Source organism: Janthinobacterium sp. NKUCC08_JDC (assembly GCF_019345575.1).
GTDB classification, from domain to species: domain Bacteria; phylum Pseudomonadota; class Gammaproteobacteria; order Burkholderiales; family Burkholderiaceae_D; genus Janthinobacterium; species Janthinobacterium aestuarii.
Genome location: NZ_JAHKQW010000007.1, coordinates 114,252 through 170,983 on the forward strand (window position 1 = coordinate 114,252; position 56,732 = coordinate 170,983).

General features: G+C 64.9%; 54 protein-coding genes (2 of these 54 cut by a window edge). 21 read left to right on the top strand and 33 right to left on the bottom strand.

Going from position 1 to position 56,732, the window contains the following annotated elements:
• The 5 genes from KO538_RS17945 to KO538_RS17965 all read right to left on the bottom strand — a co-directional run.
• Positions 1–261, bottom strand: the 5' end (the start) of a protein-coding gene (locus KO538_RS17945) for a two-component regulator propeller domain-containing protein (protein WP_219329203.1). It extends 3,921 nt beyond the left edge of the window; 261 of the gene's 4,182 nt are visible here — the first part of the coding sequence; its start codon is at positions 259–261; its stop codon lies beyond the left edge, outside the window.
• 101 nt (positions 262–362) lie between these two features.
• Entirely contained in the window at positions 363–1,532 is a 1,170-nt protein-coding gene (locus tag KO538_RS17950) for a patatin-like phospholipase family protein (RefSeq protein ID WP_034751717.1), read from the bottom strand.
• Between the two features lie 206 nt (positions 1,533–1,738).
• Complete coding sequence (ggt, locus tag KO538_RS17955; RefSeq protein WP_219329204.1) at positions 1,739–3,514, bottom strand: gamma-glutamyltransferase; 1,776 nt, start codon at positions 3,512–3,514, stop codon at positions 1,739–1,741.
• Between the two features lie 72 nt (positions 3,515–3,586).
• Entirely contained in the window at positions 3,587–4,345 is a 759-nt protein-coding gene (locus tag KO538_RS17960; RefSeq protein WP_099378940.1) for a 3-hydroxyacyl-CoA dehydrogenase, read from the bottom strand.
• 149 nt (positions 4,346–4,494) lie between these two features.
• Positions 4,495–4,917 carry a hypothetical protein gene (locus KO538_RS17965; protein WP_219329205.1) on the bottom strand — a complete coding sequence of 141 codons (423 nt, stop codon included), beginning with the start codon at positions 4,915–4,917 and terminating at the stop codon, positions 4,495–4,497.
• Positions 4,918–5,163: 246 nt separating this feature from the next.
• Here KO538_RS17965 and KO538_RS17970 point away from each other — a divergent pair, with 246 nt between their 5' ends.
• On the top strand, positions 5,164–7,233 hold the full coding sequence (locus KO538_RS17970) for a TonB-dependent receptor domain-containing protein (protein WP_219329206.1): 2,070 nt from the start codon (positions 5,164–5,166) through the stop codon (positions 7,231–7,233).
• On the opposite strand, the gene KO538_RS17975 is transcribed toward KO538_RS17970, so the two are convergent.
• From KO538_RS17975 to KO538_RS18020, 10 genes are all read right to left on the bottom strand, one after another.
• Positions 7,230–7,730 carry a glycine zipper family protein gene (locus tag KO538_RS17975; protein ID WP_219329207.1) on the bottom strand — a complete coding sequence of 167 codons (501 nt, stop codon included), beginning with the start codon at positions 7,728–7,730 and terminating at the stop codon, positions 7,230–7,232. The two genes, KO538_RS17970 and KO538_RS17975, sit on opposite strands and share 4 nt — an antisense overlap.
• 14 nt (positions 7,731–7,744) lie before the next feature.
• Complete coding sequence (locus KO538_RS17980; protein WP_083292778.1) at positions 7,745–8,167, bottom strand: hypothetical protein; 423 nt, start codon at positions 8,165–8,167, stop codon at positions 7,745–7,747.
• Positions 8,168–8,344: 177 nt separating this feature from the next.
• Positions 8,345–10,468 carry a sodium-translocating pyrophosphatase gene (locus KO538_RS17985; protein ID WP_219329208.1) on the bottom strand — a complete coding sequence of 708 codons (2,124 nt, stop codon included), beginning with the start codon at positions 10,466–10,468 and terminating at the stop codon, positions 8,345–8,347.
• A 179-nt stretch (positions 10,469–10,647) separates the two neighbouring features.
• A complete protein-coding gene (gene adk, locus KO538_RS17990; protein ID WP_034751729.1) occupies positions 10,648–11,304 on the bottom strand; it encodes an adenylate kinase in 657 nt (218 codons plus the stop codon).
• A gap of 244 nt (positions 11,305–11,548) precedes the next feature.
• Complete coding sequence (kdsB, locus tag KO538_RS17995; protein WP_219329209.1) at positions 11,549–12,304, bottom strand: 3-deoxy-manno-octulosonate cytidylyltransferase; 756 nt, start codon at positions 12,302–12,304, stop codon at positions 11,549–11,551.
• A gap of 2 nt (positions 12,305–12,306) precedes the next feature.
• Entirely contained in the window at positions 12,307–12,483 is a 177-nt protein-coding gene (locus KO538_RS18000) for a Trm112 family protein (RefSeq protein ID WP_010395789.1), read from the bottom strand.
• The gene (gene lpxK, locus KO538_RS18005; RefSeq protein ID WP_219329210.1) at positions 12,464–13,519 is read right to left on the bottom strand and encodes a tetraacyldisaccharide 4'-kinase; all 1,056 of its coding nucleotides are present in this window, start codon (positions 13,517–13,519) and stop codon (positions 12,464–12,466) included. Before lpxK ends, KO538_RS18000 begins: the two co-directional genes overlap by 20 nt.
• A gap of 77 nt (positions 13,520–13,596) precedes the next feature.
• Positions 13,597–14,037, bottom strand: a complete 441-nt coding sequence (locus KO538_RS18010; RefSeq protein WP_034751736.1) for a biopolymer transporter ExbD — start codon at positions 14,035–14,037, stop codon at positions 13,597–13,599.
• Positions 14,034–14,639, bottom strand: a complete 606-nt coding sequence (locus KO538_RS18015) for a MotA/TolQ/ExbB proton channel family protein (protein WP_034751738.1) — start codon at positions 14,637–14,639, stop codon at positions 14,034–14,036. The genes KO538_RS18010 and KO538_RS18015 overlap by 4 nt, the downstream gene beginning before the upstream one ends.
• A gap of 308 nt (positions 14,640–14,947) precedes the next feature.
• The gene (locus KO538_RS18020) at positions 14,948–15,622 is read right to left on the bottom strand and encodes a hypothetical protein (RefSeq protein ID WP_219329211.1); all 675 of its coding nucleotides are present in this window, start codon (positions 15,620–15,622) and stop codon (positions 14,948–14,950) included.
• 334 nt (positions 15,623–15,956) lie between these two features.
• On the opposite strand from KO538_RS18020, the gene xseA reads away from it, so the two are divergent.
• Positions 15,957–17,318 (top strand): exodeoxyribonuclease VII large subunit, encoded by a 1,362-nt coding sequence (gene xseA, locus KO538_RS18025; RefSeq protein ID WP_072454455.1) that lies wholly within the window; start codon positions 15,957–15,959, stop codon positions 17,316–17,318.
• Between the two features lie 94 nt (positions 17,319–17,412).
• On the opposite strand, the gene KO538_RS18030 is transcribed toward xseA, so the two are convergent.
• The 6 genes from KO538_RS18030 to KO538_RS18055 form a co-directional block, all read right to left on the bottom strand.
• Positions 17,413–19,863: a TonB-dependent receptor gene (locus tag KO538_RS18030; protein WP_072454454.1), complete on the bottom strand. Its 2,451-nt coding sequence runs from the start codon at positions 19,861–19,863 to the stop codon at positions 17,413–17,415.
• Between the two features lie 107 nt (positions 19,864–19,970).
• Entirely contained in the window at positions 19,971–21,011 is a 1,041-nt protein-coding gene (locus KO538_RS18035) for an ABC transporter ATP-binding protein (RefSeq protein WP_046682640.1), read from the bottom strand.
• Position 21,012: 1 nt separating this feature from the next.
• Positions 21,013–22,380, bottom strand: coding sequence for a GH1 family beta-glucosidase (locus tag KO538_RS18040; RefSeq protein ID WP_219329212.1), 1,368 nt, complete (start codon positions 22,378–22,380; stop codon positions 21,013–21,015).
• A gap of 27 nt (positions 22,381–22,407) precedes the next feature.
• On the bottom strand, positions 22,408–23,226 hold the full coding sequence (locus KO538_RS18045) for a carbohydrate ABC transporter permease (protein ID WP_070282696.1): 819 nt from the start codon (positions 23,224–23,226) through the stop codon (positions 22,408–22,410).
• Positions 23,223–24,212, bottom strand: coding sequence for a carbohydrate ABC transporter permease (locus KO538_RS18050; protein ID WP_034751747.1), 990 nt, complete (start codon positions 24,210–24,212; stop codon positions 23,223–23,225). The genes KO538_RS18045 and KO538_RS18050 overlap by 4 nt, the downstream gene beginning before the upstream one ends.
• Positions 24,213–24,219: 7 nt before the next feature.
• Positions 24,220–25,509, bottom strand: a complete 1,290-nt coding sequence (locus KO538_RS18055; protein ID WP_219329213.1) for an extracellular solute-binding protein — start codon at positions 25,507–25,509, stop codon at positions 24,220–24,222.
• 443 nt (positions 25,510–25,952) lie between these two features.
• Between KO538_RS18055 and KO538_RS18060 the strand changes: the two genes are divergently transcribed.
• The 4 genes from KO538_RS18060 (at position 25,953) to KO538_RS18075 (ending at position 31,876) form a co-directional block, all read left to right on the top strand.
• Positions 25,953–26,972, top strand: a complete 1,020-nt coding sequence (locus KO538_RS18060; RefSeq protein ID WP_034751748.1) for a LacI family DNA-binding transcriptional regulator — start codon at positions 25,953–25,955, stop codon at positions 26,970–26,972.
• A 212-nt stretch (positions 26,973–27,184) separates the two neighbouring features.
• The gene (locus KO538_RS18065) at positions 27,185–27,763 is read left to right on the top strand and encodes a superoxide dismutase (RefSeq protein WP_034751750.1); all 579 of its coding nucleotides are present in this window, start codon (positions 27,185–27,187) and stop codon (positions 27,761–27,763) included.
• Between the two features lie 129 nt (positions 27,764–27,892).
• A complete protein-coding gene (locus KO538_RS18070; RefSeq protein ID WP_219329214.1) occupies positions 27,893–30,865 on the top strand; it encodes a sensor histidine kinase in 2,973 nt (990 codons plus the stop codon).
• Between the two features lie 135 nt (positions 30,866–31,000).
• Positions 31,001–31,876 carry a Kdo hydroxylase family protein gene (locus tag KO538_RS18075; RefSeq protein ID WP_219329215.1) on the top strand — a complete coding sequence of 292 codons (876 nt, stop codon included), beginning with the start codon at positions 31,001–31,003 and terminating at the stop codon, positions 31,874–31,876.
• A 6-nt stretch (positions 31,877–31,882) separates the two neighbouring features.
• Here KO538_RS18075 and KO538_RS18080 read toward each other — a convergent pair whose 3' ends face one another.
• Complete coding sequence (locus KO538_RS18080; RefSeq protein WP_219329216.1) at positions 31,883–33,463, bottom strand: CYTH and CHAD domain-containing protein; 1,581 nt, start codon at positions 33,461–33,463, stop codon at positions 31,883–31,885.
• A gap of 121 nt (positions 33,464–33,584) precedes the next feature.
• On the opposite strand from KO538_RS18080, the gene mgrA reads away from it, so the two are divergent.
• Together mgrA and KO538_RS18090 are read left to right on the top strand one after the other, a co-directional pair.
• Positions 33,585–34,625 carry an L-glyceraldehyde 3-phosphate reductase gene (mgrA, locus tag KO538_RS18085; protein WP_219329217.1) on the top strand — a complete coding sequence of 347 codons (1,041 nt, stop codon included), beginning with the start codon at positions 33,585–33,587 and terminating at the stop codon, positions 34,623–34,625.
• A gap of 77 nt (positions 34,626–34,702) precedes the next feature.
• The gene (locus tag KO538_RS18090) at positions 34,703–35,188 is read left to right on the top strand and encodes a hypothetical protein (protein ID WP_219329218.1); all 486 of its coding nucleotides are present in this window, start codon (positions 34,703–34,705) and stop codon (positions 35,186–35,188) included.
• Here KO538_RS18090 and KO538_RS18095 read toward each other — a convergent pair.
• The 3 genes from KO538_RS18095 to KO538_RS18105 form a co-directional block, all read right to left on the bottom strand.
• Positions 35,173–35,649: a DUF2244 domain-containing protein gene (locus KO538_RS18095; RefSeq protein WP_070303940.1), complete on the bottom strand. Its 477-nt coding sequence runs from the start codon at positions 35,647–35,649 to the stop codon at positions 35,173–35,175. The two genes, KO538_RS18090 and KO538_RS18095, sit on opposite strands and share 16 nt — an antisense overlap.
• 87 nt (positions 35,650–35,736) lie before the next feature.
• Complete coding sequence (locus KO538_RS18100; RefSeq protein ID WP_034751758.1) at positions 35,737–36,054, bottom strand: hypothetical protein; 318 nt, start codon at positions 36,052–36,054, stop codon at positions 35,737–35,739.
• A gap of 115 nt (positions 36,055–36,169) precedes the next feature.
• Entirely contained in the window at positions 36,170–36,499 is a 330-nt protein-coding gene (locus KO538_RS18105; RefSeq protein WP_070303941.1) for a hypothetical protein, read from the bottom strand.
• Between the two features lie 283 nt (positions 36,500–36,782).
• On the opposite strand from KO538_RS18105, the gene KO538_RS18110 reads away from it, so the two are divergent.
• From KO538_RS18110 to KO538_RS18140, 7 genes are all read left to right on the top strand, one after another.
• Entirely contained in the window at positions 36,783–37,100 is a 318-nt protein-coding gene (locus KO538_RS18110; RefSeq protein WP_219329219.1) for a DUF4148 domain-containing protein, read from the top strand.
• A gap of 122 nt (positions 37,101–37,222) precedes the next feature.
• Complete coding sequence (locus KO538_RS18115) at positions 37,223–38,635, top strand: efflux transporter outer membrane subunit (protein ID WP_219329220.1); 1,413 nt, start codon at positions 37,223–37,225, stop codon at positions 38,633–38,635.
• Between the two features lie 73 nt (positions 38,636–38,708).
• Entirely contained in the window at positions 38,709–39,215 is a 507-nt protein-coding gene (locus tag KO538_RS18120; RefSeq protein WP_034751839.1) for a MarR family winged helix-turn-helix transcriptional regulator, read from the top strand.
• A 10-nt stretch (positions 39,216–39,225) separates the two neighbouring features.
• On the top strand, positions 39,226–41,370 hold the full coding sequence (locus KO538_RS18125) for an FUSC family protein (protein WP_257620433.1): 2,145 nt from the start codon (positions 39,226–39,228) through the stop codon (positions 41,368–41,370).
• Positions 41,360–41,560 (top strand): DUF1656 domain-containing protein, encoded by a 201-nt coding sequence (locus KO538_RS18130; RefSeq protein WP_034751763.1) that lies wholly within the window; start codon positions 41,360–41,362, stop codon positions 41,558–41,560. Before KO538_RS18125 ends, KO538_RS18130 begins: the two co-directional genes overlap by 11 nt.
• A 38-nt stretch (positions 41,561–41,598) precedes the next feature.
• On the top strand, positions 41,599–42,495 hold the full coding sequence (locus KO538_RS18135) for an efflux RND transporter periplasmic adaptor subunit (RefSeq protein ID WP_070303945.1): 897 nt from the start codon (positions 41,599–41,601) through the stop codon (positions 42,493–42,495).
• Entirely contained in the window at positions 42,492–43,409 is a 918-nt protein-coding gene (locus KO538_RS18140) for a LysR substrate-binding domain-containing protein (protein ID WP_219329221.1), read from the top strand. The genes KO538_RS18135 and KO538_RS18140 overlap by 4 nt, the downstream gene beginning before the upstream one ends.
• 10 nt (positions 43,410–43,419) lie before the next feature.
• Here the strand turns inward: KO538_RS18140 and KO538_RS18145 are convergent, their stop codons facing one another.
• The 5 genes from KO538_RS18145 to KO538_RS18165 all read right to left on the bottom strand — a co-directional run bounded on the left by KO538_RS18145 (position 43,420) and on the right by KO538_RS18165 (position 47,482).
• Positions 43,420–43,950, bottom strand: coding sequence for an ester cyclase (locus KO538_RS18145; RefSeq protein WP_219329222.1), 531 nt, complete (start codon positions 43,948–43,950; stop codon positions 43,420–43,422).
• 114 nt (positions 43,951–44,064) lie between these two features.
• Positions 44,065–44,811, bottom strand: a complete 747-nt coding sequence (locus KO538_RS18150; RefSeq protein ID WP_219329223.1) for an SDR family oxidoreductase — start codon at positions 44,809–44,811, stop codon at positions 44,065–44,067.
• Positions 44,812–44,892: 81 nt separating this feature from the next.
• The gene (locus tag KO538_RS18155) at positions 44,893–45,117 is read right to left on the bottom strand and encodes a hypothetical protein (protein WP_219329224.1); all 225 of its coding nucleotides are present in this window, start codon (positions 45,115–45,117) and stop codon (positions 44,893–44,895) included.
• Between the two features lie 11 nt (positions 45,118–45,128).
• Positions 45,129–45,800: a thiol:disulfide interchange protein DsbA/DsbL gene (locus KO538_RS18160; RefSeq protein WP_034751770.1), complete on the bottom strand. Its 672-nt coding sequence runs from the start codon at positions 45,798–45,800 to the stop codon at positions 45,129–45,131.
• A 146-nt stretch (positions 45,801–45,946) separates the two neighbouring features.
• Positions 45,947–47,482, bottom strand: a complete 1,536-nt coding sequence (locus KO538_RS18165) for a TonB-dependent receptor (protein ID WP_219329225.1) — start codon at positions 47,480–47,482, stop codon at positions 45,947–45,949.
• Positions 47,483–47,712: 230 nt separating this feature from the next.
• Between KO538_RS18165 and KO538_RS18170 the strand changes: the two genes are divergently transcribed.
• Positions 47,713–49,965 (top strand): M1 family metallopeptidase, encoded by a 2,253-nt coding sequence (locus KO538_RS18170; RefSeq protein WP_219329226.1) that lies wholly within the window; start codon positions 47,713–47,715, stop codon positions 49,963–49,965.
• A complete protein-coding gene (locus tag KO538_RS18175) occupies positions 49,962–50,846 on the top strand; it encodes a hypothetical protein (protein WP_219329227.1) in 885 nt (294 codons plus the stop codon). The genes KO538_RS18170 and KO538_RS18175 overlap by 4 nt, the downstream gene beginning before the upstream one ends.
• On the opposite strand, the gene KO538_RS18180 is transcribed toward KO538_RS18175, so the two are convergent.
• Entirely contained in the window at positions 50,847–51,737 is an 891-nt protein-coding gene (locus tag KO538_RS18180; RefSeq protein ID WP_034751772.1) for a LysR family transcriptional regulator, read from the bottom strand. It abuts the gene before it with no gap.
• Positions 51,738–51,849: 112 nt separating this feature from the next.
• On the opposite strand from KO538_RS18180, the gene KO538_RS18185 reads away from it, so the two are divergent.
• On the top strand, positions 51,850–52,668 hold the full coding sequence (locus KO538_RS18185; protein ID WP_219329228.1) for a class III extradiol ring-cleavage dioxygenase: 819 nt from the start codon (positions 51,850–51,852) through the stop codon (positions 52,666–52,668).
• Positions 52,669–52,789: 121 nt separating this feature from the next.
• Here KO538_RS18185 and ylqF read toward each other — a convergent pair whose 3' ends face one another.
• Positions 52,790–53,737 (bottom strand): ribosome biogenesis GTPase YlqF, encoded by a 948-nt coding sequence (gene ylqF / locus KO538_RS18190; protein WP_071650173.1) that lies wholly within the window; start codon positions 53,735–53,737, stop codon positions 52,790–52,792.
• A 258-nt stretch (positions 53,738–53,995) separates the two neighbouring features.
• Between ylqF and KO538_RS18195 the strand changes: the two genes are divergently transcribed.
• Together KO538_RS18195 and KO538_RS18200 are read left to right on the top strand one after the other, a co-directional pair.
• Complete coding sequence (locus tag KO538_RS18195) at positions 53,996–54,724, top strand: hypothetical protein (RefSeq protein WP_219329229.1); 729 nt, start codon at positions 53,996–53,998, stop codon at positions 54,722–54,724.
• Between the two features lie 163 nt (positions 54,725–54,887).
• Entirely contained in the window at positions 54,888–55,214 is a 327-nt protein-coding gene (locus KO538_RS18200) for a hypothetical protein (RefSeq protein ID WP_034751776.1), read from the top strand.
• 12 nt (positions 55,215–55,226) lie between these two features.
• Here KO538_RS18200 and KO538_RS18205 read toward each other — a convergent pair whose 3' ends face one another.
• Positions 55,227–56,153 carry a histone deacetylase family protein gene (locus KO538_RS18205; RefSeq protein WP_034751778.1) on the bottom strand — a complete coding sequence of 309 codons (927 nt, stop codon included), beginning with the start codon at positions 56,151–56,153 and terminating at the stop codon, positions 55,227–55,229.
• Positions 56,154–56,364: 211 nt separating this feature from the next.
• Between KO538_RS18205 and KO538_RS18210 the strand changes: the two genes are divergently transcribed.
• A protein-coding gene (locus tag KO538_RS18210; protein WP_219329230.1) for a MoxR family ATPase crosses the window boundary here: on the top strand, positions 56,365–56,732 show its 5' end (the start). It continues 541 nt past the right edge of the window; 368 of the gene's 909 nt are visible here — the first part of the coding sequence; its start codon is at positions 56,365–56,367; its stop codon lies off the right edge, out of view.

The following is a 56,732-nucleotide window of genomic DNA, read 5'->3' on the forward strand; positions in this document are numbered from 1 at the left end:
CCACAGCTGGCCCTGGCTATCGACGTGCAGCTCGCCGACCCAGTTATCGGCCAGGCTGGTCTTGTCGCCCTCGATATTCTTGTAGATGACCATGCGGTAGCCGTCGTAGCGGCTCAAGCCGGACTGGCTGCCGAACCACATATAGCCTTGCCGGTCCTGGGCGATGGCCAGCACCGATTCCTGCGCCAGGCCCTGGTCGACGCTGAGCTGGTCGAAACGCAGGGTGGGCGCAGGCGCCGCCACGGCCCATCCGCCCGCCATCAAAATTAACAGTAAGGCAACATCGCAAACACGTCGAAATACCCGCACAATCGTCCTGTCAAAAAAACGCGAAAAACCCGCACGCCGCTCCAAGGGCCGTCTCAAGAACCAAAAAACGCCAGTACATCGTCCTTGCGGGCTTGCGTATCGCGCTGTCCAAGACGGATCAGCTCGTTAGTATACGTCGATTCGAACAATAAATACGATGCCAGCGCCGCGCCCCGCGCTTCGGCCGCGCCGATGCCCGACAACATGGTGCGGATGGGACGCGGCAAACTGCCGATATGCCGGCTGGCAATGGCGTCGAGCCGTTCGGACGGCGCGATGACGAGCAATTCCACCGGCCGCAAGGCCGTCTTGCCCAGCAATTCGGGCGGCAGCATCGACAGGGTCAGGTTGATGCGGTTCAAACGTTCGATGTCGACGGCCAGGCCGTCGAGGAAGATCGACGAGAGCGCGTGGCCGGCGATCTGCGCCAGGCTCGGGTAGCGCGCCGCTTCGGACGCAGCGGGCGCCGGTTCCGTCATGCGCCCGGCCCCCACCACCAGCACCTTGTTCGCGCCCAGGTGAATCGCCGGCGAGATCGGCGCCAACTGGCGCATGGAACCGTCACCGCAGTATTCGCGCTGGCCGCCCACGTACAGGGGCACGGCAGGGAAGATGAAGGGGATGGCGGCCGATGCCAGCAAATGCTCCACGCCGATCTGGTCCGGCAGGGCCAGGCGCTGCGTGCGTACCCACGGCGCGATATCCTCGGCCGTCTGGTAAAACGTCATGTGGCGGCTGCCCGAATACGACGACGCCGTCACGGCCAGCGCATGCAGCAGGCCGTCGGCCAAGGCCGCGTCCAGGCGCGGCAGGTCGAGCATGCGGTGCAGCAGGCTGACCAGCGGGGTATTGTCGAGCAGGGAACTGGGCGGCGACGCATGCCACTGGCGCAGCAGCCAGCCGAACGACAGCAGAGACAGCCAGCGCGCGCCCGAGCGGATCACGCCCAGCGAATCGGCGCGGTACACTTGCTCAACTTCGATGTGCTGCCACACGTCGAGCAGCTTTTGCACGCCTTCGCCGAAGTTATCGGCACGGCAGGCCAGCGCCGTGGCGTTGATGGCGCCGGCCGAGGTGCCGCAGATGATGTCGAACGGATTGCGCGCCGGCGCCCAGCCCGCTTCCCACAGTATTGCGGAAATCGCCTGCAGCACGCCCACCTGGTAGGCGGCACGGGCGCCTCCTCCCGTGAGTATCAAGCCTGTTTTATTTTGCATTCCCATGCCGGCAGATTAGCAGGGTCTGGATGCTTTGTGGAAAAGTTTGGAAGGTAGACGCCAGTTCCTGCAGGTATATTGTTGGCAGCACGGCGCCGGACAAAATCGTAGCGAGCGGAAGGGAGAGGCGGCTAAGAAGCGCAACCGTACTCTAGTACGGTGAGCATCGCAGGCCGCCTATACCGACGCGCAGTAGGTTTGGTCCGGTGCCCCTAATCGCCCCTGACCATGCCTTCACGCCGTGGATCTGCCCCCCCAAACCAGAAATCCTTGCCATGCGCATTCAGGCGCATGATGCCCTGCAAGCCCGAGTTCTGCTCGATCACACGCACCTCGTGGCCCATCGCCTGCAGCGCCTCGACTTGGGCTGCCGGCGCGCGGCCCTTTTCCAGTTCCGTCGGGCCGTTGCGGCTGCCGAAGTTCGGCAGGCTGATCGCCTGTTGCACGTTCAAGCCCCAGTCCATGGTGCCGACCAGGACCTTGGCCACATAATTGATGATGGACGAGCCGCCGGGCGAACCCGTGGCCAGCACCAGCTTGTGCGTGCCCTTCTCGAACACGAGGGTGGGCGACATGGCGCTGCGCGGCCGCTTGCCCGCTTCGACCCGGTTGGCGATCGGGCCGTCCGCATCGCGCGAATCGAACGAGAAATCCGTCAGCTGGTTATTGAGCAAAAAGCCGTCGACCATCTGGCGCGAACCGAACGCGTCTTCCACGCTGGTGGTCATCGACAGGCCGCCGCCAAAAGCGTCGACGGCCACCAGGTGCGAGGTCGACGGGCGCTGCAAGGCGTTGTCCATGCCCCACGCCACCTGCATGCCGGGCGGCGTGCCAGGTTTGGCCTTGCCCATGGATTTTTCACCGATCAGCGCGGCGCGCTGGGCAAGGTAGGTTTTATCGAGCATCGAGGCGACGCCATTGCCCGGCAGCGGCACGAAGTCCGTGTCGGCCACGTAGCGGTTGCGGTCCGCGTAGGCCAGGCGCCCCGCTTCCGAGAACAGGTGGATCGCTTGCGTATCGAGCACGCCGTCGACGGGCGCATACGGACGGATGTCTTTGACCTCCAGGATGCCCAGCATCTGCGCGATGGCGATGCCGCCCGACGATGGCGGCGGCATGCCGCACACGGTCCAGGCCTTGTAATCGCTGCAGACGGGCTCGCGCACCTTGGCCTTGTAGCCGGCGATGTCGGTCGCCGTCAGCTTGCCCGGGTTGGTCGGGTGAGACGCCACCTTGGCGGCGATGTCGCGCGCGATGCGGCCGTTGTAAAAAGCGTCGGCGCCGCCGCGGGCGATCTCGCGCAAGGTGCGCGCCAGTTCGGGATTCTTCAGCACGTGGCCGACGGACCAGGCCTTGCCCTCTTTGTCATAGAAATACGCGGCGGCGACAGGGTCGCGCTTCAAGGCCTGGTCCCAGTTCAGCAAGCCGTTGAGGCGCTGGCTGACGGGAAAGCCGCCGTGCGCCAGCTTGATGGCGGGGCCGAACAGGGTCGCCCACGGCAGCTTGCCATGTTCCTTGTGCGCCAGTTCCAGCATGCGCAGCACGCCCGGCGCGCCCACGGAACGCCCGCCCACCACGCCCGTGGCGCGCGAGACGGGACTGCCGTCCGGATTCTGGAACAGGTGTTCATCGGCGGTGGCCGGCGCCGTTTCGCGCCCGTCGAACGCCTGCACGCCCTTGGCTGTGGAATACAGCAAAAAGGCGCCGCCGCCGATGCCCGACGATTGCGGCTCGACCAGGGTCAGCACCAGCTGCGTGGCGATGGCCGCGTCGATGGCGCTGCCGCCCTTTTTCAGCATCTGATAGCCCGCATCGGCAGCCAGCGGATTGGCGGCGGCGACCATGAATTTCTGCGCCGCCCAACCCGATTTTTCCGCATACGCGGTGGCGACTTCCGGCGCCTTTTGCGGCACCTCGGCAAATACGGGACTGGCAGCGAGTGCTCCCAGCAAGGTCAGGCTCAGCGCCAGCGGCTTCAATGTGATCATGCTTACTCCGGTAAAGATACCCGGGTATGCTACCTCAAATGCCGGCCACGGCGCTGCACCCTCGTCTAGGGCTTACTTCGGTTGCATGCGGATCGCGCCGTCCAGGCGGATCGTTTCGCCATTGAGCATGACGTTTTCCACGATGGCTTTCACCAGCTGCGCGTATTCGCCGGGCTTGCCCAGGCGCGATGGGAACGGCACCATCTTGCCCAGCGCATCCTGCACTTCGGCCGGCATGCCCAGCAGCATCGGCGTTTCGAAAATGCCGGGCGCCACCGTCATCACGCGGATGCCGTTGCGCGACAGGTCGCGCGCCATCGGCAGGGTCAGTCCCACCACGGCCGCCTTCGACGAGGCGTAAGCCGCCTGGCCGATCTGGCCATCGTAGGCCGCCACGGACGCCGTGTTGATGATGATGCCGCGCTCGCCTTCAACGGTGGCATCCTGCTTGGCCATGGCGTCGGCCGCCAGGCGGCACATATTGAAGGTGCCCACCAGGTTGATGTTGACGACTTTCTGGAACAGGGCCAGCGGATGCGGACCATCCTTGCCCACGGTTTTCACGGCCGGCGCCACACCGGCGCAGTTGACGAGGCCACGTAAAGTGCCCAGCTTGGTAGCGGCCGCCACCACGGCCAGGCCGTCTTCTTCCGACGTCACGTCGCACTGCACGAACACACCGTTCAATTCCGCGGCCAGCGCCTGGCCCGCCTCCGTCTGCACGTCGGCCAGCACGACCTTGCCGCCGGCCGCCGTCAGCATGCGCGCCGTGGCCGCGCCCAGTCCCGATGCGCCGCCCGTGATGATGAATACATTGTCTTGAATCTGCATGAAATCTCCTGAGTGATAAGCGCCGTGTTCCCGGCGCCTGATGGTTACATGGTGCCATAGTTACGTTTACGTAAACGTAATGTCGGCGACAATTGTAGCCATTTTTGAGCGCACCGCGCGAAAACTTGCAGGACCAGCCTATGGCAGGACTAAAAACACTGGATGAACGCCCCATTGCGGTGGCAGATGCGCCCGTTGGCGTCGAGCGTGGCATTGCCCGCGCCGTTGTAGCGCGCGCCGGCCGCATCGCGGCAACCGCCCGTGTCGCAGGCGCCGATCGGCTGCGGCGCACGGGGCATGGGCACGGCCGGGCTGGGCGGCAGGGGCGCCATGGGCACGACGGGAGGCGCGGGCTGCGCCGGCATGCGGCCGATCACTTGCGGCACGGAACGGCGCGGCTGCACGGGCGGCGCCGGGCGGCAAGGTTCGACGGCCAGCTTGCCGCTGTCGCGCGGATCGAGCTGACACACGGGCAAATCATCGGAAACGGCCTGCTCCTGGGCGCCTGCATGGCCGCCAACGAGCAGCAGGGCGCAGGCCAGCGCCGGTATGGTTTTGATCATCGTCTTCATGCCACCTCCCCATGCATCGATCATACCGCTTTCATTATTGGCACACGCGGCGCCAGATGCCATGCATATGCTGCAACGGTGTTTTATTTCCTTTCATCACTTTCCTTCTTGCCAGGATAGCATTACAATAAGAACGATTCTTATTCTCATTGGCAGAATGGGAGCGCAGTTTATTGCATTTTCAATCATTCATACCCGAGCCACCCGGAAGGCAGCCAGGAAAAAACAACATCCGGAAAGTTCACCATGACCAAGCGCAGTCCCGCCTTCACATCCTTCGCAGTCCCCGCCGCCACTCCCGCCCGTCCCCGCCATTGCGCCACCCTGCTCCTGCCCTGCCTGCTGTCCTTGGCCGTCAGCAGCGCCTGGGCCGAAGGCAATGTGGCCGCCGACCCGACCATGAACACCGTGGTCGTTACCGCGTCGGGCACGGCCATCGACATCAAGGATGCGCCGGCCAGCATCAGCGTCATCACGCGCGAGGAAATCGAGCGCCAGCCCGTGTACGACCTCAACACCCTGCTGCGCCGCATCCCCGGCGTCACGGGCGGCACCAGCCCCGTGGGCGAAGAATCGAAGATCAAGCTGCGCGGCTTGCCCGACAAATACACCCTGATCCTCGTCGACGGCAAGCGCGTGGGCAGCTCGGCCGACACGGCTTACCGCCCCGACCTGGGCCGCCAGGACTTGAACTGGATCTCGCCCGACATGATCGAGCGCATCGAAGTGGTGCGCGGACCCATGTCGTCGCTGTACGGCTCGGACGCCATGGGCGGCGTGATCAACATCATCACGCGCAAGGTACCGGGCAAGTGGAACGGTTCGGCCACGGCCAACTACACGCAGCCGCAGGACAGCGGCCGCGGCACGGCGCACCAGCTGGGCGTGAACCTGGCAGGTCCCCTGTCGGACACGGTCGGCATGCGCCTGGGCGTGGGCCAGACGCGCCAGAATCCCGATGAAAAAGCCATCGGAAAATCGGGCGGCATCGGCGGCGAACGCAACCAGACTGTCACGGGCCAGCTGAGCTGGGCGCTGGACAAGAAACAGAACCTGACGCTGGACGCCAGCTACGGCAAGCAGCAATCGACGGATTCGACCACGCTCGACGCCGACGGCTACCCGCTGTTCGGCGCCTGGGGCGCGAGCAAGCTGATACGCAAGAGCGCCAGCATCGGCTATGAAGGCCGCTGGGACTTCGGCAAGGCCATGGTCAACCTGTACCACAACGATTTCGACAACGAAGTCGTCGGCACGGTGGCCAAATCCAAGGACAGCACCCTCGACGCCAGCCTGGAAAAACGGGTCGGCTGGGGCGGCATCGAGCAGATGCTGGTGATGGGCGGCCAGTGGAAGCACCAGGAACTGACGAACACGGACACCATCGGCACCATCCCCACCGACTACTTGGGCAACCCCGTCAGCGGCGCCACCCTGTCCGGCACCACGTCGGCCCTGTTTGCGGAAGACCAGCTGTTCCTGCGCGACAACCTGACGGCCACGGCTGGCCTGCGCCTCGACCACCACAGCAAGTTCGGCAACCATTACAGCCCGCGCCTGTACCTGGTGTACCACCCTGCCCCCGCCTGGACCATCAAGGGCGGCGTGTCGCAAGGCTTCCGCGCCCCGAGCCTGAAGGAAAACTCGCCGGCGGCGGCCACGCAGTCGGGCGGACGCGGTTGCGGCAGCCTCAAACCCCTGGGCTACATCACGGGCGGCTGCTACATGGCCGGCAATGCGGACTTGAAGCCCGAAACGAGCACGGCCGGCGAAATCGGCGTGGCGTGGGAACAGAATGGCTGGGACGTGGGCGTGACGTACTTCCACACGGATTTCAAGAACAAGATCGACTACGCGCCGCTGGGCTTTTACCAGAAGCAGTGGTGGACCAAGATGACGAATATCCAGAAAGCGCGCACCAGCGGCGTGGAAGCGACGGCCACCATCCCGCTGACGAAAAACCTGAACTGGCGTAACAATGTGACCTACATGGCGGAAGCGAAAAACCTGACGACGGGCGCCAACCTGCTGTCGACGCCAAAACTGTCGTGGTACTCGGCGCTGGGCTGGCAAGTCAACGACCAGCTGTTCGGCGAAGTATCGGCCCAGTACACGGGCAAGGAACTCGACGCGGGCCAGGCGGCCAACAAGGCCTACACCATCGTCGACACGGTCGTGTCGTACAAGGTCACGCCACAATGGACCGTGCGCGGCGGCGTGGAAAACCTGTTCAAGAAAGGCCCGCTGGCCGATGGACTGGTCGACTATTACGTGCCGGGACGGCGCATGTTCGTCGGCCTGACGTCGCGCTTCTAATAGCGGGGCGGCGGCGTATTTGGCGGCGGCGTGGCGGCATTGGCCGGCACGCTGCTCAGCATCTGCCCGGCCACGGGCACCTTGTGGCCGCTCGCGTACATGCATTGCTGGTAGGCGTAGTCATAGCGGCGCTGCATGCCATACGCCGAACTGTCGGCCGCGCCCGTGCCGGCCAGCGCGCCAAAGACCAGCCCAGTGCCGGCACCCACGCCGGCGCCATGGCCGCCATCGATGGCGGCGCCGGCCACCGCACCGAGCAAGGTGCCCAGGGCCGCACTGCGCACGCCGCTGTCGGCCGCAGCCTGCTGCGCCGAACTGCCGCCCAGCTGCGCCTGCGCATACCCGCGGCACTGGGCGTCATCGCCCTGAAATTGCGCGAAACTCTTGCCCGTGCCGGGCAACACCATGGCCGATGGCCCTTGCGGCATCACCGTGCATGCCGCCAGCACAAGGGGCGCCAGCACGCCCCCGCACACTGCGCTTGTTTTCCCGTTCATGTCGCACCTCGCTTTCAGCGCACACTGCCCGGCGCCACGGCGCGCCACGGCAATGTACAACTTGTCACGTAGGGATAATAGCCTTGCGGCTGACGGCAGTAGTACCACATCGGCGCCGTCGGCACCCCGCCCTGCTCGACATACACGGGCGGCGCGACGGGCAGCGGCTGTACCACGACCGTCCGTCCGTACGGATGGCGGTACCACGGGTCGCCGTACCACCCCGGCCCGTAGCCCCAGCTAGAACCCAGCCACACGCCGACATGCGAGCGGCCACGGAAATGGCCGTGTCCGTGATGACCATGATGGCCATGGAAGCCGTGTCCACCGTGCCGTCCATGCCTGCCAGGATCGGCCCAGGCGCTGCCGGCCAGCGCCAGCCCCACCGCCACGGCCAGCCCCCGCATCAGCCAGCGCCGTTTGTCTGCCTTGTCCATGATGCCTCCTGCCTTCTGCTGCCTGAAGTGATTCCCTCATTATTGGCAGACGGCCGCCGCAGGCAAGGCGCTGTAACATTTGCTCACTTTTGATACGTACACGATATGGAAATCAGGAAATTTTGACATGCCCGACGTAAAAACAGCCCCTGGAAACGGGGCTGTTTGACGTGGGGTTTATTGCGCCGGCAAGCTTTGCACCGGTGTGGCCGGCGCCAGGATGGGCGGCACGGGCGCGTGGATCGGTGCCGGCGCCTTGACCGCCAGCCAGCCCGTGGCCGGCAGCAGCGGCACCAGCAGCAGGGCGACGATATTGATGATCTTGATCAGGGGGTTCACTGCCGGACCGGCGGTGTCCTTGTACGGGTCGCCCACCGTGTCGCCCGTGACGGCCGCCTTGTGCGCATCGGAACCCTTGCCGCCGAAGTGGCCATCCTCAATATATTTCTTCGCATTGTCCCAGGCGCCGCCGCCCGTGGTCATCGAAATGGCCACGAACAGGCCCGTGACGATCGTCCCCATCAAGAGGCCGCCCAGCGCCGCAGGCCCCAGCAGCATGCCCACGACGATGGGCACCACCACGGGCAGCAAGGAGGGCACGATCATTTCGCGGATGGCCGACGCCGTCAGCATGTCGACGGCCTTGTCGTATTCGGGCCGCGCCGTGCCTTCCATGATGCCCTTGATGTCGCGGAACTGCCGCCGCACCTCGACCACCACGGCGCCGGCCGCACGGCCCACGGCTTCCATCGCCATGGCGCCGAACAAATACGGTATCAGCCCGCCGATGAACAGGCCGACGATGACCATGGGGTTCGACAGATCGAAGGTGATGTGCTGGCCCACGGATTCGAGCGCATGCGTGTAGTCGGCAAACAGCACCAGCGCGGCCAGGCCTGCCGAGCCGATGGCATAGCCCTTGGTGACGGCCTTGGTCGTGTTGCCGACGGCGTCGAGCGGATCGGTAATGGCGCGCACGGAGTCGGGCAAGCCCGACATTTCCGCGATGCCGCCCGCGTTGTCCGTGATGGGGCCATACGCGTCGAGCGCGACGATGATGCCCGCCATCGACAGCATGGCCGTGGCCGCAATGGCGATGCCGTACAGGCCCGCCAATTGATACGAGACGAGGATGGCGATGCAGACGGCCAGCACCGGATACGCGGTGGACTTCATCGATACGCCCAGGCCGGCGATGATGTTGGTGCCGTGGCCCGTCGTCGACGCTTCGGCGATGTGGCGCACGGGCTTGAAATCCGTGCCCGTGTAATACTCGGTGATGTACACCATCAGCCCCGTGAGCACGATGCCGACGACGGTGGCGCCCAGCATCTTGTAGCGCATGGCGTCGTCGGGCCACAGCAGCCACGTTACCACGGCGAAGCCGACCAGCGACAGGCCGGCGGCCCACCACAGGCCCGTGTACAGGGCCGACATGATTTTCGCGCCCGGCTTGGTCTTCACCATCGAGCAGCCGACGATGGAGGCGAGAATGGAGACGGCGCCCAGCAGCAGCGGGTAGATGATGGCCACGCTGCTCGCTTCAGCCATCAGCAAGGCGCCCAGCAGCATGGTGGCGATCAGGGTCACGACATAGGTTTCAAACAGGTCGGCCGCCATGCCGGCGCAGTCGCCCACGTTGTCGCCCACGTTGTCGGCGATGACGGCCGGGTTGCGCGGGTCGTCTTCGGGAATGCCCGCCTCGACCTTGCCCACCAGGTCCGCGCCCACGTCGGCGCCCTTGGTGAAGATGCCGCCGCCGAGCCGCGCGAAGATGGAAATGAGCGAAGCGCCGAAGGCCAGGCCGATCAACGGCTTGATCAAATCATGCTGGGTCAGGCCGGGCGCGCCCGTCGTCACCAGCAGCCAGTAGAACAGGGTTACGCCCAGCAGGCCCAGGCCGACGACCAGCATGCCCGTGATCGCCCCGCCCTTGAAAGCCACGTTCAGCGCCTGGTTGATGCCCAGGGTCGCCGCCTGCGCCGTGCGCACATTGGCCCGTACCGAGACATTCATGCCGATGAAGCCGCAGGCCCCCGACAGCACGGCACCGATCAGGAAGCCCAGCGCCGTGTGCAGGCCGAGCAGCAGATAGATGGCGATCAGGAGCACCACGCCGACGATGGCGATGGTGCGGTACTGGCGCGCCAGGTAGGCGGCCGCGCCCTGCTGGATGGCCAGCGCGATTTCCTGCATGCGCGCGTTGCCGGGATCCTGCCTCAGAATCCAGCTACGCGACACCAAACCGTAAATGACTGCGACCACGCCGCAGGCTACCGCAAACCACAAACTGGCTGCCATATCGTCCCCTTCTGTTTTTATCCGACGTCATTGCCAACAGCTGCAGACCGCACCGGGTAGGCACGCGCAGCCAGGAAAACACGACCTGCAAAAAAACTGAACCACGAAAACGATACGGCGCCCGCCTGTAGCGCGGGCACAAAAAAAGCGGACACTGAGGTCCGCTTTTCAAACACTGCTTATTCCGCCAGGGCGGCAAATGCGCTGTCGCGGATTTGCTCGACCGGACCGACGCCGGCGATGCGGCGGTATTTCGGCGCGCCTGGCAGGCCGGACTTGGCCCAGTCATTGTAGTAGTTGAGCAAAACCTTGGTCTGGTTGTGGTACACGTCCAGGCGCTTCTTGACGGTTTCCGCCTTGTCGTCGTCGCGCTGGATCAGCGGCTCGCCCGTGATGTCGTCGACGCCGTCGACTTTTGGCGGATTGAATTTGACGTGGTACACGCGGCCCGAACCCGGGTGGCTGCGGCGGCCGTCCATGCGCTCGATGATCGACGCGTCAGGCACGTCGATTTCCAGCACATAGTCCACATTGATGCCGGCATCTTTCATGGCGTCCGCTTGCGCGATGGTGCGCGGGAAGCCGTCGAACAGGTAGCCATTGGCGCAATCGGCTTCTTGCAGGCGGTTCTTGACCAGGCCGATCATGATGTCGTCCGACACGAGGCCGCCCGCATCCATGACTTTTTTCGCTGCCAGGCCCAGTTCCGTGCCTTCCTTGATCGCCGCGCGCAGCATGTCGCCCGTGGAGATTTGTGGAATATTGTATTTTTCTTTGATGAAGTTAGCTTGGGTGCCCTTGCCGGCACCGGGTGCTCCTAAAAGTATCAGACGCATTGAAAAGTTCCTAAAAAACAGATTTTGGATGGTGGTATGTGTAATTATTTTTAGATGGTGTTGCCAAGGCTATCTTTCCGTACGAAACTTACCACAAAAAATCCCCGGAACGCCAGTTTGCTATCGAATTGCTATGCCCTGATTGATCAAAGCCAGCAATTCGCGAGGCAGACGTTTCAAAATGTGGTTTTTACTGCAGGCGCACAAAACTTTATTTGCACGCCTGCCGTTTTACGGGTAGCGCTTACAGGGCACCGTAGTGGGATTGCACCCTGGCAAGATCTTCCGGCGTGTCGACACCGGCGGCTGGGGCCGAGTCCGTAACATGCACGGCGATGGCAACGCCATGCCACAGCACGCGCAACTGCTCCAGCGCCTCGATCGCTTCCAGCGGCGACGCGGACAGTTGCGGATATGCTTGCAGGAATGCATTGCTGTATGCATACAGACCGATATGGCGCAGCGGCACATAGCCGGCCGGCAAGCTGTCTTTCGACTGCGCGAAGCCGTCGCGGTGCCACGGAATCGTCGCGCGCGAGAAATACAAGGCGCGGCCATTTTTATCCAGCACGACCTTGACCACGTTCGGGTTGAACGCATCGGCCACATCGTGCAGCGGATGGGCGCACGTGGCCATGGGGACGGCGGCGCTGATCTGCGCCGCGCATGCGGCCAGCAGGGCCGGATCGATCAGCGGTTCGTCGCCCTGCAAATTGACGACGACGGCATCGAGCGGCAGCTCGAGCGTGCGCGCCACTTCGGCGATGCGGTCCGTGCCCGACGGATGGTCGCTGCGCGTCATGCACACTTCCACGCCATGCGCGGCGCAGGCGGCGCGAATGGATTCATGGTCGGTGGCGACGATGACGCGCGCGGCGCCCGACAAGGCTGCCTGCTCGGCCACGCGCACCACCATGGGTTTGCCGCCCAGGTCAGCCAGCGGCTTGCCCGGCAGGCGCGTCGAGGCCAGGCGGGCCGGGATGATGACGATGAACGCCATCGTTATTCCACTGCGTCTTGCAGGGTGCGCGCTTCGTCCGCCCACATGATGGGGATGCCATCGCGGATCGGATAGGCCAGGCGGTCGGCGCGGCAAATCAGTTCCTGCGCCTTCTTATCGTGTTCAAGCGGACCCTTGCAAACAGGGCAGACCAGGATATCAAGCAGTCGAGCGTCCACGACATTTCTCCACAATTTGTTGGGCCAGCGCGCTATCGATGCGCGCACTGACGGGGACGACCCACAGTCTCGGGTCATCTTTGAGATATTCAATTTGCGCACATTTTACTGCATCCTTCTCGGTGATCAAGATCACATCCGTGTCGAGCGCCGCAAATGGCTGGTCGAGGAAGTCGTGATGATCGGGCAAGGGCAGTTCCGTGAAGTCCAATCCGGCGCCGCGCAGCATGGCAAAGAAGCGCTGCGGGTTGCCGATGCCGGCCGCCGCCACGATGCGCCGGCCGCTGGCCGCCAGGGTTGCAAGCGCCACGCTTTCACTGCGGTTCACCATGCGCTCGGCCACGCCGCCGGCCAGCAGCATCTGCACCACCAGCCCGCCCTGCGGCGCGACCCTGGCCACCAGATCCGGCGCCAGCTCGGGCGCATTGATCACCGTCACGTCGCGCCGGCGGCGCGGCGATTCACGCAAAGGCCCCGCCGGCAGCAGCCAGCCATTGCCCGCGCCGCGGCCGTCGAACAGCACGATTTCCACGTCGCGCCGCAAGGCGTAATGCTGCAAGCCGTCGTCCGTCACCAGCACGTCGACGTCCGGGTGCGCGGCCAGCAGCGCCCTGCCCGCTTGCGCGCGGTCGCGCCCCACCATCACGGGGCAGCCGCCGCGCTGGAAGATCAGCAGCGGCTCGTCGCCCACCTGCTGCGGCGTGGAAGCAGCGGTGACGGCGCGCGGCGAACGGTCGGCGCTGCCATGGCCGCGCGAAATGACGCCCGGACGCATGCCCGCGTCGCGCAAGGCTTGCACCAGCCAGATCGTCAGCGGCGTCTTGCCCGTGCCACCGATAAAAATGTTGCCGACGACGACGACGGGCACGGGCAGTCGCGCGGATGTCAAGAGGTTTGCCTGGTACAGGCCTCGCCTGACACTGCTCAAAGCGCCGAACAGCAGGGAGACGGGCCACAGCGCGCACGCCAGCGGGCCGCGCGTCAGCCAGGCGCGGGTCAATGTGGTTTCAAGCTTGGCGGGGGAGGATGTGGGCATGGGGGGGGGAGGAGTAAAGGGCTGGGGTCTGACCCGGCGGGTCAGACCCCAATTTTGTTGCCGGTAACGGTCGAAGCTTACTTGCCCCCAGCTTGCGCCGCGAACGTCAGCTTTTCATAGCCGGCCAGGCGGGCCGCTTCCATCACGTGGATGACCATCTGGTGCATGGCGAACTGGTCGGCGTTGACCACGACCACGGGCGTCTGCGCGGGCGCCTTGCCGCCGTTGGCCGCTTTCGCCGCGTTCTGCAGGGCGTCGGCCAGGCCGGCCACGTCGCGGAACGACACGGGTTCGCGGTTGACCGTGTAGTTGCCCTTGGCATCGATGGTGACATCGATCTGCTGCGGCTTCTCCTTCGCCTGCTCGGCGTCGGCCGTCGGCAAGGTGATCTGCAGCTCCGTAAACTTGCTGTAGGTGGTGCTGACCATGAGGAAGATCAGGATCACCAGCAGCACGTCGATGAACGGGATCAGGTTGATTTCGGGGTCTTCACGCCCCTTGCCTTTGCGGAAGTTCATTTGCGGCCACTGTGGACGATGTCGACGAACTTGACCGCTTGCTGCTCCATGTCAATGACGAAGCTGTCGACGAGGGCGCGGAAGTGGCGGTAGAAGACGAGGGTCGGCATGGCGATGGCCAGGCCGAAACCCGTGTTATACAGGGCCACCGAGATACCGTGCGCCAATTGTGCGGGATTCGAGCCGCTGGCGTTTTGCGAACCGAAGATTTCGATCATGCCCACCACCGTGCCGAACAGGCCCATCAGCGGCGCCAGGGTGGCGATCGTGCCCAGAGTCGTCAGGAAACGTTCCAGCGTGTGGGCCACGCCGCTGCCCGCCTCTTCGATCGATTCCTTCATCACCTCGCGCGGCGCGTCGACATTGCGCAAGGCGGCGGCCAGCACCACGCCCAGCGGCGAATTGCTTTCCAGCTTGGCCACCGTGTCCGGCGTGATCTTGCCGCTGCGATACACCTGCACCACTTCATCGAACAGCTTGCGGGGCAGTATCTTGGCGCGGCGCAAATACAGCAGGCGCTCGATGATCAGGGCCAGGGCGACGATGGAAGCGATCAACAACAGCCAGATGGGCCAGCCAGCGGCTTGAAATATAGCGAGCAAAAGAAACTCCTGGTAAAGGGAAGGCGATGGAGCGCCCGAACAGCCTGTATTGTACCGAGCGCCGAAGACCGATTGTACGTGCGCGCAGGAATGGCGCAATGTAGCGCGTTGCCGCGCCGGCGGCAAGTGGCGCCTGCATGGTACTTGTCCCCAGCGCGCTGGCGGGAGCCCAGTTTTGCACACTTTGTGTGGATAAGATTGTGAGCAAGCATGAAGTCCAACATGCAAGTCATTGATTTACATGGGAATTATCGTGCTGCGCAAAATACAGGCATAGCAGCTTATCGACAGTAGTCAATGTCAATAAGTTAATACTTGAAGAGTTCTGCACATTTACTGTGGACAAGATTGTGCGCAAAGCCGAGGAATGTAATCAAGCCATTGATTTTAAAGGAAATTAAATCAATGCGTAAAAAAGTGGCAGCAAGCGCGCAATCGGCGCCAGACAGGCCCTCAAAGTTCTGCACACAATCTGTGGACAAGATTGTGCGCAAGCGTACGGATAGGCGCCAAGTACATTGATTTATATCGTTTTTATTGCCATGCATAAAAATGTGGCATTGGCTGAAAAGCGTGTTTTTCACGGCCCGATTCCACTTCAAAACGGCAGTTTTCCACCGCCAGCGCAGTTCCACACATAAAGTGTGGATAAGATTGTGAGCAAGCCGATTGACTCCATGCAAGAGCATTGATTTTAAAGGGATTTTTTTCTCTGCTGAAAAATAAGGCAGCAATTCAACATGCTCACACGGTGGAAAACCCGGATAAACCACGAAACGGTTTATGCAGTTTTGCACACATTCTGTGGATAAGATTGTGAGCAAGGCGTACGGTGCGATGCTACACCCTTGATTTGTAAGACTATTTTTATGCTGCGCAAAATTAAGGCAAGCCATGCCATGGGCCTTCCCGTGGATAAATCCGGTGCCGCGCCAGAGTTCTGCACATTTTTTGTGGATAAGATTGTGCGCAAGGCCATGCATGGCATACTAAGCGCTTGATTCATAGGCACTTTATTTCCGTGCGCAAAAATGTAGCAAGGCACTTTTATCGCTCGGACAAGGCCAGCCCAGCCATGTTTATCCAAGGCAAAAAGTTCCGCACACTTTCTGTGGATAACTTTGTGCGTAAGTGGCAGGGGCTACACTGATGTGCTTGATATTAAAGGATTTTTTCCCTGTGCACGCAAATCAGGCATACAGGAATTCGTCATGAAATCAATTACTTAGAAATAGAACTTGTTGTTTTGCGCGATATATGACATAAGCATGACCTCGCCGATAATATGTGGACAGTTCCCTTCCCGCTCCCAGCTTTATGATGACCGACAACCCGACTGACAGCGGTTTTGCCGCCCCGCCCGTGCTGACCGTCAGCGCCCTGAACCAGGCCGTCGCGCGCCTGCTCGAGCGCTCGTTCCCCCTGACCTGGATCGCCGGCGAGATTTCCAACTTCACGCGCGCCGCTTCCGGCCACTGGTACTTCACCTTGAAGGACGATGGCGCCCAGGTCCGTGCCGTGATGTTCCGCGGCCGCGCCCAGTACGCGGGCTTCACGCCGCGCGAAGGCGACAAGGTCGAAGTGCGCGCCCTCGTCACCCTGTATGGCGCGCGCGGCGATTACCAGATCAATGTGGAAGCCATCCGCCGCGCCGGCGTGGGCGCCCTGTACGAAGCGTTCCAGCGCCTGAAGGAAAAGCTGGCAGCGCAAGGCCTGTTCGACCAGGAACGCAAGCGCGCCATCCCCATGTTCGCGCGCAGCATCGGCATCGTCACCAGCCCGCAGGCGGCCGCCCTGCGCGACGTGCTGATCGCGCTCAAGCGCCGCGCGCCGCACGTCAACATCATCCTGTACCCGACGCCCGTGCAGGGACAGCAGGCGCCGGAAAAGATCGCGCACGCCATCCGCACGGCATCGACAAGGGCCGAGTGCGACGTGCTGCTCGTGTGCCGTGGCGGCGGCAGCATCGAGGATTTATGGTCGTTCAACGATGAAGCCGTGGCCCATGCGATTGCCGATTGCTCCATGCCCGTCATCAGCGGCGTGGGACACGAGACGGATTTCACCATCGCCGACTTCGCGGCCGACCTGCGCGCGGCCACGCCGACGGCGGCGGCCGAACTGGCGGCCACGCCGCGCGCCGACTGGATGGCATCCCTGCGCGCCGACGCGACGGACCTGCGCCGCGCCATGCGCCGCAGCCTCGATGACGCGGCGCAAACCCTGGACCGCCACAGCCGCCGCCTGCTCAACCCGAAGGCGCAGCTGCAGCAGCAGCGATTGCAGCTGCTGGCCCTGTCGACGGCCATGACGCATGCGGCGCGCGCGCCCGTGAACCAGTCGCAGTACGCGCTCGAACGCCTGCGCTCGCGCTGGGCCAACCTGCGGCCCGACGTCACGGCATCGCGCACGCGGCTGGTGGAAGCCCAGCGGCGCAGCGGCGCGGCCATGGCGCAGCAGCTGGGCCAGCGGCGCCACCGCCTCGACGGCCTGGCGGCGCAGCTGGAACTGCTGAATCCCCAGCGCACCCTGGAGCGCGGCTACGCGATACTGCGCGATGAAAAAGGGAATATCGTGCGCTCGCCGGCGCAGCTGCAGGCGCGCCAGAACGTCAACGTGCGCCTGGCCGAAGGCAGCGCGCAGGTCGGCATTGCCAGCGTGCAAGCCAGCCTGGAATAAGCGTTGGAATAAAAAAGGCCGGGGAAGAACCCCGGCCCAACACCTTCCCTACTGAGTGGACTGCTACCGCAACTGCCCTTTCACACTACCTGACTTAGAACTTCATCGACACGCGCGCGCCAAACGTGCGCGGCGCGTTGTAGAAGGCGCCGTAGATCTGCTGCGTCGGCTGGCATGGCATGCCCACGTCCGTGCAGATTTCATTGACGTCCAGCTTGACCGCCTTGTCCGTGGCGTTCTGCACGAACGCTTCGACCGTGTAGGCCTTGTTGGCCGGCTGGAAGCGCAGGCTCAGGTCCAGGGTCGTGTAGGCTTCCTGGCGCTTGACGCCGGCATGGCCCGGCACGTCGCCGTTGAACGCCCCCGCCCCCACATACGACATGGTTTCATAGTGCACCGAAGCGCGCGGCGTGATCTGGCCGCCGGCGACATTGAAATCATGCTCGTACTGCACGGTGGTGGAAAACTTCGGCGCATGCTTCATGGTGCTGCCGCCCACGTTCACCAGTGGCGCCGTCGAGCCGCAGGACTGGCCATTCGCGCGCGCCGCATCGACGTCGCAGGACATGAAGTCGTCATACACGGCTTTCAGCCAGGTGGCGTTGCCCGTCAGGCGGTCGACCTTCGTTGGCCGCCACACCCACTCCGCTTCCAGGCCCTTGACGGTGGCGCCGGCCGCGTTGAAGTTGGCCAGCACGCTGTTGACCACCTGCGACTCGAGCTTGTCCTTGTACTTCATCAGGAAGGCGTCGAGGTTCAGGGTCAGTTCGCGGTTCAGCAAGTCCGACTTGAAGCCGATTTCATAGCTGGTCAGCTTTTCCGGCTTGGTGGTAGCGCCGCCGTCGCCGATGGCCGGCGAATGGAAGCCCGTCGTCACGGAACCGAACAGCAGAATGTCCGGGCGCAGCTTGTACTCGATGCGGCCCAGCCAGGTGGCCTGGCCGTATTTCAGGTCGGCCGTATTGTCGCCTGGCGTATTGCCGCAGGTGGCGGCCGTGATGGCGCCGCCCGGGCCGATATTGTGCGTGTTGGCCAGGCCCGTGCCCGGCGTGACGAGCTGGCGCAGCTGGTCGGCGGTGAGGACCGTGGTGCCCAACGGGGTGTTGGCCGGCCAGTTCGGGCATGCCCAGTTCTTGCCGCCGATGTCGAATTTATGGTCTTTCGTGTAGCGCGCGCCGGCCGTCAGCTTGATCTGGTCCGTCACTTGCTGGCTGACCTGGCCGAACACGGCTTTCGATTTGAGCTGGCGGTCGCCCTGGATGAAGGACATCGACGAGGCGTACTGGCCCACGGTCGGCTGCACGAAGATCACGGCGCCATTGGCGATATCCTGCTGCACGGCAGCCTGCGAAATCTGGCTGCGGTCGATATCGAAGCGCACCTTGTTCTTTTCATTGAACAGGAACAGGCCGGCCACCCACTGGAACGGCGCGTCGTCGTCCGAGCGCGCCTGCAGCTCGTGCGAATAGCTGTCGAACTGCGCCCAGTCCGTGCGGTTTTCCGACTTGAAGCCAGGGAACAGGCCCGCATCCGAGTCGTTGCTGTTCTGGCGCTTGTAGCGGCTCCAGCTGCCTAGGTACGTGAAGTCCAGCGCGTCCGTCGGCTTGTAATTGAGCTTGCCCTTGTAGGTCAGAATCGACTGGTCCAGGGTGCCCGGCGTGTCGATCAGGGCCGAACGCAGCTTCTCGCCCCGTTTCGGTTCGGCCGCCAGGTAGACGTTGCCGGCGCCCTGGTCGAGGAAGTAGTCGGCGATGAAGGTGCCGCGCAGCTGCGGCGTGAACTTCCACAGCAGCGAGGCGCGCACGCCCATCTGATCGCCGGCGCCATACTTGGCCGTGCCCGGCATGACGTTCGAGCCGCGGCGGAAGTCCACCGTGCCGTCATGGCTATCCTTGATGGCGGCGATGCGCAGCGCCACGTCGTCGGAAAACGGAATATTGATCATGCCCTGCGTCTGCAGGTGGCGGTAGTCGCCCACCGTGATGCCGGCCGAACCCATGAACTTGGCCGTGCTAGGCGCGGCCGACACGAGGTTGACGGCGCCGGCAGTCGAATTACGGCCGTTCAGCGTGCCCTGCGGTCCGCGCGCCACCTCGACGTGCGACAGGTCGTACATCAGCGCCGTGGCGCCCTGGGGACGCGGCGAATACACGCCATCGACATAAAAGGCGACGGCCGGGTCGCCCAGCTCCGTGTGGTTGGCCGAACCGACGCCGCGCATGTAGACGTGCACGCCGCCCGAGTCGCCATGCTGCTCGACGACGAGGCTGGGCACCATGGTGGCCAGCGAGGCCAGATCCTTGACCTGGTTGTTTTGCAGGGTGTCCTGGTTGAAGGCGGTGACGGCCAGCGGCGTCTCCTGCACGAAGGTATTGCGGCGCGTGGCCGTGACGACGATGCGGTCCATCTGTTCGGCGGCCGGCTTTGCCGCGTCGGTGGCTGCAGCCTCCTGGGCCATGGCGGCGCCGCTGCCCAGCAAGATGAACTGGGCGAAGGTCGCATGCGCCAGGCTGAGGGCGATGGTATTGCGTTTGAGCTGTTGCATTGTTGTTGTCTCCTGTACCGCTGGTTGATTGATGATCACATAGCTCTTTGGCTATTGCTGCACATTTTTTGGGTGTCAATCTGAAGTCATGTCGCCTCCGTGCGGGGTCAATGGGTAGCCACGGCGCGCCCGGCCGTGTCGAATAGAAAGGCATGGCCCTCTTCCGGCGCAAAGCCGATGGCGCTGCCCTGCGCCAGACTGTGGCGCGCCTCGCCATGCAGCTTGATGGCCACCGCGTGCGAACTGCCGTCGAGCGTCGCGTGGATGATCTGCGCATCGCCCAGCTGCTCGATCAGGGTCACCGTGGCGCCGTAGCCTTCGTGGCGCGGCACCAGGCGCAGGTGTTCGGGGCGTATGCCAACCAGCATGCCCGCCTCGCCGCCAAGCTGGCTGGCCAGCGCGGGGACGGCGGCGCACGGCAAGAAATTCATGCGCAGCGCGCCGATGAAGCCGGCCACGAACTGGCTGGCCGGCTGGCGGTACAGGTCCAGCGGCGCACCCACCTGCTCCAGGTGGCCGCCGTGGAAGACGGCGACCCGGTCACCGAGGGTCATGGCTTCGACCTGGTCGTGCGTCACGTAGATCATGGTGGTACCCAGTTCCTGGTGCAGCTTGGCCAGTTCGATGCGCGTCTGCACGCGCAGCGAGGCGTCAAGGTTGGACAGCGGCTCGTCAAACAGGAACACCTTGGGCTGGCGCACGATGGAGCGGCCGATGGCCACGCGCTGGCGTTCGCCGCCCGACAAGGCCTTGGGCTTGCGGTCGAGCAGGTGCGTGATCTGCAAGATCTCGGCCACCTTGCCCACGGCCGCGCGCACTTCCGCTTCCGGCTTGCCCGCCAGTTTCAAGGCAAAGCCCATGTTGTCGCGCGCCGTCATGTGCGGGTACAGCGCGTAGCTCTGGAAGACCATGGCGATGCCCCGCTCGGCCGGCGCCACGTCGTTGGCCAGCAGGTCGCCGATGCGCAGCTGGCCCGCGCTGATGTCTTCCAGTCCCGCGATCATGCGCAGCAGCGTCGACTTGCCGCAGCCGGATGGCCCGACGAAGACCATGAATTCGCCGTCGTGGATATCGAGGTCCAGGCCCTTGACGATTTCCGGGCCGTCGCCATAGGTCTTGCGGATGCCGCGCAGGGAGATGGCGGCCATGTCAGTGCTCCTCGGCCAGGACGGCGGCGTGGGATGCGCGCTGCGCGGCGATGAAATCGCGGTACCACAGGGCGCTGTCCTTGAAGCTGCGCTGCTGCGTGGCGTAATCGACGTACACCATGCCGAAGCGCTTGGCGTAGCCCGAGTTCCACTCGAAGTTGTCCATCAGGCTCCAGTAGAAATAGCCGCGTACGTCGATGCCCTGCGCGATCACGGCGCGCAAGGCGTCCAGGTGCAGCTGCACGTACTCGATGCGCGGCGCGTCGTGGATCTTGCCGTCGACGGGCTTGTCGGCCACGGCCATGCCGTTTTCCGTGATGTAGACGGGCGGCAGCCGGTATTCGCGGTGCAGGCCGACGAGCAGTTCCGTCAAGCCCTGCGGATAGGTTTCCCAGCCCATGTCGTTGACACCGAGCTTGCACTCGGGCTTGCGCGGCGGCGTCTCGGCGCTCATGAAAGCGCGCGTGTAGTAGTTCACGCCAAGGAAGTCGATGGGTTGCTTGATATCTATGAAATCGTTTTCAAAGATGGATAAAGCAGAAGCGTCGACGTGTTTCAGGGCCAGCGCCGGGTAGCGGCCCTTGAAGATGGCGTCCATATACCACTGCACCGAGCGCGCATATTCGAGTTCGGCCAGCTCGCGGTCCTGGGCGCTGTCGGTGGCCGGGGTGGCCGTCCATTGATTGAGCACGATGCCCAGTTTCGCGGGCGGATTGACGGCGCGCATCGCCTGCATGGCCAGGCCGTGCGACAGCAGCAGATGGTGCGACACTTGCACGGCGGCGGCCGGGTCGGCCATGCCGGGCGCGAACTGGCCCGTGCCGTGGCCCAGCACGGCCGTGCACCACGGTTCGTTATGGGTAGCGATGCTGGCGACCTTGTGGCCGAAGCGGCGCGCCACTTCGGCCGCGTAGGCGGCAAAGTGGTAGCAGGTGGCGCGATTGAGCCAGCCGCCCTCGTCCTGCAAGGCTTGCGGCAAGTCCCAGTGGTACAGGGTCAGATGGGCATCGAGCCCCTTGGCGGCCAGGGCGTCGAGCAGGCACCCATAGAAATCGAAGCCGGCCTCGTTCCAGGCGCCGGAACCCGTGGGCTGCACGCGCGACCAGGACATGGAAAAGCGGTAGGCGTTCACGCCCAGGCTGGCGATCAGCTCCACGTCCTCCGCGTAGCGGTGATAGTGGTCGCAGGCCACGTCGCCATTGCTGCCGTCGATGATCTTGCCATCCGTATGGCTGAAGGTATCCCAGATGGAAGGGCCGCGGCCGTCGATGGCGGCGGCGCCCTCGATCTGGTAGGCGCTGGTGGCCACGCCCCAGGTGAAGGTGGCGGGAAAGTTGGTGTCAATATCGTCGTTATGCATGGTGGTCATGTCAGTGTGAGTGGATGAAAAAAAGTGCTAGCCTTTGACGGCGCCCTGGGTCAGTCCTTCAATTAAACGCTTCGAGGCGACAAAAAACATGAGCAGCAGCGGCAGCACGGCGATGGCGGCGCCCGTCATCAGCGCGCCCCACTCCGTGTTGTTCGGCGCCTGCATGCTGCGCAGGGCCAGCGGGATCGTGTAGTTCTCGACCGAGCGCATGACGACCAGCGGCGTGATGAAGTTGTTCCACGAGTTGATGAAGGTGATCAGGCCCAGGGTGCCCATGGCGGGACCGATCAGCGGCAGCACGACTCTCCAGTAGATGGCGAATTCGCCGCAGCCGTCGATGCGCGCCGCCTCGATCAGATCCTTCGGGATCGCCGTGCCGATGTACTGGCGCATGAGGAAAATCCCCAGCGCGCCGGCCGCGCCAGGCACGTACAGGGCGCGCGGCTGGTCCAGCCATCCGAGGAAATCCATCAGCATGAAGGTCGGAATCATGTTCATGAAAGACGGGATGATCATCGACGCCATCACGAGGGTGAACAGGGGCCGCTTGAAGCGGAACTCGTACATGGCGAACGCATAGCCGCCCAGCGAGCAAAAGAACAAGGTCAGCGCCGTCGTCATCAGGGCCACGTACAGGCTGATGCCGATATTGCGCCAGAACGGCAGGCGCTCCTGCAGCAGCTCGATGTTGTTGAGCAGGGCCGTGCCGAACCAGCGCGGCGGCGGCAGGCTGTAGATCTCGGCGCTCGTGTGCGTGGCGAAGACGAACATGAAGTAGAACGGCGCGACCATGATCAGGGCGCCGATGGCCACCATGGCGTAGGCCGTCCAGCGGGTGGTTTTCATCGGACCTCCTTGCGTTCATTGCGGCTGAAGATGCGGTTGTTGACCCAGGTGGTGCTGGCGATGATCAGGAACAGCAGCCAGGAAATGGCCGACGCCGTGCCGAAGTCGCCCGAGGAAAACGCCGTCTTGTAGACGAAGATGGCCGTCGTCATCACCGACTGGCTCACGCCGCTCGATTCGGCCACCAGCACGAACGGTTCCTCGAACAGCTGCAGGTTGCCCATGATGGTGAGTGTCACGGCCAGGTAGATCATGGGGCGCAGCTGCGGCAAGGTGATGTACCAGAACTGCTGGCGTTTCGACGCACCGTCGATGGTGGCCGCTTCATACAAATCCTTGGGGATCACCTGCAGCGCGGACAGATACAGCACCAGGTTCCAGCCCAGGTAGCGCCAGAAAATGACGAAGGCGACGGCCGGCTTGATGAACAGCGAGCTGCCCAGCCAGTCGATCGATTCCGCCGGAAACAGGCCGCCGACGAGCGGCAGGCTGGCGCACCATTGGATCAGCACATTGATCTGGCCATAGTCGCGCGAGAACAGGGTATTGAAGACCATGGCGATGGCCACGCTGGACGTGATGAACGGTAAAAAGTAAATGCCGATCACCAGGTTGCGCGAGCGCTTGAAGCTGTTGTGGATGAACGCTGCCAGCGGAATGGCCACCAGGTGCTGCGGCACGCCCGAGGCCAGCGCCAGCCAGACGGTATTGCCCAGCGAGCGCAAGAACCACGGGTCGCTCAAGGCATACTTGTAGTTGTCCAGCCCCACCCACTGCATGGCTTCCACGCCGCTGGCCGCTTCCCACTGGTTGAACGACAGATAGATGGAAAACAGCAGCGGGAACAGGCTGAAGACGGCGAACAGGATGAAGAAGGGGCTGATGAAAATATACGGCGCCCACTTCTTCATGTTGAAGCGTTTCCTGGCAGGCCTCGCTGCAGCAGCAGCGGGCGCGCCATCGGTACAAGGCATGGAGGTAGTCATGCTGCTCCTAGCGCCGCGCGCGGTGGGTGATCAGGGCCTTGGCGTCGGCCAGGGCCGTCTTGATATCCTTGTTTTGCGCCAGCACGCTTTCCAGCTCCATGTTGACGATGTCGCGCGCCACGGCGTCGAATTTGTCGACGCGGATGACGGGGATTTTCGCCGCCGTGTCGCGCGCCAGCAGGCGCGTCTTCTGGCCGCCGAAATACGGCTGCGGCTCGTCCATTATCGGGTCCGCATACGCGGCCTTGAGGGCGGGGAAAGCGCCGATCTCTTTGAGCGAGTGCAACTGGATATCCTTGTTGACGGTCATGAACTTGATGAATTCCCAGGCCTGGGTTTTATTCGCCGCCTTTTTCGGGATGCCATAGAAGGAGCCGCCGTACGACGCCAGCGCGCCGGCCGGCAGGTTCGCCGCGCGCCACTGGCCCTTGGAATCGGGCGCCAGCCACTTGGCCAGGTGGCCGCTCAACCACGAACCCATCATCTGGCTGGCCACCTTGTCACGCTTGAAGCCTTCGGCCCACTCGCCCGTCCAGGCCACGGTGCGCGCATCGATGCCGGCGACCCGCGCCGCCTTGGCCAGTTCGAACGCCTTGACGAAGCGGGGCGAGTCGACCAGCACCTGGCCCTTGTCGCCAAAATAGATGCCTTCGCCATCTTTCAAATTGGCGCGGATATAGATATCGGCCAGGTCGCTGGCGCCGGCCAGCAGATAGGTGCCGGTGGCGGCCTTGAGCTTCTTGCCGGCGGCGATATATGACTCCCACGATTGCGTCAGATCGGTTTCCTTGATGCCCGCCTTGTCCATCAAGTCCTTGCGGTAGAACAGCGTGCCCGGTCCCAGGTCGGCCGGCATGGCGCCCAGGGTGCCGCGGGAACTGGTCGCCTGCACGAACGTGAACGGCACGAACTGGGCGCGGTACTGCCCTGCCCCGTATGGCGGCTGCAGCAAATCTTCCATGCCCTTCGATTCGGCGAAGCTGCCGACATAGCGGAAGTCGATGGCCATCACGTCGGGCAGGCGCGCGCCGGCCGCCAGCGCCGTCGTCATCGAGTTATGGTGGTCGTCGATCTGCAGGCTGACCAGCTTGACCTTCACTTGCGGATACAGCTTTTCCCACAGGGGCAAGGCTGTTTTCACGGCGCGGTCCAGGTCAGGGAACGAAGCGACGGTAATCGTGGCCGGGGCCAGCGCCGGCAGGGCGGCGGCCGGCGGAACGGCTGCGGGCGCGGCGGCCACACCGGCGGCCAGGGTCAGCGCCGCCAGAGGGGCGGCGCCAAGGATGCTTGACTTCATTATTTCATCTCCGTTTATTGAGCGTCTTCTATCTTGAAAACGTTTTCACAACATGTGCTCATTTAACACCGCAAAGAAAATCAAGTCAATCGAAAAAGTTGTCATTTTTATTGAGGGCAGCGTGGCAAGGTCCATGCCATGGCGCGTGTTCTCCTATGAAAAGACACAAAAATCCGCCATTTCAAGATGCTGTTGTTTTTCGTGAAAACGTTTTCAAGCGTAGATCGGATTAGCGCTACGCGCGTAATCCGACAACATTGTTGGCGCAAGAGGCATGGTCCCGACGCATTGTTGGCTGCGCTGTGTCGGCTTACGCCCTGCGGGCTAACCCGACCTACTCCGACCTACCCCGACCGACGGCCCTGTAGCCATTTATGGTAATCTTTCGATGAAAAGGTTTTCAGAGCACTGAGAACCAGCCATCTTGATATCCAGGAATCACCTTGAACGATAGCGCCCACGCTGCTCCCCCTTCCACCCTGCTCGACGTGGCCCGCCAGGCCGGCGTGTCGCCCAGCACCGTCTCGCGCATCCTCAATGGCACGGCCAGGGTCTCCGACGACAAGCGCGACGCCGTGCTGGCGGCCATCGCGCACATGAAATTCGCGCCGAACCAGATGGCGCAGGGGCTGAAGAAGGGCCGCTCGATGACCATCGGCATCGTGGTGCAGGATATTTCCAGCCCCTTCTTCGACGAAAGCCTGCGCGGCGTGGACGACGGCTTGAAGGACACGGGCTACGCGTCCGTCATCGTCAGCGGGCACTGGAATGCCCAGGAAGAGGCGGACCGCATCCGCTTGCTGCTGGCGCGGAAGGTCGACGGCATCATCCTGCTGTCGGGGCGCATCTCGGACGAGAGCGTGCTCGATTTCTCGCAGCAGCGCCCCATCGTCTCGACGGGCCGCCTGCTGGCCACGAAAAGCGCCATCGGCTTCAAGCTCGACAACGAATACGGCGCCTACCTGGCCGTGCGCCACCTGGTGGAACTGGGCCACCGCCGCATCGCCTTCGTGGCCGGCCCCGCCAACAACACGGATGCGGCCGAGCGCCTGACGGGCTACCAGCGCGCGCTGCGCGAAGCGGACATCGCCATCGACCCGAAGCTGATGGTGGAAGGTGATTTCCATGAGGCAAGCGGGATGCTGGCCATGAACCATTTGTTCGATACCCAGCAGCAATTCAGCGCCGTCTTCGCCGCCAACGATCTGTCCGCCTACGGCGTGCGCCTGTGCCTGTACCGCAAGGGCATCCGCGTGCCCGACGATATCTCGCTCGTCGGTTTCGATGACTTGCCCGGCTCGTCCTATACGACGCCGCCGCTGACGACCATCCACCAGCCCCTGTACGACATCGGCCGCATCGCCACGGAAGCGCTGCTGGGGCTGATCAATGGCGAGGCCGTGCAGGCGGCCATTCCACCGCTCGAACTGATCGTTCGCGAGACCACCCGGCGCATCCGTTGAGGCTTGCGACCGGGAACTTTTCCGCCCGATTCAGGCTGAACGAGAATCACTACGCCAAAGGCATCCGCGACGCGTGCCGGAATCTGCAGCAATGGCGCATCCGCTTTACAATAGTGGCTCGTTCAGCAAGAATGCCTGCTTCAAGCAAGCTTGGCTCAACCCTCCGGCCACAGGCTGGAAGACTCCGAACACTCACCATAAAGGGACATCACATGGAACATACTCTGCCACCACTGCCATATGAAATGGACGCTCTGGCGCCGCATATTTCGAAAGAAACCCTGGAATACCACTATGCCAAGCATCACCAGGCGTATGTCACCAACTTGAACAACCTGATCAAGGGTACCGAGTTCGAGAACCTGTCGCTGGAAGAAATCATCAAGAAATCGTCGGGCGGCATCTTCAACAATGCAGCCCAGGTATGGAACCACACCTTCTACTGGAACGGCATGAAGCCGGCCGGCGGCGGCGCGCCTGCGGGTGCCGTGGCTGACGCGATCAACGCCAAATGGTCGTCGTTCGACAAGTTCAAGGAAGAATTCACCAAGTCGTGCGTGGGCAACTTCGGTTCGGGCTGGACCTGGCTGGTGCAAAAAGCCGACGGCTCCGTCGACATCGTCAACACCTCGAACGCCGGCTGCCCGCTGACCACCGGCGACAAGCCGCTGCTGACCTGCGACGTCTGGGAACACGCCTACTATATCGACTACCGCAACCTGCGCGCCAAGTACGTGGAAACGTTCTGGGGCCTGGTCAACTGGGACTTCGTTGCCAAGAACTTCGCGTAAGCGCGGAACCTTGTCAACGTAGGGCGAAAAGAAGCCTGCGCCACCCCGCGCAGGCTTTTTTTTGCCTGCTGAAAGGCACGGCGCTGCGCTACAATCACTGCCCCGCCACCGCTATCTCCCTCTGCCACGATGTCCGCTCGCCTGCTGCGCCGCCTGTTGATCCTGCCCCTGCTGGCGTGCCACCTGCACGCGTGCGCGGCCGCCCCATCGCCCCTGCTGTCCGACTACACCCACAACGCCTGGGGCGCCCTGCAAGGCGCGCCCGTCGATGTGCTCAAATTCGCCCAAGGCAACGATGGCTGGCTGTGGATCGCCACGGCCACCGGCTTGTACCGCTACGACGGCGTGCGCTTCGACAGGGTCGACAGCGTGTACGGCCACCGCCTGCCGTCGAGCAATGTGCTGGGCCTGGCCACGCCGGCCGACGGCGCCGTGTGGGTCGGCTACCGCCTCGGCGGCGTCAGCGTCTTTCGCAAGGATGGCACGCGCACCTACCGCGAAGCGGACGGCTTGCCGCCGGGCGCCGTGTTCCACATCGAAGTGGCACCCGACGGCGCCATCTGGGTCGGCACGCGCGATGGCGCGGCGCGCCTAGCGCCGGGTGCGGACCGTTTCGTTGCGCAAGCGGCCAACGTGGGACTGCCCGACAAGCGCGTCTACCAGATCCTGTTCGCCCGCGATGGCACGCAGTGGATGGGCACCATGCATGGCGCCTATTTCCGCAGGCCGGGCGAGACACGCTTTTCCCTCGCCTGGCCGCGCACCATCCTCACCGGCATGGATGAAGCGCCCGACGGCGCCATCTGGGCCGTCGACGCGCAAAGCAATTACTACCGCGTGCGCACCAGCGCGCCGCGCGGCGATGCGCCCATCCGGCCCGACGCCAGGGGCAACAGCATCCGCTTCGACCGCGCCGGCACCATGTGGCTGATGCAGCCCGATGGCATCGAACGCAAGTTCGACCCTTCCGGCCCCAGCCTGCCGGCCCAGCGCCTGACGCGCCAGAACGGCATCAGCGGCCCGCTGCCGCAAACCTCGTTCCAGGACCGCGAAGGCAATCTGTGGTTCGGCACCTCGACGGGCCTGGACCGGCTGCGGCCGAACCGCCTGAAGACCCTGAGCGTTGCCGTGCCCTTCGACCATCCCGGCATGCTGCCGGGGCCCGATGGCGACGTGTGGATCGGCGACTACGTGAGCGACGTGCGCAGCTTTACGGCCGATGGCATGAAAAAAGTGATATTGAAGGGGGCGCTGGCGGCCAGCCACTGGGCGCCCGACGGCACGCTGTGGCTGGGCAACGAGCAGGAACTCCACCATCGCGCGCGCAACGGCGCCATGACGCGCGTGGCGACGCCCGTGCAGGGACTCGATCCGCAGGCGCTGCAGCAAGACCGCTCGGGCGCCCTGTGGGCCTCGTTTTCCGGTGGCGGCCTGTTTCGCCTGAACGAAGGAAAATGGAGCGCCAACGGAGGCCTCTCGGGCTTGCCGACGGTGCTGACGACAGCCATGGCGATGGATGGCGCGGGCACCGTCTGGCTGGGCCATGCCGACAATACCATCAGCCTGGTGGCCGACGGCCAGCGCGCGGGCGCCGTCAAGCGGCTTGGCGCGCCCGAGGGCCTGCAAGTGGGCACCGTGCTGCAGCTGTACCGCGATGGCGACGCGATGTGGGCCGGCGGTGAAAACGGCGTGGCCCTGTACCGCGCCGGCCGCTTCCACACCTTGCGCGGCGCGCGCGGCACGGTATTTCGCGGCGTGTCGGGCATCGTGCGCCTGCCGGACGGCGACCTGTGGCTGCATGGCGCGGACGGCATAGCCCATATCGGCGCCGCCAGCCTGGCCGCGTGGATGCGCGACGGCAGCGCCGTCGCCTCCGAACGCTTCGACGCGCTCGACGGCTTGCAGGGCCATGCCTCGCAGCTGCGCCCCGTGCCGTCGCTGATCCATGCGCCCGATGGCAAGCTGTGGTTTTCCACCTCGGCCACCATCGGCATGCTCGACCCGCTGCATATCCGCCGCAACGCCCTGGCGCCGCCCGTGCAGATCCACAGCCTGCTGGCCAATGGCGTGCGTTACACGCTGGACGATGGCAAGCCGCAGCACCTGCCGCAAGGCAGCAAGACCCTGCAGATCGGCTTCACGGCCCTGAGCCTGTCGATGCCGGAACGCGTGCGCCTGCGCTACAAACTGACGGGCGTGGACGCCGGCTGGCAAGAAGCGGTCGGACGCCGCGAAGCCTACTATACCAACCTCGCGCCCGGCAGCTACCGCTTCGAGGTCACGGCCGCCAACGAAGACGGCGTGTGGAACACGCAAGGGACAGGGCTAGCCATCGTCATCGCGCCCGCCTTCGTGCAAACGCCGTGGTTCGTCGTGCTGCTGGCGCTGGGCGCCGCGCTGCTGCTGTATGGCGGCTATGTGCTGCGCATCCGCCACCTGACGCGCAACATGCAGGAGCGGCTGCAGGAACGCTTGCAGGAACGCCTGGCCGAACGCTCGCGCATCGCCCGTTCGCTGCACGACACCCTGCTGCAAAGCGTGCAGGGCCTGATCCTGTCGTTCCATGCGCATGCGGACATGCTGCCCAAGGGCACGCGCGAACGGGCGCGCCTCGACGGCACGCTCAACCTGGCCGACCAGCTGCTGATCGAAGGACGCGACCAGATCATGGACTTGCGCGCCTCGGCCGAACCGGACGAACTGCGCCTGGCGCTGCAGCAATTCGGCAAGGGCCTGGCCGAGCACCGCGCGCACGCGTTCACCGTGCATGTGAGCGGCACCTGCCGGCGCCTGCAGCCGCGCGTGCATGACGAGATCTATGCGATCGCGCGCGAAGCGCTGTTCAACGCCTCGCGCTATGCCGAAGCGGCCAACATCGTGCTGGAACTCGACTATGCGGAGCAGGCATTCACCCTGCGCGTGCGCGACGACGGCTGCGGCCTCGATGACGCGGTGGCGCAAGCGGGCCAGCGGCCCGGCCACTGGGGCCTGGTCGGCATGCGCGAGCGCGCCGCCGGCATCGCGGCCAGCCTGCGCATCGACAGCCGGCCCGGTGCCGGCACGCAGATCGAAGTAAGCGTGCCGGGCCGCCTCGCTTACTGAGGGCGCGCCGGCCGCCGGGCTGGCTTTATGTGAGCCGCGATCGCGCCGCACCGTGAACTGCATCTGCGCCAGCGCAAACGGGAGCGGGCGGCAAGCGCCCATACTGGCCGCTCCGATGTCTTACCCGTTTGTGCCATGAGCAAACTCATCGATATTTCCCTGGACCGGTGGGACGCCCGCGGCAACGCCGCGCAGCAGGCGGCGGCGCAGCAGGCACTCGAAGATGGGCAGGTGCTGCTGCTGCCCGCGCTGGGCTTTCCCCTGCGACAGGAAGAGCATGCGCTGCTGAACGGCGCTGTGGGTAGCGCCAGCAGCGCCAAGAACATCAGCTGGGAACCGGTGCGCGGCGTGCGCGGCCATGGCGACGCCTACGATGCGACCCTGCTGGCCGCGCTGATGCAGCGCTATGCGCGGCACACGCAGCGCCTGCTGGCCGGCTTGCTGCCTGGCTATTCGGCTCATCTGCAGCAAGGCAAGGGCAGCTTTCGGCCCGTGGAAATCGCCGGCCGCGTAACTTCCTGGCGCAAGGACGATACGCGCCTGCACGTCGACAGCTTTCCCTCCTCGCCCACGCAGGGCCGGCGCATCCTGCGCGTCTTCACCAACATCCATCCGCGCGACGCACCCCGCGTGTGGAAACTGGGCGCGCCATTCGAGCAAGTGGCGCGGCATTTCCTGCCCGTCGCGAAAGGTCCGCAACCGGCGCTGGCGGCCCTGCTGCAATGGCTGCGCGTCACCAAGTCGCGGCGCACGGCCTACGATCACTATATGCTGCAGCTGCACGACGCCATGAAGGCCGACCTCGGCTACCAGGCGCAGGTGGAACAGCACACGCATGCGTTCGCGCCGGGCCAGACGTGGATCGTCTTCAGCGACGCCGTATCGCACGCGGCCCTGCGGGGACAGCATGCGCTGGAGCAAACCTGGCTGCTGCCCGTGCGCGCCATGGCCGCTCCGCACAAGTCGCCGCTGGCCATCCTCGAGCGCCAGTTGCAACGTCCGCTGACCTAGCCGGGCTCAGGCTGGCAAGCGGACCGCCTTGAAGCGCCGCCAGGCCTTGTGCATGCGGCCATCGCTGCCTTGCGCCTGCGCGCGCGCCGCCAAATAGCCGCGCACGAAGGCAGCATGCAGCCGCAACCGGTCCTGGGCCGACTGGTCAGTCTGGCCGGTCTGGTCGGCCGGAACTTCGGGCAATTCCTGCAGCAGCCGGTCGGCCACCTGCACGTCGTTGAGCCAGCCCAGTTCATCCTGCAAGGCCGACAGCCGCCCCACATACGGATGCACGGCCCTGCCCGCAAACAGCGAGGCAAAAAATTCCGTCGCATAGCGCGTCTTCTTGGCCGCGATGCGCACCCGGTGGCGCTGCTGCGGCGTCGCATGCAGCAGGCGCTTGCCGCGCTGCATCAGGCGGCGCTGGTCCTTGCGCAGGGTGGCACGGGCAAATGGCGAAACGCGCGCGTCCAGGCGCCGCAATTGGCGCGCGGAACAGCTGTCGCGCCAGGCGCGCGCCTGCAGCCAGCGCTGCAAGCCCAGCATGCAAGCCGTGTAGCGCGCCGAGGTGACGGCCTGGGCAGCCAGTTCGTGCTTGATGCGCGCCTGCGCGTGCGCCGCCTCCGCCAGCGCCGCCGCATCCGTGGCCGCCTCGCCATCGAGCTGCGCCAGGGTATTGCCCGCCAACACATCCCAGTCGCGCGCCTCGCCCAGCGCGCCGCCCAGCCACTCGAGTTCGCCCTTCAAGGCATCGGGCAGCGCCAGCAGGGACTTGAACATGCCCAGCGCCGAACGCAGACGGCGCAGGCCCACGCGCATCTGGTGTACGCTTTCCACGTCCTCGCCCCCCGCCACGCCATCCTGGTTGCCGCTCACCTGCTCGAGGCAATTGCCGCAGATGTCGATGAAGGCTTGCTGCACCGTCATGCCGTCATCGAGCCGCAAAGGCTGCGCCTTGACCGCCTGCAGAGGCTGTGACGCCGCCAGCCGGTAACCGCGCTCCGCCTTGCTCATGTGGCCCAGCTGCAGCGGCACGTCTTGCAGCAGGGCCAGCGCCACGTCGAACAGGCTGGACGCCTGCCCCTGCTTCAATTCCAGTTCGATCTCGCTCACGGGCACGCTGCGCGCGGCGCCATCCGCGCCGCTTTCGATGACACCCTGGTCCAGCACGCATTCGATCTGGTCGCCCTGCGGCGTGCGCAGCTGCCATACGGTGCGCTCCATGCGCGTGGTAAACACGGGCTGCAAGGCGTCGCGGATGGCGTCCTGGCGCAGCAGCGCGCGGATGGGCTGCTTGCGGCCGATGGCCGAGTCGAGCGCGGCCAGATCCGGTTGCGGCCCCGGCACCTCGCCCTCCCATTCGTGGCGGCTGTGCAAACCGCCGCTGACCGTGCCGCCGGCCTTCAGGGTTTGCACCCAGCGTCCGTCCACCTGGCGCACGCGCAAGCCCGCCTGGTGGCGGCACAGCTGCAGATCGGGTGTGTCGACATAGATATCGTGCATCCGCAGCAGTTGCGGCTCGCCTTGCGTGGATTGCGCCAGCAGCGGGTGCGCGCGCAAACGCGGTACATCTTGCTGTGCCAGCAACAATTTCAATTCAATTTCCATGACCACTCCTTGCGAGACTCCTGATCGCCCATTGTAAGGCGCGTCCGGCCACGCGTACGGCGCACGCACACGGACCTTGATTTTGCGCGAAAATAAGCGCTTCATTCAACGAGGAGATGCCATGACCTACCACGCCGCCGAGAACCGCTACGACAGCATGCAATACCGCACTTGCGGGCGCAGCGGGCTGAAACTGCCGCTGCTGTCCCTGGGACTGTGGCATAACTTTGGCGACAGCAACAATCTGGCTTCGCAGCGCGACATGCTGCGCACGGCGTTCGACCTGGGCATCACGCATTTCGACCTGGCCAATAACTACGGCCCGCCGTATGGCAGCGCGGAAAGCAATTTCGGCAAGCTGCTGCGCGACGATTTTCTGCCCTATCGCGATGAGCTGATCATTTCCACCAAGGCGGGCTGGGACATGTGGCCGGGCCCGTACGGCCAGGGCGGCGGTTCGCGCAAATACGTGCTGGCCAGCCTGGACCAGAGCTTGCGGCGCCTGGGCCTCGATTACGTCGACATCTTTTACTCGCACCGTTACGACGCCGACACGCCGCTGGAAGAAACCATGGGCGCGCTGGCCACCGCCGTGCAGCAGGGCAAGGCGCTGTACGTGGGCCTGTCGTCGTATTCGCCGCAAAAGACGGCCGAGGCGGCCGCCCTGCTGAAGGAGTGGAAAGTGCCGTGTCTGATCCACCAGCCAGCCTACAACATGCTCAACCGCTGGATCGAGGAAGACGGCTTGCTCGACACCCTGCAGCAGGAAGGCATCGGCTGCATCACGTTCACGGCGCTGGCGCAGGGGTTGCTCAGCGACAAGTACCTCGATGGCGTGCCGCAGGATGCGCGCGTCAACCGGCCCGGCGGCGGCTCGCTGATGCAACAGCATCTGAGCGCGGAAAACCTGGCCCGCGTGTGCGCCCTGAACCAGATCGCCGCGCAGCGTGGGCAAACCCTCGCGCAGATGGCGCTGGCCTGGGTGCTGCGCGATCCCCGCGTCACTTCGACCCTGATCGGCGCGAGCAGCAGCGCGCAAATCCGCGAAAACGTAGCCGCGCTGCAGCAACTGTCGTTCACGGCCGACGAACTGGCCGCCATCGACGTGCAGGCGCGCGAAGGCCATATCAATCTGTGGGAAGGTCCGTCGCGGGCGACCTGATCACCCGTCCTGCGCTTGTGGCGGCGGCAGCGGGCAGGTAGACTGCCGCCGCCGTCCAACATTTATCACAAGGTTCCATGCACGCCATCCCCGCCATCACCTTTTGCCTGCTGCTGTCCTGTGCGGCCAGCGTCCGCGCGGCCAATTATTGCGACTCGCCGCAATGGTCGATCGTGCACAACAAGAGCTACGACGAGGTGATGCAGATCGCCACGAAGCGCGACAAGATCCGCGACGCCGAATGCAGTTTTACCGATGTGATCCTGAGAATCCAGAACGAGGAGGCGGGCATCGGGCGCTATCCGGGCATCCTGCTCATCGCCGACGCGCAGGATGAAAACTTCGTCGTCACCAGCCGCGTCGGCGCCTACACCATCTTCAGCTACCGCTACAACGACAAGCGCCTGCTGCAGTTTGCGATGAAAGATCACAGCTGGGCGGAAGGGGAAGCGTTCCAGGCCGGCGCCTACAAGATCACGGGCGTGAAGGAATTCAAGACCATCACGGGCTTCCCCACCACCTTGCTGGTGGTACAGACATTCCAGTTTTACGGGCCCAAATAGGGCGGCAGCAACGCGCCCAGTTCCTGCGCGACTTGCCGGCGCCGTTCCGGCGTGGCGAAGACGCCCACCGCCACGTGCCGGGTAGCATCATACATATCGTTGATGTGTATCAATTGGCGCGGCCCTTGCGGCATGGCGATGCGCGTGCGCCACGGCGCAAAGTGGTGGCGCCGGCAATGCCCGCCGCTGACCTGTTCGATGATCAGCTCGCCATCGCGCAGGGCGATGTGTTCATAGTCGCGCGCGTGGCGCAGGTAATGCAGCAGGGCGGTGGCCACCAAGCCCAGTTCAACGAACGAAAAGACGGGAATGTACCAGAGGCCGCGCAGCGCAAAGGCGGCGGCAATGACGAGGGAAAACAGGCATAGCAAGCCATAGGCGCGCAGCAACTGGCGCGCCGTCAAGGCACTGTGGCGCGCGAGCAGCCATTGCGGCTGCTCGCGCGAGTGATCGCGTGGCATGGCGCCTCCCGCACTATCGCTCCATCACCGCAGCGGCCTTCGCCGCCGCCAAGTTCAGCCAGATCGTTCAGCCAGCTTGCGCCAGGGTCAGGCGCCCATGCGCACCAGCGCATGGCCCACGTGCTGCCACCAGTGATCGCGCGACTTGACCTGTTTCAGGCAAGACGTGTCGATTTCCGTGGGAAACACGTGATCCTGGCAAGCCTTCGTTTCCAGGGCATAGCGCTGGTTTTCCGCCGCCGCCAGGGCCACGATCAGCCAGAACGCCAGCGCCAGCAAGACCACCAGCAAACTCCAGGCCAGGTGGTTGGTATTACTTTTTTCGCCAAAAAACTCGCGTGGCCGCGTCTCGCGGTACATCGACATCAAGTCTTTTTCTTTCTCTTGCGACATCTGCGTTTGCATCCTGTGACATCCTATCCTGTGCCGGCCGGCTGGCCATGGCGGCGCGCACGCCGCCTTGCCGCCATTTTACGCTGATGGCGCCACAGCGGCGGCAATTTGCGGCCGGCCTCTGGCATCAGGGCCGTGGCACTGGCGCCTGGGGAGCGCCGGGTTCGCCATCGCCGTCCTCTGCCGGCCGCACGGGCGCCATGCTTTCCACGTGGTCGACGTCGATATCGCCGCCGTCGGGCGCCGTATTGCGCGGCTCCACGCCGGCCCGCTCGCCCGTGCCCGCGGCATCGCTGTCGTTATCGAGCTCTTCCGGGTCCTGGCCCGGTACGCCCTGCATGTCGCTGCCGCTGTCGGAACTGTCGCTGGGGCCCAGCGCCCCCTTGCCATGGCCGCTGCCCAGGACGCGGTCGGGGATGACGGGCAAATTGTCCGGATCGAGTGAACTGCTGCTCATGGCGGCCTCCGTTAACAAAAAAACCAGCTTACTCCCCTGGCCCGGCCAGCGGCGCACGCCTGCACGGCCTTTCCCCCAGGGAATGCGGCGGCACACAACTATTTTCATAAATTACTTCACAAATGTACTATTCATTGCTATAGTTAATTCAAGTAAGCATCTTCTCACCCAGAAACTGCTTCATCGATGGCACGGCGCCCACCAGCGCCATGCCGCCGAACCGACCGGTACGTGGCGATCCGGCCCATCCACCCAGCCATCAAGCACATTTTGGAGTCTTATCATGCAAGCCAAATCCCTTATCGCAGCATTGTTTGCCGTCACCACCGCCACCTCGGCTTTCGCCCAAAGCGCCGTGCCTGCCACCACGGGCCAGCAATTGTCGCGCGAACAAGTCACGGCCGAATACGTCCGTGCCCGCAACGCCGGCGAAATCGCCCCCAGCGAAGTCGACTATCCGAAAACACCGGCCACCGCCGCCAGCCAAGTGACGCGCGAGCAAGTCATGGCCGAGTTCTACGCCGCCCGCAAAGCTGGCCTGATCCCGCAAACGGAAGCGGACTTTGACGTCGCGCAAACGGCAAAACACGTCGTGCAATAAGAAACCAGTCAGCCGGTTTCAGTCAGTAACAACTCAGTTGCGGCGCAGCACCCGGGCCACTCCCGGCGCTCACCGCGGCGAGCTGTCAGCAGTACCCCAACACCTTCTTCCGGAGTTCCTGCATGTCCCTGCACCGCCGTTTGCTTGCCGCCAGCCTGATCCTTGCCGTGAGCGCGTGCGCCGACATGGGCCATATCGCGCCGCAATCGGCCATGCTCGACGCCAACAAGCTGCAAGCGAGCCAGGCCATGGATGCCGCCGCCAGCGCAGCGATCGCCTGGCCGCGCACGCAATGGTGGCAAGACTTGCATGACCCCCAATTGAACCGCCTGATGGACCAGGCCCTGGCCGACAGCCCCACCCTGCGCGGCGCCCAGGCGCGCGTGCGCCAGGCCGAGGCGCTGGCCGGCGCCGCCGAGGACAAGACCCGCCCGCAGGCCGACGCGAATGTTTCCATCAACCGCGAACTGTATTCCCAGCATGGCAGCACGCCAGCGCCGCTGGCCGGCAATTACGCGTGGCGCAACCAGGCCACCGTCACGGCTTCGTACGACCTGGACCTGTGGGGCCGCAACCGCGCCGCCCTGTCCGCCGCCCTGGGCGACGTGCAGATGGCGTCGGCCGAATCGCAGATGGCCCGCCTGGCGCTGGAAACGGCGCTGGTGCGCACCTACATCCAGCTGTCGTATGAATTCCAGCTGCAGGACGTGATCGAACGCAGCCTGGCGCAGCGCGCCCGCATCCTCGACATCACGCGCCAGCGCAAGGCGGCCGGTATCGGTACCGACATCGACGTGGCGCAGATCGAAACCACCTTGCCGGCCGGACGCCGCCAGCTGGAACAGTCGGCCGAATCGCTGGCCCTGCTGCGCAACCAGCTGGCGGCCCTGGCGGGCAAGGGCCCGGCAGCCGGTGCGGCGCTCACGCGTCCCGTGCTGCGCCTGGACCAGCCGCTGGCCATTCCCGCCGCCCTGCCGGCCGATCTGATCGGCCGCCGGCCCGACATCGCCGCCCAGCGCTGGCGGGTGGAAGCGGCGGCGCAGCGCATCGACGCGGCCAAGGCCGAGTTTTACCCGAACGTGAACCTGGTGGCGTTTGCCGGCTTCCAGGCCTTCGGCTTCAGCCATTTTCTTGACGCCAATTCGCAGGTGCGCGGCGCTTCGCCCGCGCTGAGCCTGCCCATCTTTGCCGGCGCCCGTTTGCGCGCCCAGCTGGGCAGCCAGACGGCCGTGTACGACGGCGCCGTGGAGCAGTACAACGCCACCGTCATCAACGCCATGTCGGACGTGGCCAACGCCGTCACCAAGGCGCAGTCGCTGGCCAAGCAACACGAGCTGACCGCGCAGGCGCTGGCCACGGCGCAACGCGCGCGCGACCTGGCGGAAAAGGCGTACAAGGCGGGCATGAGCGACGCCATCGCCATGCTCAACACGCAAGTGGCGCTGCTGGCGGAAGAACAGCAGCAGGCGCAAAATGGGGCGCGCGAGCTCGATCTGTACGTTTCCTTGATGAATGCACTGGGAGGCGGCATATAAGCTTGCAATCCTGGCATTGCCCTAGCTCAACAAGATACAATCGGAACTTTATTCACACATGAAGGAATATGACATGACCGCTTTTGACGCCACCGCCAAGCGGCTGCAAAACATCCGCACGCGCATGCCAGGCTTCCCCATGGAACTGATGCGCCTGTTGCGCATGACGTACCACATTCAAAAAGGCATGAAGGACCTGACCAACGCCGCGCTGAAAAAGCACGACCTGGTCGATGCCAGCTACATGGTGCTGGCCGTGCTGTACGGCACGGACGACGAAACCTCGAACGCCTGCACCCTGGGCATGGCCTGCCATGAAAAGCCGGCCAACCTGACGCGCGTGTGCAACGACCTGGAAACGCGCGGCCTGATCCATCGGGGCACGCGTCCCGGCGACCGCCGTTCGGTAATGATCTCGCTGACCGACAAGGGCCGCGCGCTGATCGAAACGGCGCTGCCCGACGTGTACCAGGAAACCTCGGCACTGTACGAAGGATTCACGGAAGAAGAGCTGCAAGTGCTCGACAAGCTGTACATGCGCCAGCTGCGCAATTTGAACAATCTCAACAACCAGAACTGATAGCCTATCGATGACGCCAGCCACAGCAACCACACCTATAGACGGCCCCCTGCCCCGGGCGGCCCGCTGGCTGGCGCTGGCGCTGCAGGACTGGCGCGCGACGGAAGGCGAACGCTGGATCTACGTCGGCAAGACCCTGATCGCCGCGTTCTGCGCGCTGTGGCTGGCTTACCGCCTGGGCCTCGATTCGCCGAGCACGGCGATGACCACCACCATCATCCTGGCCCTGCCCAGCAGCGGCATGGTGCTGGAAAAAAGCTTTTACCGCCTGTGCGGCACCCTGCTCGGCTGCACGGCCGCGCTGACCCTGATCGGCCTGTTCCCGCAGCAGCCCGTGCTGCTGTTCGCCGGCCTGGCCCTGTGGGTGGGCCTGTGCACGAGCGGCTCGGCCCTGCACCGCAACGCCCAGTCATATGTGTACGTACTGGCCGGCTACACGGCTTGCATGATCGTGCTGCCCGCCATCGAGCAGCCGATGCAGGTCTTCTCGCTGGCCGTCACGCGCGTGGCTGAAGTGAGCCTGGGCATCATCTGCTCGGCGGCCGTCTCCAGCGTGCTGCTGCCGCGCCACCAGGGCACGCAGGTGATGCGCACGGTGCAGGCGCGCTACGGCAAATTCCTCACCTTTTGCCAGGATGTGCTGCAGCAAAAACTCACGCCGGCGCAAGTGGAACTGACGCATCTGCAGTTTGCCGCCGACGTGGCGGCGCTGGAACTGGGCCGCTCGGCCGCCCTGTTCGAAGTGACGAGCAAGGTCAGTCACGTGCGTGCGCAAAACCGCAAGCTGCACGCCTTCAACGCCACCTTCATGACGGCGCTGACCACCTTCTATACCTTCCACCGCCTGTTCGACCGCCTGCAGCGCGATGGCGAAACCCAGGTCATGCAGGCCTGCGCGCCCCTGTACGCCATCGTCGCCGAAGCGCTGCAAGCGACGCCTTCGCAAGACTCGCTCGACACCATGCAGCGGCATCTGCAGACGGCGCTGGGCCAGGCGCGCGCGGACATCGACGGCGCCGCCATCGCGCATGCGCAGCGCATCGATTTCGACACCGTGTGCGAATTGCTCGAGCGCTTCGCGCGCGACATGAGCCGCTTTCACGAAGTGTATTTCAGCCTCGTGCACGACACGCCGCTGGACGTGAGCACGCCGCAGGCATATGCGCCGAAGACGCCGCCCGCACTGGTGCTTGCCAGCGGCGCACGCGCCGGCATCAGCCTGGCCCTGCTGGCGCTGGGCGCCTACTTCCTCGCCTGGCCCTACGCCAGCACGGCGATGCTGATGGCGGCCGTGTTCTGCGCGCTGGCCTCGTCCTCGCCGCGCCCGATCATGATGATCCGCCAGGTGCTGGCGGGCTTTCTGATCGCCATGCCGCTGTCGCTCATCTGCGTGTATTTCGTGCTGGTGCACGGCGACGGCTTCCCCATGCTGGTACTCAGTTTTGCGCCGTTTCTCGCCGTCGGCCTGTACCTGATGACGAATCCCGCCAAGCTGGGCGTGGGCCTGGGCGTGTCGACCTTCATCACGCAGATGGCGCCGACGAATGTGATGCATGTCGATGGCGCGGCTTTCCTCAACACGGGCATGGCCCTGATCGTGGGCCTGATGCTGGCCGCCCTCGTGTTTGCCGTGCTGCTGCCCGAGCACACGATGGGCCACAAGGACCATATCGGCCGTGCCCTGTGGCGCGAAGCGCTGCATGCGTGCACGGCGCCCGCGCGCCGTGTCAAACACCGTTTCGACAACCGCGTGCGCGACTTGCTCAGCCAGCTCAACGCGGCGGCCGGCCCGGCGCCGGGCGAAGCCACGCGCGCCGTCGTGCGCCAGGCATTGACCCTGCTGGAAATCGGCCACTCCGTGATCGAACTGCGCGAACTGATCGCCACCGCCAGGCCAGGCGCCACGCGCCACGCGCTGCAGCAATGCGTGGACCACATCGCCGGCTGGCTGCGCACGCGCGGCGATACGGCACTGCAGGCGGCGCTGGCGGCCACCCTGCAGGCGGGCGCCGTCGTGCGCACGGCCCAGACGGAAGCCGATGCCACCGGCGAGCGCAGCGCGCGCCTGCAGACGGCGCTGGCCGATCTGCACTCGATCTATACCTCATTGCTCGACCACATGGCGCCTGGCGCCGGAGACCACCATGCCGCGTGAATTCGCCCTGTTCGGAATTCTGATTCCTACCCTGCTGCCCTTGTTCCTCCTCAGCATAGCCCTGCAAACCCTGCTCGACCGCGTGCTGGGCTGGCTGGGCGTGTACCGCATGGTGTGGCACCCGTCGCTGGCGCGGCTGTGCATCTTCATCGCCATCTTCGGCGCGCTGGCTTTATCGCTATACAAATAAAAAAAACCGTTCAACCCGATCAAGGAAAGGCTGCCGACATGGTAAGCAAACTGACCCGTTATGCAATCACCGTGCTGCTATTGGCAGCCGCCCTGTGGATAGGCAAGACTGTCTGGGACCGCTACATGGAGTCGCCGTGGACGCGCGACGGCCGCATCAAGGCCGACATCGTCAACATCAGCGCCGACGTGGCCGGCACCGTCACGGACGTGCTGGTACGCGACAACCAGGTCGTGCAAAAGGGAGATATCCTGTTCGTCGTCGACAAGGAACGCTATGCGAGCGCGCTGGCGCAGGCCGACGCCGTGCTGGCAGCGCAAAAAACGGAACAGGGCCGCCGCGGCAAGGAAGCGCAGCGCCGCGCAGGCCTTGACGCCAGCATCATCTCGACGGAAAGCCGCGAAAGCGCGGCGTTCGCCGCCACCTCGGCCACCTCGCAAGTGCAGGCCGCCATGGCCGCCCGCGCGCTGGCGCAATTGAACCTGGAGCGCACCACCGTGCGTGCGCCCGTCAGCGGCTACGTGACGAACTTGAACGTGCACAAGGGCGACTTTGCCGCCGTCGGCGCGGCCAAGCTGGCCGTCATCGACAGCGCCTCGTACTACGTCGTCGGCTACTTCGAAGAGACCAAGCTGGGCATGCTGGCGCAGGACGACAAGGCGGAAATGAATCTGATGAGCGGCGGCACCCTGCACGGCCACATCGAGAGCATCGCGCGCGGCATCACCGACCGCGACGCCGCCACGGGCCGCGAACTGCTGGCCGACGTCAACCCCACGTTCAACTGGGTGCGCCTGGCGCAGCGCGTGCCCGTGCGCATCCACATCGACGAGCAGCCGAAAGGACAACTGCTGGTGGCCGGCACCACGTGCACCGTGGTGATCACGCCCCACTCTGCACCGGCGCCGAAACCAGCGGCCGCGCACCCGGCATGATACGCGGCGGCGCCGGACGCCTGGCGGAAATCGCCCTGTTCCTCGACGCCGCGGCGCTGGGCAGCTTTTCCGCGGCCGGCCGCAAGCACGGCCTGTCGCCGGCCGCCGCCAGCGCCGCCATCGCGCGCCTGGAAGCGGCGCTGGGCGCCACCCTGTTCGAACGCACCACGCGCCAGCTGCGCCTGACGGAAGAAGGCCTGCACTACCGCCGCTACAGCGAACAGGCGCTGGACTTGCTGGCGCAGGCCGAAGACGGCTTGCACGCGGACGGCGGCGCCGTGCGCGGCGTGGTGCGCATTTCGGCGCCGTCCGACATCGGCCGCCAGCTGCTGCTGTCCATGCTCGACCGCTTTGCCGCGCTGCACCCGCAGGTGCGCCATGCGCTGACCCTGACGGACGCCACGGCCAACCTGGTGCAGGACGACGTCGACCTTGCCATCCGCTACGGCGAGCTGTCCGACAGCGACATGGTGGCGCGCCTGCTGCACCCGGGCCGCCGCGTCGTGTGCGTGGCGCCCGCGCTGGCCGCCAGGGTCGGCGTGCCGGCCGCGCCGCGCGACCTGGCGTCGCTGCCGACCCTCGTGCTCAAGGCCGGCGACGGCGCGCCGCAGGAATGGCGCTACCGCGAAAATGGCAAGCGCCACGGCCTGCGCCTGCAGGGGGACTGGCACAGCAACGACGGTGAAATCATCCGCCGCTGGGCCGTGGCCGGCCATGGCTATGCCTACAAATCCCTGCTCGACATCGGTGACGACCTGCGCGCGGGACGCTTGCAAACAGTGCTAGACGATTACTTTGCCAATAGCGTCCCCCTGAACCTGCTGTACCGGCGCAGCCGCTTCCAGCCGCCGCGCGTCGCCCTGCTGGTCGAGTTCCTGCTGCGGCAATTCGCCGCGTTGCCGGCGCACGGCTAGCCAGCCCCCCTCACGGCGCCAGCACGCCCATCTGGCGCAGCAGGGTCAGATTATCTTCCAGATGCCAGTTGTCGCTGATGCGTCCCTGCGCATTGACCCGGTACAAATCAAACGCATGGAAATCGATGGCTTGGCCCTGTCCCTGCAAGGGGCCCTGCGGCGTGGGGAAGACGCCCGTGAAGCGGCCCGTGAAATGCAGGCGCAGGCTGACCCGGTCGCCCACCACCAGCATCTGCTCGATGGCGACTTTCAAATCCGGCACGGCGGCATGGAATACTTGCGACGCCTGCAACGGGCCGGCCAATCCCTGCGGCCGGCCGGCGGGCAAGGTGCGGTCGGTGAAATCGTCGGCCAGCGCCAGCCGCGCCAGGGCCGGGTCGCCGCTTTGCCAGAACGCGGCATAGCGGCGCGCGGCCAGCGCCACGGTGGCATCGGCTTTCGCGCCGGACAGGTGGGCCGGCATGGGCAAATCCATGGCGGCATGGGCTGGCGCGGCGGCCAGCAGCGACAGGGCTAGGATGGCGGGGGCAAAAGCGGGCATAGTAGTTCCAAATGAGTTGATCGGCGTGCACATGGCACACCGCCATTCTGGACCCGCTTGCCGCGCTTGATAATTGGCCCCGTGCTTGAATCAGTCGCTTACTGAAGTTGAAAATCAGCGTCCGCCCGCCACGTCGAGGATGCTGCCCGTCACATAGCTGGCGCCCGGCCCCAGCAGGTACAAAATGGCGTCGGCGATTTCTTCGGGCTGGCCGCCCCGCTGCATCGGCACGCCGGGTGCCAGGCGCGCCACCCGTCCCGGCTCGCCGCCCGAAGCGTGTATCTCCGTATAGATGATGCCGGGCCGCACGCCGTTGACGCGGATGCCTTCTGCCGCCACTTCCTTCGCCAGGCCGAGGGTCAGGGTATCGACGGCGCCTTTCGAGGCCGCGTAATCGATGTATTCGTCCGGAGAGCCGAGGCGGGCCGCCGCCGACGACACATTCACGATGCGCCCGCCCTGCCCGCCATGGGCCGTCGACATACGCCGCACGGCCTGCTGGCAGCACAGGAAATAACTGATCACGTTGGTGCGCAGCACGCGTTCGAGGCGCTGCGCGGACATGTCGACGAGCCGGCATTTCTGCTCCAGCACGCCCACATTGTTGACCAGCGCCGTGAGCTTCCCCAGGCGCGCGTCGACTTCCGCAAACAGGCGCGCCACGTCCGCTTCGTCGCTGGCATCGGCCTGCACGGCGATGGCCTCGCCCCCGTCGGCCACGATGCGCGCGCACAGCGCGTCGGCCGCCTGCGCATCGCGCACATAGTTGATGCACACGGCATAGCCCTGGCGCGCCGCCAGCAGCGCCGTCGCCGCGCCGATGCCGCGGCTGCTACCGGTAATCAAGATCACTTCCTTCATCGTCCCTCCTGAATAGTTGTGGCTTCATCATACGCGGACGAAAAAAAACCCGCGCGCGGCGGGTTTTTCGTACTGATACATTCAATTCCGGAAATGCGTCATGGCGTAAGTCAGATGCTGCCACCAGTGTTCGCGCGACCGCACGGACGCCAGGCATTTCGCATCGACCTCGTTCTTGAACGCGGGGTCCACGCAAGCCTTGCTGGCCAGCGCATTGCGCTGGTTTTCCACGTTGACGATGGCAATCGCCAGCCACGCCACGAGGGCGAGGGCCAGTACGCACAGGGTCCAGGGCAGCTGTTTCATGAGGTCTCCGCTTACTTCTTCGCTGGCGCGGGAGCGCGCTCTTTCAGCACGCGCGCCACCAGTTCATCCATCACGCGCAGGGTCGCGGCCTGGGTTTGCGGCTCGGACTGGCCCGGGCGCGACAGCTGCGCCGGCGACGTCACGAAGCGGCCATCGATGACGATGGTCGGCGCGCTCTCGATCTTGCTGGCGGTGATCAGCTGCTCGTTGCGTTTCAGCTTGGTCTGCACGCCGAACGAGTTGAACATGTCCAGGTATTTCGCCTTGTCGATGCCGTTCTTCACCAGCAGGTCGAGGATGGCGTCATCGCGGTTCAGGCGGTTGCGCTCGACGTGGATGGCGCGGAAGATCTTGTCGTGGAACTGGTCCAGCTGGCCCATCGCTTCAAGCGTGGCATAGGCGTGCGCCTGCGGGTCTTTCGGGCCGGTGGCGGCCAGGTGGACGCGGCGGAAGGCGATCTTGTCGCCCTGCTTCTTGACCCAGTCGTGCATCAGTGGATCGAGCACGTAGCAGTGCGGGCACGAATACATGAAGTACTCGACCACTTCCACCTTCTTGCCCGTGTCCGTGCGCACTGGCGTCGTGAGCGTGGTAAAGCCGGTATCGGCCGCCATGGCGCCGCCGGTGGCCGCCACCAGGGTGACGGCGGCAAGCAGGGGACGCAAGAAACGCAGAAAACGCATATAAATCCTTCATCATAAGTGGTCGTGAACGGGGCGAGATTACCACTTTTTGCGCCGGACGATGTCGCCCGGCCGGAAAAAAAGCGCTTTTATCCGCTCCGTTTGCGCCCGCTTAAGCCGCATTTAAGCCCCGCCGCGCCCCTGCCTCAGAAATGGTAGCGCGCCGACACGCGCAACTGGCGCGCGTCATTGAGGTAAATGCTCGAGCGGCAGCCCGGCGCATCGCCGTAATGGCGGCGGTTGGCCAGGTTGCTGCCGGCCAGTTCCAGCTCCCAGGCGCCCAGCTTGCGCACATAGCGTCCGTCCACGGTGGCAAACGCGGGCACCTGCGCCAGGCAGCTGCTGGCGAAATCGGGACCATAGCGCAGCGCGCGCAGCCATTGCACGCCCACATCGGCACTGGCGCCCGCCTGCCCCGTCCAGTACAGGCGCAGGCTGGCCAGGGTCTTGGGCACGAGAGCGATGTCCGGGCCATCGTAGGCGTAATCGTCATAGCGCGCATGCACTTGCCGCAACTGCCCGTCAAGACGCCAGTCGCGCGCCAGCGCCATGCTGGCCTCGATGGCGACGCCGTCGCGGCGCGAGGGATCGAGGTTGCCCGCAAAGCCCAGCTGGCCCAGGTTCTGGTCGAAGACGATCTGGTTGCTCAGGCGCTCGCTGAACACGCGCACGGAAGCGCTGCGCGCCGCATCGCCAAAGGTGGCGCCCACTTCCATTTCGCGCCGCAGCTGTCCCGCCAGCGGGCGGTAGCCGGCGCGGGTATAGCCATCGTCGTCGATGCGGTAGCTGCGCGCGGCCTTTGCATACACGCTCAGTTGCGGGCGCAGCTGCAGGCTGCCCTGCACGTCCCAGGCATTCTGGTTTTCCCAGTCGCTGCCGCCGGCGGGCATGTCGGCCGGGTCGAGCTGGAACTGTTCATGCCGCAGTCCCAGCAGCAGGCGCGGCGCATACGCACCGCCAAAGGCCAGCTCTTCGCGCAGCAGCAGCGCGCGCGAATACTGGCGGCGCTGCGCATCGCCCGCGCGGCCCGAGCGCCGCTGCCACTGCATCAGGTCCAGGCCCACTTCCGTATCCGTGCCCACGCCGCCCACCTTGCCGTAATGGCGCAGGCGTGGCGCCAGCTGCCGGCGGCGGCTGCTGTACGTCGATTCGCTGCTGCCGTCCTCGCCCGCATAGTGGGCCGTGGCGCGCTTTTCCCGCTGCGACAGTTCCACGCCCAGCTCGAAACTGCCCACATAGCGCTGCACGAAGGCGCTGGCGCGCCGCACTTCATAGCGGTACAGGTCTTCCGGGCGGGCCGCCAGCAAGGCCAGGAACGGCGCCTCGGGCGCGGGATAGCGGGTGTCCTGGTTCAGCTGGTCGGCGCTGAAACCGAAGCGGCCCTGGCGCAGCTTCCATTCCGCGCCGCCGTTGAAGCCGCGCTGGTGAAACACGCTGCCATCGCGGTAATTGCCGTTGCGCAGACCATCGATGGCCACATCGAGCACCATGCCGCCCTGGTCGCGCGACAGGGCGCCGCGCACGCTGTGCTGGCCGCCCTGCGCCAGTTCGGCGGACAAGTCGCCATGCGTGACGCCGGGCGCGCTGGCATCGGCGCCTTCCTGCGCGCACGCCGGCATGGCCAGGGCGCACAACAGCAGGGTGCGCATGGCGATGGTCAGGGCGGAAGGGGCAGGCATCATGGCGGAAAGCTGGGTGCGCCACCGGGGCGCGCACGCACGGCAGCAGGAGGGATGGCAAAAGCGAATCATTATACGCACGGCGCGCGGCGCCGCAACAGCCGGCAAAGCTGCCAGCACAATTCATTGCTTATTTGTAATTTTTACAGGTATATTAAGGAACGCCCGGCGATCCTGGGCGCAGCCGACTGCATTTGAAGATCATCAATCAGAAGTCACTGTGGGAGTCACGCATGGAAAGTCGTAGCACACCGCGCCGCCGCATTTCCTTCATCCCGGACAAGCTCAAAGTCCTTTCCATCGCCGCCCTGCTGCTGGCCGGCCTGGCCCTGCAAGCCGACCTGTTCGCCCAGCCGGATCAGGGCAAGCCCGCCAGCGCGCCCCTGCCGCTGGCGCCATCGGCCGACGGCATCGCCCTCGCTTCGCCGCATGCGTCGGCCGTCACCACGCCCAGCGCCAGCAACGCCTGGGGCGGTGCGCGCACGGGCGCGCAAGCGACCCTGTCGGACCGCGTGGTCGACTACCGGATCGAAGCGACGCTCGATCCCGTCAAGCACACGATCGACGGCCGGCAGAAACTGCGCTGGCGCAACCGCAGCGCGCAAGCCGTCAGCAGCGTCTACCTGCACCTGTACCTGAACGCCTTCGAAGGCGAGCATTCGACTTTCTTCACCGAGAAGCGCAAGCTCGACACGGGCTTCCGCTCGGGCGTCGACACGCGCGACGGCGAGTGGGGCTACATCGAACTGCGCAGCATGACGCAGAACGGCGCCAGGGCGCCCTGGCATTTCGTCCAGCCCGACAACGGCCCGGCCACCGACCGCACGGTGGTGCGCGTCGACTTGCCGCAGGCCGTCGCGCCGGGCGCCGAGACGACGCTCGACATCGGCTTCTTCGACCAGCTGCCGCGCGTCATCGCGCGCACCGGCTATTTCGGCAGCTTCCACCTGGTGGGCCAGTGGTTCCCCAAGATCGCCGTGCTGGAACTGCCCGGCGAACGGGGCGCCACGGCGCCGCGCTGGAATGCGCATGAATTCCACCTGAACTCGGAGTTCTACGCCGACTTCGGCCACTACGACGTGAAGCTGACCGTGCCCAAGGAATACACGGTGGGCGCCACGGGCGAACTGCAGGGCACGCCACAGGAAAAGAACGGCATGCTCACGCATCACTATGTGCAGGGCGACGTGCACGATTTCGCCTGGACGGCCGACAAGCGCAGCGCGCCGCCGCTGCTGGACAGCTGGAACGGCCCTGGCAGCCCGCCCGTGGCCATCAAGGTCCTGTATCCACCCGAGTACGCGTCGAACGCGGCGCCCGCGCTGCAGGCTGCCAAGGATACACTCACGTATTTTTCGCGCACCCTGGGCCCGTATCCGTACAAGACCCTGACGGTGGTGATTCCGCCATTTAACGCGGCCGAAGCGGGCGGCATGGAATACCCGACCTTCTTCACGGCCTCGGGCTACGCCGGCCTGCAGCCGAAGACGGCGGCCGAATTCGGCCTCGATTTCGTCACCATCCATGAATTCGGCCATGGCTATTTCTACGGCATCCTGGCTTCGAACGAGTTCGAGGAACCGATCCTCGACGAAGGCTTGAACGAGTACTGGGACCAGCACATGCTGCGCGCGCGCGGCCAGGATATCCACGCCACCACGCCCCTGCTCAAGCGTCTGGGCTTCGCTCCCGCCTTCAAGGTCTTCGAGTTCGAGCGCACGGCCGCGCCGCGCCAGGACGCGGCCGACCCGCTGGGCCAGAACGCGTGGGACCGCCTGCAGGGCGTGGGCCCCGTCTACACCCGCACAGCCACCACCCTGCGCGACCTGGAAGCGCGCATCGGCAGCGAAGCCATGGAACGGGGCTTCAAGGCCTACTATGAACAGTGGAAATTCCGCCACCCGAGCGTGGCCGACTTGCGCGAAGCGCTGGCCGAAGCGACGGGCCAGCGGCGCATCGTGGAACAGGTCTTCGCGCAGCAAGTGTATGCCAGCGCGAATATCGACGACCGCATCGGCAGCTTTACCAGCGACGAGCAGACGCCGCTGGCCGGCCTGGCGCTGGTGAACGGCAAGCGCGTGGAACGCACGCCCGAGGCGCTGGAACAAGAAGAGGACAAGGTGCGCGAAGCGTGGGACAAGGCGCACCCGGACGCCAAGCCCGGCACGGGCCCCTATCCGTATCTGACCAGCGTGGTGCTGCGCCGCCGCGGCGCGCCCGTGCCGCAGGTGCTGCTGGTGAAGTTCGCCGACGGCACGTCCGAACGCGTGGTGTGGGACAACGACCAGCTGTGGCAGCGCTACACCTGGAGCAAGCCCGTGAAGGCCGTCTCGGCCGAACTGGACCCCGACCGCGTGCACTACCTCGACGTCAACAAGCTCGATGACAGCCGCACCCTGAAAGCCGACAAGTCCGCCGCGCGGCGCTGGAGCATCGACCTCGCCGCCGCCTTCCAATATCTCTTTTCCCTGATTGCCACCGTATGAACGCCATTTCCACGACACGGGCCAGCGGCCTGGCCCTGACCACGCGCGCCAGCCGCGCCGCCCTGCAATGGCGCTTGCTGCTGCTGTGGGCCGGCCTGCTGCTGATCCCCGCCATCGTTGCCGTCATCCCCATCTGGCGCACCTTGAGCGCCAGCCTCGATCAGGCCGTGCATGCGGCGGCCCTGGCGCAGCAGCTCGACCTGATGACCCTGGCGGACCTGGCCGCCAACGCCAGCCGCAATGGCGCCGCCATCAGCCAGGCCGCCATCGCCGGCATCGTCCTGACCCTGCTGCTGTCGCCGCTGCTGAGCGGCCTGGTGGTGACGGCCGCGCGCGCGCCGGCGCCACTGGGCTTCGGCGCGCTGCTGACGGGCGCCTTCAGCGCATACGGCCGCATGCTGCGCATGCTGTTGTGGAGCATCGTGCCGCTGGGCCTGGCGCTGGCGATCGGCGCCGGCGCGCTGAAACTGGCCGACAAGCACGCGGCGACAGCCATCCTGGAAGCGGACGCCGACCTGGCCCGTCACCTGGCCTTGCTGTTCGCGGGCGTGCTGTTCCTGCTGGCCTGCGCCACGCTCGATGCGGGCCGCGCGGCGCTGGCCGTCGACCGGCGCCGTACGTCGGCCGTCAAGGCGTGGTGGCGCGGCCTGGGCATGCTGCGCCGGCGTCCGCTGGCCAGCCTGGCCATCTACCTCGCCATCACCGTGCTGGGACTGGCCCTGTATGCGCTGCTGGGCGTGGCGCGCCTGAACCTGGCCGGCCCGGGTCCGCTGGCCATCGTGGCCGGCTTGCTGGCAACGCAGCTGGCGGCGCTGGTGCTGGCCTGGATGCGCAGTGCGCGCCTGTTCGCGCTGATCGGCGTCAAGCGCTCGCTCGCGTAATCAAGCTCCCAGGCGCCCTTCATCGGCGAGGAAGTCGATGAAGGTGCGCACTTTCGAGGACAGGTAGCGGCGGCTCGTGTAGACGGCATACACCTTGCCGCCCGCCAGCTGGTAAGCGTCGAAAAGGCGCACCAGCCGTCCGGCCGCCAGGTCCGCATCCGTCTGCCACGATGGCAGCAGCGCGATGCCCATGCCGTCGAGCGCGGCCGCGTGCAGCAGGCTTTCGTTATTGCATTGCAGGACGGGCGAGAACTTCACCGTCTCGCGCCCCTGCGGCCCGTCGAAGGCCAGCTCATTGCCGTTCGCCAACAAGGAATAGCTGATCATCGCGTGCTGCGCCAGGTCTTGCGGCAGCTGCGGCTGGCCGGCGCGCGCCAGATAGGCGGGCGCGGCCACCAGGTGAAAGGCGATGCTGCCGATGGGCCGCGCAATCAGGGCCGGCGACGGCGCCTGGCTCACGCGCAGGGCCAGGTCGAAGCCCTCTTCCACCAGGTTGACCACTCGCCCGCTCAAGTCGATGTCGAACGTCACTTCCGGAAAGCGCTCGCGGTAGGCCACGAGGGTGCGCGTAAAGATGGCGTTGGCGAACCAGACGGGGGCGCTCAGGCGCAGCATGCCGCGCGGCACCACCGTCGTGCGGCCCACCGTCGCTTCCACCTCGTCGAGGTTGTCGAGCATGTCGCGGCACTGTTCAAAATACACCTTGCCGATTTCCGTCAGGCTCAGGTGGCGGCTGCTGCGGTTCAGCAATCGCGCGCCCAGGTGGCGCTCCAGATGCATCACGTGCTTGCTGACCATGGCCGGCGACAGATCGAGGCGCTCGCTGGCGCGCACGAAACTGTCCAGTTCCACCACGGCGCGAAACACGCGCATGCTGCGCAAGGTATCCATGACTGCCCGATCATCAACAAAATGGAAATGATATATCAATAATGGCGATCTTGATCAACTGGCTGGCCATGACTATCATCGATAGCATCAGCCATTCCACTGCGGAGCCGCCATGCAAGAACACACCTTCCCCACCTACTTCCTGTCACATGGCGGCGGCCCGTGGCCGTTCATGAAAGACCAGTTCGGCGGCCGCTACGACGTGCTCGAAGCGTCGTTGCAGGATATCCCGCGCCAGATCGGCGCGCGTCCGAAAGCCGTGCTGGTCGTCACGGCGCACTGGGAAGGGCCGCAATTTCTCGTCTCGGCCAGCCCCCGGCCGGGCATGATCTACGATTACTCGGGCTTTCCGCCGCACACGTACCAGATCCAGTACCCGGCACCGGGCGCGCCGGAGCTGGCTGTGCAGGTAAAACAGTTGCTGGACGCGGCCGGCCATCCGGCGCGCCTCGACCACGAGCGCGGTTTCGACCATGGCACCTTCAGCGCCCTGTTCCCCATCTACCCGCAGGCGGACGTGCCGCTGGTGCAGCTGTCGCTGAAACACGGCTACGACCCGCTCACGCACATCGAGGTGGGCCGCGCGCTGGCCAGCCTGCGTCGGCAAGGCGTGCTGATACTGGGCAGCGGCCTGTCCTACCATAACCTGCGCCAGTTCGGCCAGGCGGGCGCCGTCGCCTCGCACCAGTTCGACGCCTGGCTGCGCCAGACGATGTCCTTGCCGCCGGAACAGAGATTGGAGCAACTGCTAGCCTGGGACCGGGCACCGGGCGCACGCCAGGCCCATCCGCAGGAAGACCATTTGCTGCCGCTGATGGTGGCGCTCGGCGCGGCCGAGCAGGAAGCGGCGCACGTGGCGTATCACGAGGAGGATTTTTTTGGAGCGCTGGCGGTGACGAGTTTCCGGTTTGGAGCGACTGGCGGAAATTAGCAACGAGCCGGGGTCAGACGGGGACGCCGAGTCCCTCGACACCGCTAACGGCTGGTTCAGCGCCAACGTCACCGGGGGTCTGACCCCAGAATTTGCTTTGGGGTGAGTCAGCGGCCGTGAATTACGTCCCGCGCTTGCCCCGCGCCGCATTCTTCGCCTTCTCGGCAGCGATCTCGGCCGCCTTGGCCGCTTTTTCCGCCATCTCGGCCGCGTGCTGGGCCATCAGAGCCGCGCGCGTGTCCGGCGTTTCCAGCGAGATGCGTCCCAGGATACCGCTGCGGTAGTCGAGCAGCAGGGTGTGCGACGCCTTCTCGAAATCGTAGTCGCCGCCCTTGATGCGGAAGCCGCGCTTGGCGGCGATGCCTTCGACCACGCCGATGGCGTCGACTTCACCGATCTTGGTGCCGTAGCGGGTTGCCAGCAAGTCCGGGTAGCGCTTGAGCAATTCCTCGGCCAGGAACACGGCCACTTCCTCTTCGATCAGCGCGTTCGAGCCGATGGCGTGGCTGGCGGCCAGCATCAGGCCATCGCTGGGGATGGCGATCTTCGGCCACAGCATGCCGGGCGTATCGACGAGGATGGTGTTCTTGTCCAGGTACAGCTTTTGCTGCATCTTCGTCACGGCCGGCTCGTCGCCCACCTTGGCCACGCGCTTTTTCAGCAGCGCGTTCATCAGGGTCGACTTGCCCACGTTGGGGATGCCCATGATCATGATGCGCAGCGGCTTCGTCGGCACGCCGCGGTGCGGCGCCAGCGACTTGGCCAGGTCCGGAATGCGCGCCACGTCGCCCGGCTTCTTGGTCGTCATCGCATACGCGGTCACGCCTTCCTGGGCATTGAAATACGCCACCCAGGCGGCGGTCGCGGCAGGATCGGCCAGGTCGGTCTTGTTGAGGATTTTCAGGCAAGGGCGCTGGCGGAACAGGCGCAGCTCGTCCACCATGGGATTGCAGCTGGCTGCCGGCAGGCGCGCGTCCACCACTTCAATCACCAGATCGGTGTTTTCCATGGTTTCGGCCGCTTTCTTGCGGGCCGCGTTCATGTGTCCTGGGTACCATTGTATCGCCATGCTCTTGCTTTCAAAATCGTTCAGTCAATCCGCTATTTTACGTGGTTGCCGCCACGACGTCCCATTTTCCGCCGCCAGCGCCAGCCGTGCGACGCGAACGAGACAATTGGTGATAATTTAGCAGTTACTCGAATGATAAGATCCGCAGTCCGTCCAGCCTGGACGGTTTCCCCATTGCACGCTCAACCTGGCACGCATTCCATGCATCTTCCCCGCTTTTGCCTCCTTGCCTCCCTTTCCACTTGCCTGCTGCCCGCCATGGCCCAGGAACAAGCAGCGGCGCCAGGCGACCCGGTGAACCAGGAAATGCAGCAGATTGTCGATGTGCAAGGCACACGCGATCCCGACCTGCGTCCCTACCGCACCATGCTCAAGGGACTCGACGCGTATGCCGACCACCAGCGCCTGGCGCCGGACGCGCCGCTGCGCTTCATGCTGATCCCCGCCACGCCGAAGGCCAAGCTCGATGGCGTGACCCTGCACCTGTCGGCCGACAATCTGTCGATCCCCGTGCCGCTGGCGGCGGACGGCGGCTTCATCCTGACGCGCGACAAGACCGCCTACGATGCGAATGCCGACCTGGTCAGCAACAAGAAGCGTGCCACCCTGCGCTGGCGCGCCGACATCCACACGCCGGGCCTGCCCCACAACGTGCGCCGCCTGGGCGACTTGCGCCTGGAATGCGAAATCCGCTGGGCCGTCGAGCAGGATGACTTGCCGTTCGTGCGGCGCAACCTGTTCCGCCTGGCGGGCGGACCGTGCCACTCGTCGCTGATCCACGTGCCGTATCCCGTGTTCCGCAAGCTGCTTGCCGTGCAGGCCCGCTCGGGCGAGCGCACGCTGGACGTCCGCATCACGGAAGACCGCCAGCGCTACGTGCCGCCGCTGCACGACTTGAGTTGGGACGACAATACCCTGCTGACCCTCACGTATGCCGATGACGGCAACATGGCGCAAGCTACCCCTGCGGGGGCACTGCGCCAGTGATACGCGCGCTGGAAGCCAGGTCAAATATTTCCACATGGATTCTTTTATTTACTGAGAGTAATAAAAAAGTATGCTCTAATATCGCCTCTTAAATGAAAAGCAATAATTTTCCAGGCTGGCTCCCGCCAGATGCAGGGAGATAGGCGATGGGGAATAGCTCGATATGATGATGGAACACACTGGCAAGGCGCCCGAGCGCGTGCCGCGCAATGACTGGAAGAAGGAATGCCGGCAGTTGCAGCAGCAAGTGGCGCAGCTGGAAGAGCGCCTGAAACGCCAGAGCGCCGACAGCTATGGCTTGCAAATGCTGTATGACCAACTGGTCAATGAAATCAAGCACCACCGCGACATGTTGCAACTCGACAGTTTTGATGCGGATAAATCATCGCTCGTCTACACGCAAGCCTGGCACCGCTTCATGGCCGGCGATGCGCTCGACTACCAGACGCACCGCCACACGAATTCCAGCAGCCGCCCCACCTTGCTGTAGCGCGCGGGGTCCTTACAGTTCCGCCAGCGCCTTCACGTGCGCCGCCACGCTGCGGCCCAGCGACGACAGGTTGTAGCCCCCTTCGAGGCAGCTGACGATACGGCCTTTGCCATACTGGCTGGCCACGGCCATCATCTGCTGCGTCATCCACGTATAGTCGGCCTCCACCAGGCCCATGCCGCCCACGTCGTCTTCGCGGTGGGCGTCGAAACCGGCGGAAATGAAAATCATCTGCGGCTGCTGGCGGTGCAGCGCCGGCAGCCAGTGGTCGAGCACCAGCTGGCGCACGGCGTCGCCCTTCGAGCGGGCCGGCACGGGCACGTTGACGCGCGTGTCCGTATAGGACTCGACATCGCTGTACGGATAGAACGGGTGCTGGAAAAAGCTCACCATCAGGATGCGCGGATCATGCGCCACGGATTCGGCCGTGCCATTGCCATGGTGGACGTCGAAGTCGACGATGGCGACCCGTTCAAGCCCGCGCACGTCGAGCGCATGCTTGGCGGCGATGGCGACATTATTGAACAGGCAAAAACCCATCGGTTCGCTGGGCCGCGCATGGTGGCCGGGCGGGCGGATCGCGCAGAAGGCGTTGCTGATCTCGCCATCAATGACGGCGTCCGTGGCCGCCACGGCCGAGCCGGCGGCGGCCAGCGCCGCCTCGTAACTGTGCGCGTTAAGCAGGGTGTCGCCGTCGAGCGGATAGTAGTCGCCCTCCTGCGGCACATTGTCGCGCACGAGGCCGATGGCCGTGGCGCTGTGGTTGCGCTCGATATCGGACAATTGCGCGCGCACGCCATCGCGGTGCTCAACCAGGTCGCTGATGTGCGCGAGTATCAACTGGTCATTGATGGCCTGCAAGCGGGCCGGCGATTCAGGGTGCCAGTCGCCCATTTCATGGCGCTGGCAATCGGGATGGGTATAAATGGCTGTGCTCATGCGCTGTACTGGTTACCTCTGTCTCTGTCCATTCTCCGGGAACACTGCATGGCATTCCTGTTCGCCCTGCGCGTTCTCGCATAAAATCACTGGCCGGTCTGTGCCGCTACCGCACTAATCTACCACGTGCACGGCACGGGCGGGCGGCACGGCTTGACCTGGCCAAAGCGATTGTAAATTAAATAATCCGTCTTACTGTGATAGAAATAGCATGTTTTCGAAAATACACCAGGCCGCACAGCAGATCGGCGAAGTTCTCGTCGGCAAACACTTGCAGATCCGCCAGACCCTCGCCTGCGTGCTGGCCGGCGGCCACCTGCTGATCGAAGACGTGCCCGGCGTGGGCAAGACGACTTTGGCCCACGCGCTGGCCATCTCGCTGGGCCTGCAATGGAAGCGCCAGCAATTCACGAGCGACCTGCTGCCCGCCGACGTGGCCGGCATGAGCGTGTATGACCGGGGCAGCGGCAGCTTCGTGTTTCATCCCGGCCCCCTGTTCACGCAAGTGCTGCTGGCCGACGAGATCAACCGCGCCACGCCGAAGACGCAATCGGGCTTGCTCGAAGCGATGGAAGAGCG

Bases quoted from the DNA above. Each gene is read 5' to 3' on its own strand.
- KO538_RS18135 (WP_070303945.1), top strand. From the start codon at position 41,599: ATGGTAAGCAAACTGACCCGTTATGCAATCACCGTGCTGCTATTGGCA.
- KO538_RS17960 (WP_099378940.1), bottom strand. From the start codon at position 4,345: ATGCAGATTCAAGACAATGTATTCATCATCACGGGCGGCGCATCGGGA.
- KO538_RS18150 (WP_219329223.1), bottom strand. From the start codon at position 44,811: ATGAAGGAAGTGATCTTGATTACCGGTAGCAGCCGCGGCATCGGCGCG.
- KO538_RS18160 (WP_034751770.1), bottom strand. From the start codon at position 45,800: ATGCGTTTTCTGCGTTTCTTGCGTCCCCTGCTTGCCGCCGTCACCCTG.
- KO538_RS17965 (WP_219329205.1), bottom strand. From the start codon at position 4,917: ATGAAGACGATGATCAAAACCATACCGGCGCTGGCCTGCGCCCTGCTG.
- KO538_RS18200 (WP_034751776.1), top strand. From the start codon at position 54,888: ATGATGATGGAACACACTGGCAAGGCGCCCGAGCGCGTGCCGCGCAAT.
- KO538_RS17975 (WP_219329207.1), bottom strand. From the start codon at position 7,730: ATGAACGGGAAAACAAGCGCAGTGTGCGGGGGCGTGCTGGCGCCCCTT.
- KO538_RS18055 (WP_219329213.1), bottom strand. From the start codon at position 25,509: ATGAAGTCAAGCATCCTTGGCGCCGCCCCTCTGGCGGCGCTGACCCTG.
- KO538_RS17970 (WP_219329206.1), top strand. From the start codon at position 5,164: ATGACCAAGCGCAGTCCCGCCTTCACATCCTTCGCAGTCCCCGCCGCC.
- KO538_RS18080 (WP_219329216.1), bottom strand. From the start codon at position 33,463: ATGGAAATTGAATTGAAATTGTTGCTGGCACAGCAAGATGTACCGCGT.
- ylqF (WP_071650173.1), bottom strand. From the start codon at position 53,737: ATGGCGATACAATGGTACCCAGGACACATGAACGCGGCCCGCAAGAAA.
- KO538_RS17980 (WP_083292778.1), bottom strand. From the start codon at position 8,167: ATGGACAAGGCAGACAAACGGCGCTGGCTGATGCGGGGGCTGGCCGTG.
- KO538_RS18030 (WP_072454454.1), bottom strand. From the start codon at position 19,863: ATGCAACAGCTCAAACGCAATACCATCGCCCTCAGCCTGGCGCATGCG.
- KO538_RS18075 (WP_219329215.1), top strand. From the start codon at position 31,001: ATGAGCAAACTCATCGATATTTCCCTGGACCGGTGGGACGCCCGCGGC.
- KO538_RS18195 (WP_219329229.1), top strand. From the start codon at position 53,996: ATGGCCCAGGAACAAGCAGCGGCGCCAGGCGACCCGGTGAACCAGGAA.
- xseA (WP_072454455.1), top strand. From the start codon at position 15,957: ATGATGACCGACAACCCGACTGACAGCGGTTTTGCCGCCCCGCCCGTG.
- KO538_RS18205 (WP_034751778.1), bottom strand. From the start codon at position 56,153: ATGAGCACAGCCATTTATACCCATCCCGATTGCCAGCGCCATGAAATG.
- KO538_RS18120 (WP_034751839.1), top strand. From the start codon at position 38,709: ATGACCGCTTTTGACGCCACCGCCAAGCGGCTGCAAAACATCCGCACG.
- KO538_RS18180 (WP_034751772.1), bottom strand. From the start codon at position 51,737: ATGGATACCTTGCGCAGCATGCGCGTGTTTCGCGCCGTGGTGGAACTG.
- KO538_RS18115 (WP_219329220.1), top strand. From the start codon at position 37,223: ATGTCCCTGCACCGCCGTTTGCTTGCCGCCAGCCTGATCCTTGCCGTG.
- KO538_RS18110 (WP_219329219.1), top strand. From the start codon at position 36,783: ATGCAAGCCAAATCCCTTATCGCAGCATTGTTTGCCGTCACCACCGCC.
- KO538_RS18035 (WP_046682640.1), bottom strand. From the start codon at position 21,011: ATGGCCGCCATCTCCCTGCGCGGCATCCGCAAGACCTATGGCGACGGC.
- KO538_RS17985 (WP_219329208.1), bottom strand. From the start codon at position 10,468: ATGGCAGCCAGTTTGTGGTTTGCGGTAGCCTGCGGCGTGGTCGCAGTC.
- ggt (WP_219329204.1), bottom strand. From the start codon at position 3,514: ATGATCACATTGAAGCCGCTGGCGCTGAGCCTGACCTTGCTGGGAGCA.
- KO538_RS18045 (WP_070282696.1), bottom strand. From the start codon at position 23,226: ATGAAAACCACCCGCTGGACGGCCTACGCCATGGTGGCCATCGGCGCC.
- KO538_RS18065 (WP_034751750.1), top strand. From the start codon at position 27,185: ATGGAACATACTCTGCCACCACTGCCATATGAAATGGACGCTCTGGCG.
- kdsB (WP_219329209.1), bottom strand. From the start codon at position 12,304: ATGGCGTTCATCGTCATCATCCCGGCCCGCCTGGCCTCGACGCGCCTG.
- KO538_RS18175 (WP_219329227.1), top strand. From the start codon at position 49,962: ATGAACGCCATTTCCACGACACGGGCCAGCGGCCTGGCCCTGACCACG.
- mgrA (WP_219329217.1), top strand. From the start codon at position 33,585: ATGACCTACCACGCCGCCGAGAACCGCTACGACAGCATGCAATACCGC.
- KO538_RS18170 (WP_219329226.1), top strand. From the start codon at position 47,713: ATGGAAAGTCGTAGCACACCGCGCCGCCGCATTTCCTTCATCCCGGAC.
- KO538_RS18140 (WP_219329221.1), top strand. From the start codon at position 42,492: ATGATACGCGGCGGCGCCGGACGCCTGGCGGAAATCGCCCTGTTCCTC.
- KO538_RS18070 (WP_219329214.1), top strand. From the start codon at position 27,893: ATGTCCGCTCGCCTGCTGCGCCGCCTGTTGATCCTGCCCCTGCTGGCG.
- KO538_RS18155 (WP_219329224.1), bottom strand. From the start codon at position 45,117: ATGAAACAGCTGCCCTGGACCCTGTGCGTACTGGCCCTCGCCCTCGTG.
- KO538_RS18130 (WP_034751763.1), top strand. From the start codon at position 41,360: ATGCCGCGTGAATTCGCCCTGTTCGGAATTCTGATTCCTACCCTGCTG.
- KO538_RS18090 (WP_219329218.1), top strand. From the start codon at position 34,703: ATGCACGCCATCCCCGCCATCACCTTTTGCCTGCTGCTGTCCTGTGCG.
- KO538_RS18010 (WP_034751736.1), bottom strand. From the start codon at position 14,037: ATGAACTTCCGCAAAGGCAAGGGGCGTGAAGACCCCGAAATCAACCTG.
- KO538_RS18105 (WP_070303941.1), bottom strand. From the start codon at position 36,499: ATGAGCAGCAGTTCACTCGATCCGGACAATTTGCCCGTCATCCCCGAC.
- KO538_RS18165 (WP_219329225.1), bottom strand. From the start codon at position 47,482: ATGATGCCTGCCCCTTCCGCCCTGACCATCGCCATGCGCACCCTGCTG.
- adk (WP_034751729.1), bottom strand. From the start codon at position 11,304: ATGCGTCTGATACTTTTAGGAGCACCCGGTGCCGGCAAGGGCACCCAA.
- KO538_RS18040 (WP_219329212.1), bottom strand. From the start codon at position 22,380: ATGACCACCATGCATAACGACGATATTGACACCAACTTTCCCGCCACC.
- KO538_RS18185 (WP_219329228.1), top strand. From the start codon at position 51,850: ATGCAAGAACACACCTTCCCCACCTACTTCCTGTCACATGGCGGCGGC.
- KO538_RS18125 (WP_257620433.1), top strand. From the start codon at position 39,226: ATGACGCCAGCCACAGCAACCACACCTATAGACGGCCCCCTGCCCCGG.
- lpxK (WP_219329210.1), bottom strand. From the start codon at position 13,519: ATGCCCACATCCTCCCCCGCCAAGCTTGAAACCACATTGACCCGCGCC.
- KO538_RS17950 (WP_034751717.1), bottom strand. From the start codon at position 1,532: ATGGGAATGCAAAATAAAACAGGCTTGATACTCACGGGAGGAGGCGCC.
- KO538_RS18145 (WP_219329222.1), bottom strand. From the start codon at position 43,950: ATGCCCGCTTTTGCCCCCGCCATCCTAGCCCTGTCGCTGCTGGCCGCC.
- KO538_RS18095 (WP_070303940.1), bottom strand. From the start codon at position 35,649: ATGCCACGCGATCACTCGCGCGAGCAGCCGCAATGGCTGCTCGCGCGC.
- KO538_RS18020 (WP_219329211.1), bottom strand. From the start codon at position 15,622: ATGCATGGCCTTGCGCACAATCTTATCCACAAAAAATGTGCAGAACTC.
- KO538_RS18100 (WP_034751758.1), bottom strand. From the start codon at position 36,054: ATGCAAACGCAGATGTCGCAAGAGAAAGAAAAAGACTTGATGTCGATG.
- KO538_RS18050 (WP_034751747.1), bottom strand. From the start codon at position 24,212: ATGACTACCTCCATGCCTTGTACCGATGGCGCGCCCGCTGCTGCTGCA.